The organism is Treponema berlinense (assembly GCF_052273165.1).
Classification (GTDB): domain Bacteria; phylum Spirochaetota; class Spirochaetia; order Treponematales; family Treponemataceae; genus Treponema_D; species Treponema_D berlinense_A.
Genome location: NZ_DAVZIU010000003.1, coordinates 43,632 through 101,302, shown reverse-complemented (window position 1 = coordinate 101,302; position 57,671 = coordinate 43,632). Strand labels below are relative to the sequence as shown.

At 37.9% G+C, this 57,671-nt stretch carries 48 protein-coding genes and 2 tRNA genes (1 of these 50 only partly in view); 21 read left to right on the top strand and 29 right to left on the bottom strand.

The window, feature by feature from the left end; genetic code table 11:
• From ACT6XC_RS02535 to ACT6XC_RS02525, 3 genes are all read left to right on the top strand, one after another.
• On the top strand, positions 1-293 hold the end of the coding sequence (locus ACT6XC_RS02535; protein ID WP_443740681.1) for a putative bifunctional diguanylate cyclase/phosphodiesterase. It extends 1,120 nt beyond the left edge of the window; the window shows 293 of its 1,413 coding nt (coding positions 1,121-1,413); its start codon lies off the left edge, out of view; its stop codon occupies positions 291-293.
• A gap of 111 nt (positions 294-404) precedes the next feature.
• On the top strand, positions 405-1,700 hold the full coding sequence (locus ACT6XC_RS02530) for a glucose-1-phosphate adenylyltransferase (RefSeq protein WP_443740680.1): 1,296 nt from the start codon (positions 405-407) through the stop codon (positions 1,698-1,700).
• Positions 1,701-1,727: 27 nt separating this feature from the next.
• On the top strand, positions 1,728-2,144 hold the full coding sequence (locus tag ACT6XC_RS02525; protein WP_443737536.1) for a DnaJ domain-containing protein: 417 nt from the start codon (positions 1,728-1,730) through the stop codon (positions 2,142-2,144).
• Between the two features lie 71 nt (positions 2,145-2,215).
• Here ACT6XC_RS02525 and ACT6XC_RS02520 read toward each other — a convergent pair whose 3' ends face one another.
• The 9 genes from ACT6XC_RS02520 to ACT6XC_RS02480 all read right to left on the bottom strand — a co-directional run bounded on the left by ACT6XC_RS02520 (position 2,216) and on the right by ACT6XC_RS02480 (position 12,724).
• A complete protein-coding gene (locus ACT6XC_RS02520) occupies positions 2,216-3,580 on the bottom strand; it encodes a sigma-54-dependent transcriptional regulator (protein WP_443740679.1) in 1,365 nt (454 codons plus the stop codon).
• Positions 3,577-4,815: a two-component system sensor histidine kinase NtrB gene (locus ACT6XC_RS02515; RefSeq protein ID WP_443740678.1), complete on the bottom strand. Its 1,239-nt coding sequence runs from the start codon at positions 4,813-4,815 to the stop codon at positions 3,577-3,579. The genes ACT6XC_RS02520 and ACT6XC_RS02515 overlap by 4 nt, the downstream gene beginning before the upstream one ends.
• Positions 4,816-4,974: 159 nt before the next feature.
• Positions 4,975-6,210: a DNA polymerase III gene (locus ACT6XC_RS02510; protein ID WP_443737533.1), complete on the bottom strand. Its 1,236-nt coding sequence runs from the start codon at positions 6,208-6,210 to the stop codon at positions 4,975-4,977.
• Positions 6,210-6,689, bottom strand: a complete 480-nt coding sequence (locus ACT6XC_RS02505; protein ID WP_443737532.1) for a CvpA family protein — start codon at positions 6,687-6,689, stop codon at positions 6,210-6,212. Before ACT6XC_RS02505 ends, ACT6XC_RS02510 begins: the two co-directional genes overlap by 1 nt.
• 98 nt (positions 6,690-6,787) lie before the next feature.
• Complete coding sequence (locus ACT6XC_RS02500; RefSeq protein ID WP_443740677.1) at positions 6,788-7,942, bottom strand: UDP-N-acetylglucosamine--N-acetylmuramyl-(pentapeptide) pyrophosphoryl-undecaprenol N-acetylglucosamine transferase; 1,155 nt, start codon at positions 7,940-7,942, stop codon at positions 6,788-6,790.
• A gap of 88 nt (positions 7,943-8,030) precedes the next feature.
• Positions 8,031-9,008 (bottom strand): hypothetical protein, encoded by a 978-nt coding sequence (locus ACT6XC_RS02495; protein ID WP_443740676.1) that lies wholly within the window; start codon positions 9,006-9,008, stop codon positions 8,031-8,033.
• 165 nt (positions 9,009-9,173) lie between these two features.
• A tRNA-Phe gene (locus ACT6XC_RS02490) sits at positions 9,174-9,246 on the bottom strand.
• A gap of 137 nt (positions 9,247-9,383) precedes the next feature.
• Positions 9,384-11,024, bottom strand: a complete 1,641-nt coding sequence (locus ACT6XC_RS02485; RefSeq protein WP_273329187.1) for an ABC-F family ATP-binding cassette domain-containing protein — start codon at positions 11,022-11,024, stop codon at positions 9,384-9,386.
• Positions 11,025-11,074: 50 nt separating this feature from the next.
• Positions 11,075-12,724, bottom strand: a complete 1,650-nt coding sequence (locus tag ACT6XC_RS02480; RefSeq protein ID WP_443740675.1) for a DEAD/DEAH box helicase — start codon at positions 12,722-12,724, stop codon at positions 11,075-11,077.
• A gap of 232 nt (positions 12,725-12,956) precedes the next feature.
• Here ACT6XC_RS02480 and ACT6XC_RS02475 point away from each other — a divergent pair, with 232 nt between their 5' ends.
• The gene (locus ACT6XC_RS02475) at positions 12,957-14,087 is read left to right on the top strand and encodes a class I SAM-dependent methyltransferase (RefSeq protein ID WP_443740674.1); all 1,131 of its coding nucleotides are present in this window, start codon (positions 12,957-12,959) and stop codon (positions 14,085-14,087) included.
• A gap of 198 nt (positions 14,088-14,285) precedes the next feature.
• Here the strand turns inward: ACT6XC_RS02475 and rpmE are convergent, their stop codons facing one another.
• From rpmE to rpsT, 6 genes are all read right to left on the bottom strand, one after another.
• Entirely contained in the window at positions 14,286-14,501 is a 216-nt protein-coding gene (gene rpmE, locus ACT6XC_RS02470) for a 50S ribosomal protein L31 (protein WP_078930325.1), read from the bottom strand.
• Between the two features lie 173 nt (positions 14,502-14,674).
• Positions 14,675-16,438, bottom strand: a complete 1,764-nt coding sequence (gene rho / locus ACT6XC_RS02465) for a transcription termination factor Rho (protein ID WP_443737526.1) — start codon at positions 16,436-16,438, stop codon at positions 14,675-14,677.
• 219 nt (positions 16,439-16,657) lie between these two features.
• The gene (locus ACT6XC_RS02460) at positions 16,658-17,110 is read right to left on the bottom strand and encodes a bactofilin family protein (RefSeq protein WP_443737525.1); all 453 of its coding nucleotides are present in this window, start codon (positions 17,108-17,110) and stop codon (positions 16,658-16,660) included.
• Between the two features lie 5 nt (positions 17,111-17,115).
• Positions 17,116-18,564 (bottom strand): apolipoprotein N-acyltransferase, encoded by a 1,449-nt coding sequence (gene lnt / locus ACT6XC_RS02455; RefSeq protein ID WP_443740673.1) that lies wholly within the window; start codon positions 18,562-18,564, stop codon positions 17,116-17,118.
• Between the two features lie 15 nt (positions 18,565-18,579).
• On the bottom strand, positions 18,580-18,903 hold the full coding sequence (locus tag ACT6XC_RS02450) for an HU family DNA-binding protein (RefSeq protein ID WP_443737523.1): 324 nt from the start codon (positions 18,901-18,903) through the stop codon (positions 18,580-18,582).
• A 93-nt stretch (positions 18,904-18,996) separates the two neighbouring features.
• Positions 18,997-19,281 (bottom strand): 30S ribosomal protein S20, encoded by a 285-nt coding sequence (rpsT, locus tag ACT6XC_RS02445; RefSeq protein WP_443737522.1) that lies wholly within the window; start codon positions 19,279-19,281, stop codon positions 18,997-18,999.
• A gap of 206 nt (positions 19,282-19,487) precedes the next feature.
• Between rpsT and ACT6XC_RS02440 the strand changes: the two genes are divergently transcribed.
• On the top strand, positions 19,488-19,664 hold the full coding sequence (locus ACT6XC_RS02440; protein ID WP_143592590.1) for a hypothetical protein: 177 nt from the start codon (positions 19,488-19,490) through the stop codon (positions 19,662-19,664).
• A gap of 92 nt (positions 19,665-19,756) precedes the next feature.
• Here the strand turns inward: ACT6XC_RS02440 and ACT6XC_RS02435 are convergent, their stop codons facing one another.
• The 10 genes from ACT6XC_RS02435 to ACT6XC_RS02390 all read right to left on the bottom strand — a co-directional run bounded on the left by ACT6XC_RS02435 (position 19,757) and on the right by ACT6XC_RS02390 (position 33,235).
• Positions 19,757-22,210 carry a helicase C-terminal domain-containing protein gene (locus ACT6XC_RS02435; protein ID WP_443740672.1) on the bottom strand — a complete coding sequence of 818 codons (2,454 nt, stop codon included), beginning with the start codon at positions 22,208-22,210 and terminating at the stop codon, positions 19,757-19,759.
• Between the two features lie 68 nt (positions 22,211-22,278).
• Positions 22,279-22,350, bottom strand: a tRNA-Glu gene (locus tag ACT6XC_RS02430).
• 126 nt (positions 22,351-22,476) lie between these two features.
• Complete coding sequence (locus tag ACT6XC_RS02425) at positions 22,477-23,736, bottom strand: (p)ppGpp synthetase (protein WP_443740671.1); 1,260 nt, start codon at positions 23,734-23,736, stop codon at positions 22,477-22,479.
• A 130-nt stretch (positions 23,737-23,866) separates the two neighbouring features.
• Entirely contained in the window at positions 23,867-24,982 is a 1,116-nt protein-coding gene (locus ACT6XC_RS02420; protein ID WP_443737519.1) for a flagellar filament outer layer protein FlaA, read from the bottom strand.
• 69 nt (positions 24,983-25,051) lie between these two features.
• Complete coding sequence (locus ACT6XC_RS02415) at positions 25,052-25,546, bottom strand: GerMN domain-containing protein (RefSeq protein WP_443737518.1); 495 nt, start codon at positions 25,544-25,546, stop codon at positions 25,052-25,054.
• Positions 25,543-26,505 (bottom strand): N-acetylmuramoyl-L-alanine amidase, encoded by a 963-nt coding sequence (locus ACT6XC_RS02410; protein WP_443737517.1) that lies wholly within the window; start codon positions 26,503-26,505, stop codon positions 25,543-25,545. Before ACT6XC_RS02410 ends, ACT6XC_RS02415 begins: the two co-directional genes overlap by 4 nt.
• 78 nt (positions 26,506-26,583) lie before the next feature.
• Positions 26,584-28,203, bottom strand: a complete 1,620-nt coding sequence (locus tag ACT6XC_RS02405) for an ATP-grasp domain-containing protein (RefSeq protein WP_443740670.1) — start codon at positions 28,201-28,203, stop codon at positions 26,584-26,586.
• 40 nt (positions 28,204-28,243) lie between these two features.
• A complete protein-coding gene (locus ACT6XC_RS02400) occupies positions 28,244-30,724 on the bottom strand; it encodes a cytidylyltransferase domain-containing protein (protein ID WP_443740669.1) in 2,481 nt (826 codons plus the stop codon).
• Positions 30,721-31,680: a hypothetical protein gene (locus ACT6XC_RS02395; RefSeq protein ID WP_443740668.1), complete on the bottom strand. Its 960-nt coding sequence runs from the start codon at positions 31,678-31,680 to the stop codon at positions 30,721-30,723. The genes ACT6XC_RS02400 and ACT6XC_RS02395 overlap by 4 nt, the downstream gene beginning before the upstream one ends.
• On the bottom strand, positions 31,655-33,235 hold the full coding sequence (locus ACT6XC_RS02390; protein ID WP_443740667.1) for a spiro-SPASM protein: 1,581 nt from the start codon (positions 33,233-33,235) through the stop codon (positions 31,655-31,657). Before ACT6XC_RS02390 ends, ACT6XC_RS02395 begins: the two co-directional genes overlap by 26 nt.
• A gap of 63 nt (positions 33,236-33,298) precedes the next feature.
• On the opposite strand from ACT6XC_RS02390, the gene xseA reads away from it, so the two are divergent.
• From xseA to mutL, 3 genes are read left to right on the top strand one after another with little or no spacing between them, the layout of a single operon-like run.
• Positions 33,299-34,501 (top strand): exodeoxyribonuclease VII large subunit, encoded by a 1,203-nt coding sequence (xseA, locus tag ACT6XC_RS02385; protein WP_443740666.1) that lies wholly within the window; start codon positions 33,299-33,301, stop codon positions 34,499-34,501.
• Positions 34,502-34,519: 18 nt separating this feature from the next.
• Positions 34,520-34,813: an exodeoxyribonuclease VII small subunit gene (xseB, locus tag ACT6XC_RS02380; protein ID WP_443737511.1), complete on the top strand. Its 294-nt coding sequence runs from the start codon at positions 34,520-34,522 to the stop codon at positions 34,811-34,813.
• A 1-nt stretch (position 34,814) separates the two neighbouring features.
• Positions 34,815-36,764 (top strand): DNA mismatch repair endonuclease MutL, encoded by a 1,950-nt coding sequence (gene mutL / locus ACT6XC_RS02375; protein WP_443740665.1) that lies wholly within the window; start codon positions 34,815-34,817, stop codon positions 36,762-36,764.
• Positions 36,765-36,801: 37 nt separating this feature from the next.
• On the opposite strand, the gene ACT6XC_RS02370 is transcribed toward mutL, so the two are convergent.
• On the bottom strand, positions 36,802-38,877 hold the full coding sequence (locus tag ACT6XC_RS02370) for a FlgD immunoglobulin-like domain containing protein (protein WP_443740664.1): 2,076 nt from the start codon (positions 38,875-38,877) through the stop codon (positions 36,802-36,804).
• 278 nt (positions 38,878-39,155) lie between these two features.
• Here ACT6XC_RS02370 and ACT6XC_RS02365 point away from each other — a divergent pair, with 278 nt between their 5' ends.
• The 6 genes from ACT6XC_RS02365 (at position 39,156) to ACT6XC_RS02340 (ending at position 44,934) form a co-directional block, all read left to right on the top strand.
• Positions 39,156-40,526, top strand: coding sequence for a tetratricopeptide repeat protein (locus ACT6XC_RS02365; protein WP_443740663.1), 1,371 nt, complete (start codon positions 39,156-39,158; stop codon positions 40,524-40,526).
• Positions 40,527-40,530: 4 nt separating this feature from the next.
• Positions 40,531-41,301, top strand: coding sequence for a metallophosphoesterase (locus ACT6XC_RS02360; RefSeq protein ID WP_443737507.1), 771 nt, complete (start codon positions 40,531-40,533; stop codon positions 41,299-41,301).
• Positions 41,294-42,226 carry a transcriptional regulator gene (locus tag ACT6XC_RS02355; protein ID WP_443737506.1) on the top strand — a complete coding sequence of 311 codons (933 nt, stop codon included), beginning with the start codon at positions 41,294-41,296 and terminating at the stop codon, positions 42,224-42,226. Before ACT6XC_RS02360 ends, ACT6XC_RS02355 begins: the two co-directional genes overlap by 8 nt.
• A 117-nt stretch (positions 42,227-42,343) precedes the next feature.
• Positions 42,344-43,990 (top strand): GAF domain-containing SpoIIE family protein phosphatase, encoded by a 1,647-nt coding sequence (locus ACT6XC_RS02350; protein WP_443740662.1) that lies wholly within the window; start codon positions 42,344-42,346, stop codon positions 43,988-43,990.
• A 21-nt stretch (positions 43,991-44,011) separates the two neighbouring features.
• The gene (locus ACT6XC_RS02345) at positions 44,012-44,350 is read left to right on the top strand and encodes an anti-sigma factor antagonist (protein WP_078930302.1); all 339 of its coding nucleotides are present in this window, start codon (positions 44,012-44,014) and stop codon (positions 44,348-44,350) included.
• A gap of 32 nt (positions 44,351-44,382) precedes the next feature.
• Positions 44,383-44,934, top strand: a complete 552-nt coding sequence (locus tag ACT6XC_RS02340; protein ID WP_078930301.1) for an ATP-binding protein — start codon at positions 44,383-44,385, stop codon at positions 44,932-44,934.
• Positions 44,935-45,004: 70 nt separating this feature from the next.
• Here ACT6XC_RS02340 and ACT6XC_RS02335 read toward each other — a convergent pair whose 3' ends face one another.
• On the bottom strand, positions 45,005-46,123 hold the full coding sequence (locus tag ACT6XC_RS02335; RefSeq protein ID WP_443740661.1) for a glycosyltransferase family 4 protein: 1,119 nt from the start codon (positions 46,121-46,123) through the stop codon (positions 45,005-45,007).
• A gap of 48 nt (positions 46,124-46,171) precedes the next feature.
• Here ACT6XC_RS02335 and ACT6XC_RS02330 point away from each other — a divergent pair, with 48 nt between their 5' ends.
• The 6 genes from ACT6XC_RS02330 (at position 46,172) to serS (ending at position 54,691) form a co-directional block, all read left to right on the top strand.
• Positions 46,172-47,359 (top strand): DEAD/DEAH box helicase, encoded by a 1,188-nt coding sequence (locus ACT6XC_RS02330; RefSeq protein ID WP_443737503.1) that lies wholly within the window; start codon positions 46,172-46,174, stop codon positions 47,357-47,359.
• Positions 47,360-47,577: 218 nt separating this feature from the next.
• Complete coding sequence (locus ACT6XC_RS02325) at positions 47,578-50,640, top strand: chromosome segregation SMC family protein (RefSeq protein ID WP_443737502.1); 3,063 nt, start codon at positions 47,578-47,580, stop codon at positions 50,638-50,640.
• Between the two features lie 2 nt (positions 50,641-50,642).
• Positions 50,643-51,005: a hypothetical protein gene (locus ACT6XC_RS02320; RefSeq protein WP_443740660.1), complete on the top strand. Its 363-nt coding sequence runs from the start codon at positions 50,643-50,645 to the stop codon at positions 51,003-51,005.
• Positions 51,002-52,510 (top strand): hypothetical protein, encoded by a 1,509-nt coding sequence (locus ACT6XC_RS02315; RefSeq protein WP_443740659.1) that lies wholly within the window; start codon positions 51,002-51,004, stop codon positions 52,508-52,510. The genes ACT6XC_RS02320 and ACT6XC_RS02315 overlap by 4 nt, the downstream gene beginning before the upstream one ends.
• A 22-nt stretch (positions 52,511-52,532) precedes the next feature.
• The gene (locus tag ACT6XC_RS02310; protein ID WP_443737499.1) at positions 52,533-53,270 is read left to right on the top strand and encodes an SIMPL domain-containing protein; all 738 of its coding nucleotides are present in this window, start codon (positions 52,533-52,535) and stop codon (positions 53,268-53,270) included.
• A 92-nt stretch (positions 53,271-53,362) separates the two neighbouring features.
• Positions 53,363-54,691, top strand: a complete 1,329-nt coding sequence (gene serS / locus ACT6XC_RS02305; RefSeq protein WP_443740658.1) for a serine--tRNA ligase — start codon at positions 53,363-53,365, stop codon at positions 54,689-54,691.
• 80 nt (positions 54,692-54,771) lie between these two features.
• On the opposite strand, the gene ACT6XC_RS02300 is transcribed toward serS, so the two are convergent.
• Together ACT6XC_RS02300 and ACT6XC_RS02295 are read right to left on the bottom strand one after the other, a co-directional pair.
• Positions 54,772-55,752, bottom strand: coding sequence for a hypothetical protein (locus ACT6XC_RS02300; protein ID WP_443740657.1), 981 nt, complete (start codon positions 55,750-55,752; stop codon positions 54,772-54,774).
• Between the two features lie 150 nt (positions 55,753-55,902).
• Positions 55,903-56,583: a hypothetical protein gene (locus tag ACT6XC_RS02295; protein ID WP_443740656.1), complete on the bottom strand. Its 681-nt coding sequence runs from the start codon at positions 56,581-56,583 to the stop codon at positions 55,903-55,905.
• A gap of 242 nt (positions 56,584-56,825) precedes the next feature.
• Here ACT6XC_RS02295 and ACT6XC_RS02290 point away from each other — a divergent pair, with 242 nt between their 5' ends.
• Positions 56,826-57,557, top strand: coding sequence for a late competence development ComFB family protein (locus tag ACT6XC_RS02290; RefSeq protein ID WP_443737495.1), 732 nt, complete (start codon positions 56,826-56,828; stop codon positions 57,555-57,557).
• Positions 57,558-57,671: the final 114 nt, after the last annotated feature.

Here is a 57,671-nt window from a genome sequence, read left to right as displayed (position 1 = left end):
TAAATACTCAAAATACGGAAAAAGAGCACATAATCATAAATTCTGTCATAAACATGGCAAAAAATTTGGATATGGCGACAGTTGCAGAAGGTGTTGAAGATGCAAAACAGTCTGCTCTGTTAAAAAAGATGGGTTGCGATATTGTTCAAGGCTATTTCTATGCAAAACCTATGCCACAAAACAAGTTTAAAGAACTTTTGGACAATCCAGATAATTTTGATTCCCCAAAAAAAGATGATTCAACGAATAAAAATGAAAAAACTGATACTAAAAAAAGCGATGACCATAAATAAGCAATAATAAAATCCAGTTCAAATTTATTTGAAAACTAAAAAAACTAGATTTATAATTAGATATATTAAAAAATATGCAATGAACGTTGCAGCGAAATATGGGAGTCACTTATGAGCACAAAAAACACATCAGAAAAAACAAGGGTAATTGCAATTATTCTGGGAGGTGGAAAGGGAACCCGACTTTACCCTCTCACAAAAGAACGTTCAAAACCAGCAGTACCTTTTGGCGGAAAATACAGAATCGTTGACATTCCAATTTCCAACTGCATCAATTCAGGTTACAGAAAAATTTATTTGCTTACTCAGTTTAATAGCGCTTCTTTGCATCATCACATTACAAAGACCTACAATTTCGACAATTTTTCTGGCGGATTTGTAGAAATTCTCGCAGCAGAACAGACATTGGAAAATTCTGGCTGGTTTGAAGGAACGGCAGATGCTGTCCGCAAAAATATGATTCACTTTCAGTCGGCTAATCCTACGCATTACATAATTCTTTCAGGCGACCAGCTTTACAGAATGAATTTAAAAGCCTTTATGGACAGTCATATTCAAAGCGGAGCTGACATTACGATTGCTACAACAGCCGTAAACCGTCAGGATGCTTCTGGCTTTGGAATTATGAAAATCGACTCAAAAAACAAGATTACGGCATTTCAGGAAAAACCTGCAAAAGATTTAGACATTTCTGACTGGAAAATTCCTCAGAATGCGCGTGGCGACCTTCCTCCAGAAAAAGAATATCTCGCTTCGATGGGAATTTACATTTTCAACGCAAAAACAATGGAAGAAGCCTTGGACAACAGCTATACGGACTTCGGAAAAGAAATCATTCCAAAATCAATCAAAACAAAAAAAGTAAATTCTTATATTTTTGACGGTTATTGGGAAGATATTGGAACAATCAGAAGTTTCTACAATGCAACCCTCGAATTGACAGAATACAATCCTGCTTTCAACCTTTATGACGTTGAAGAACCAATTTACACTCATATGAGAAATCTTCCGCCATCAAAAATCAACGGCGCAGAAATTGAAAATTCTTTGACTTCAGAAGGCTGTGTAATTACAAAAGCAAAACTCAGGCATTCTGTAATCGGAGTTCGTTCTGTAATCGAAAATGGCAGTGAATTAAATGGCGTAATTACGATGGGTTCAGACTTCTACGAAACAGAAGACACAAAAAAGAAGAATGAAGAAATCGGAAAACCAAATATCGGAATCGGAAAAAACTGCAAAATTGCAAGCACAATCATCGACAAGAATGCAGCAATCGGCGACAACTGCCAGATCAACATAAGTGGCAAAAAATACGAAGATGGCGACCACGGACTTTTCTACGCTGCAGATGGCATTATCGTAATCAGAAAAGGCACTGTAATTCCTGCCGGAACAATTATCTAAAAAATAAAACAAAAGGAAATACGAAAAATGCCGGATTCAATGTATGACAAACTGGGAGAACTGCTCAGCGAAGCGCTTGAATCTGGCAATTTTTTTTACGAAAAACCATCTTCCGCTCAGAATACACAACAAAAATCTTATGAAAAAGAAAAAAAAATCGATTCAGTACAGGAAGAGAAAAAAAATCCTCATGAAAAAAATCCGCTTAAAAATAAAATTTTACTAAAAAACGCAGAAACAGAAATTCAAAAAGCCGCGACAATAATCGGCATAACAGACGAAATGTCTTTAGAAGACGCAAAAAAGCAGTTTAGAAAAAAGCTTATGCGATTTCATCCTGATAAAAACGCCGATAACGAAATTATGAGGAAAATTACAAAAGAAAAAACAGAACAGATTCTCTCAAACTGGAAAATTCTCGAAGAATGGTTTTCCAAATTTTAATCAAAAAAAACTTAAATGCCTAAAAAAACAGCATTAAAAGCAAGATTTTCATTTTAATCTGCTAAAAATTATTATTCTTCTGGTTCGGAACTTGTTGCAAAACCATATTCGTTCAGTTTTCGGTGAAGCGTTTTTCTTCCGATTCTTAAAATATCCGCGGTCTTTGTTTTGTTTCCGTTGTTCGATTCAAGATTTTCAAGGATAATCATTTTTTCGGCATCTTCAAGGCTAATTCCATAAGGCACAAGGATTCCCGAATTGTTTTTTTTGTCTTCAAGTTGAATCGTCAAATCTTCCGCCTGAATTTCATCTCCGCTCGCCATAACGACGGCACTTTCCACGCAATGTTGAAGTTCACGCACGTTTCCTGGCCAATCATAATTGAAAAGAATATTTTTTGCAGAATTAGAAAAGCCTTTTATATTCTTATTGTTTTCCGTGTTGTATTTTGAAAGAAAATTGTTTAGCAAAAGCGGAATATCGTCTTTTCGATCACGCAATGGAGGCACCATAATTTCAATTCCCTTAAGACGAAAATAAAGGTCTTCGCGGAAATGCTTTTGTTTTACCTCGTCTTCGAGGGTTTTGTTTGTGGCAGAAATTACGCGGACATCGACCTCAATCGTTTTTTCTCCGCCAACGCGCTCAAACTTTTTTTCCTGCAAAACTCTTAAAAGTTTAACCTGAACTCCAGGATTTATTTCGCCGATTTCGTCCAAAAAAATTGTTCCGCCGTCAGCAAGTTCAAATTTGCCTTTATGCAGAGCCTCGGCGCCAGTAAAAGCGCCTTTTTCATGACCAAAAAGTTCACTTTCGAGCAAAGATTCGCTTAAAGCTGCGCAGTGCACTTTTATAAAAGGCTTGTCCCGTCTTGAAGATTTTTGCTGAATCGCATCCGCAACAACTTCTTTTCCAACGCCACTTTCGCCTGTTATCAATATGCTTATCTTTGAATCTGCAACCTTGTTTATAAGATTGTTTACTTTTTGAAGGGAAGGACTTTTTCCAATTATATTGTCTGACGATTTTGACTTAACTTCGGACAAAAGTTCCTGATGTTGCAAGCTAAGCTCCCTACCCTTGAGCGCCCGCTTTACAACAAGCTCCAAATGTTCAAGGTTGAGAGGCTTTGTCAAAAAATCATAAGCACCGTTTTGCATTGCAGATACGGCAGCATCAATTGAGCCGTGACCTGTCAAAACAATCACAGGAATTCCTGGCATTTCGCGTGTTACTTTTTTTAAGACGTCCTCTCCACTTGTTCCAGGCATTCTCAAATCTGTAATTACAAGGTCAATATCGCCTTTTGAAAGAAATTCAAGTCCTTCGTCGCCGTTTGCAGCGATTTTTACATCATAGCCGTCCATTTCAAAGTCGGCAGCAAGTCCTTCACGAATATTTTTTTCATCATCAATTACCAAAAGTGTAAATTTCATCTGTATTCCTCATCGTGGGTCAAAAGTTTTTTTTGTGTCTGCGGAATTGGAATTGTAATCGTAAATTCTGAACCTTCGCCCAAAACGGAATCAACGCTAATATCTCCAGAAAATTCTTTTATGATTTTATAGGACATTGCCATTCCCAAACCTGTGCCGTTTGCTTTTGTTGTATAATAAGGCTCAAAAATGCGGGATTTTACTTCTTCGCTCATTCCAGTTCCGTTGTCAGAAATTTTCAGAATAAATTTATCATCTTTTGTTTCTGTTTTTATGAGAATTTTTCCAAAAAACACTTCTTCAAAAGCATTTGCCTTTATACTTGTGCGGAAACGCTCTTCGATTGCAGCAAGCGCGTTTTGAGCAATATTTACCAAAACTTCTCTAAAAAGCTTTTCGTCAATTAAAAGTTTTGGATCCTCTTTGCAAAGTTCAGATTCAACCTTAATTTTTTTTTCGTTAAATTCTGGTGAAATAAAACCAATAAAATCTGTTAAAAGAGAGTTTAACTTTACGAGCGAAAAATTTGCAGAAACAGGACGAACAGCCATTAAAAAATCAACGACAATCTTGTTCAAACGGTCAATTTCCTGGTTTACGACTTCGAGATAGTTTTCTGTAAACTTCGGATCTGGCAACATTCCATCACCTTCCCGTTTTTTTCTGATTGCCTTTTGCAAAAGTTGAATATGAATGCTTATTGCTCCAAGCGGATTTTTTATTTCGTGGGCAACACTTGCGGCAATGTTTGTAAGACCAGCCATGGTTTCCATTCGATGAAGCAAAACTTCCTGGCTTCGCTTTTGAGTTACATCTTCAATCATTATTATATTGCCAGAAATTTCGTTATTTTGAACAAGTGGCATTACAGAAATTTCGATAAATCTTACAGAACCGCCTGGAGTCGAAACAGTGTATTCTTCGCTTATATTTGTGCGGTTATCTTCGTCGCAGCCTTTTAAAAATTTATAAATTTCTTCATCATCAATAAAATCGTAAAATTTTTGATTTCGGTTTTCTTCTGGAGAAGATTTTAAAGGCAGACAGCGCTCGGCAGCTTTATTTATCTGAGTAACTTTCCAGTTTTTTTCTACGCTTACAAGTCCGGTAGAAAGAGATTGAAAAATTGACTGAAAAACTTCGTTTTGATTTTTTATTTCGCTAAAAAAAAGTTCAATCTGCCCTGGAGACAATTTTGAAAGTTTTTCATATACGCGATTCGAAAATTCCTGCATAAATCCTCCCATAAAAACTTCGCGTTAGCGACGAGCCACGGATGGCGAGAATCCAGTTTATAAAAGCAATGCTTGAACAAACTGAAATGATAAAAAATACAAGGATGTAATTTTTATCATGCATCCATAACACAATCCGTAATTTTTATCCAAACGTTTTTAAAACAGATTCGCCTTTCTAATTCCTGCCAAATCCCTGTAAAGTTTTTCCAATGCAGCAACAGGTTTTTGATTGTAAACAGAAACGTTGTTAAAACACTGTCTTATAGCCTGAATGTTTTTTATTTCGACCTCTAAGTTTCGTCCAGAATTTTTATCTTTGTCAACTGGAGATTTTTGAGCTTCAAGAATTCCCTGTAAAAAAATCTTGAACATTGTACGCGGTTCAAAATCTTCACATTTTTTTATGATTTCGCTGATTTGAATAAGTTTATTTTCTCTAATTCCGCTATAAAAAAATTCCGCCGTTGATTTTATACTTTTCGGAGAAACAGGCAAAAAAGTCTGCAAATATTCTTGAATTTGACCATTTCCCTTGTCAGAATTGTCATGAAAAACTCTTTCAATCACTTCGCGCTGCTGATTTTGAGTGCGTTCGACAAAACTGTAAGTACGAACCCTCGAAAGAATAGTCGGCATTACGGCTCCACGGCTTGCAGTCGTAAGAATGAATACAGCATCTTCTGGCGGTTCTTCAAGAATTTTTAAAAGCGCATTCCGGCAACTTTCGTTCATTTTGTCCGCATTTTCAATGATAAGAACTTTTTTTCCGTCATTAGACTTCATCCTTGTCCAGAAAGAAGCCTTTCTTATGTGATCAATTGGAAGAGAATCGTACATAAAATTTGATTCTAGTTTTTGCGCAGACTGAAGAATTTTTTTTGTAATTTCATCTAGTTCTTCATTTGCAGGAACAGGAAATTCAGGATTGAGACGTTCAAGCTGTTCGTTTATTTCTTCTACAAGTGGCGAAAGCTTTGAAAGCTTGTCATCGCCTTCCCAAAATACAGGACTAAAACGCAGAACAAGTTTCCGAACAGAACGAATATAAAGATAACGGGCAGCAGGCAAATGCGAATAATTATTTGCTCCGGCATCCAAAAGAGTTCTTGTAGCAGCAAGAATTTCCAGTGAACAGTCACGAGGACCCGCCAAAATGACATTTGTTCCGGCAAGTTCCTTTTGTTTCCGGCAGGAAGGACAGTTGCAAAGCCAATGTCCTTTTTTTTCTGGCAAAGGTTCTGTACAGGAAAGAACACGTGCAAGTTCAAGCGCACAGGTCAATTTTCCAGAAGATTGAGGCCCAGAAAGCAAAATTGAAGACGGAAGCGTCTTGTTTTTTATGTCGAGCGTCAAAAGAGAGCCTGCGTCCTGATACAAAAGATTTTCAAACATTAGACAAAAACCGCTCCCAAAGTTACAATTGGTTTTGCAAGAATTGGTGAAAAATATGTCCAAAAAAATGTACTGTCAATAAAATCAGTAGAAAACCACGGCTGGGCTTTTAACACGATTACAATCGCACTGACAATTACAAGACCTTCCGCCATTCCAATCGCAAATCCCAGAATTTTATCAAGACTTTTTAAGATTTCACCTTTAAAAAGTCCTGCAATAATTGTCTGTAAAATTTTTACGAACAAAAAAACAACTATAAATAGTAGTATAAATGAAGTAACAAGACAAACGGTCTTTATTTTTATTATTTTTTCAAGAAAAGGACTTAAACTGCCACAAAAAAACACTGCAACGAGAATTCCAGAAACAAGAGCAAGTTTTCCGAACAATTCCTTCAAAAAACCTTTTGCACAAGCAGTTATTGCAAAAAATAAAATTATTATAAAAAAAACTACATCAATAAAGCCAAAATGCATTATTTTTCTCCAATAAAAAGTCTGCGTTAGCGACAAGCCATGGATGGCGAGAATTACAGTTTGAGAAAGCAACGCTTGAGCAAACTGTAATATAAAAATTAGAGGGAAGTATTTTTTATCATGCCTCCATGTTTTTCTATATTTTTAAAAATCAATTCAGCAATTTTTAAGGAAGCTCTTTTTCCAGATGCGAGTTCTGCCATTTTTTGAGACATCAAATTCCTTTCATTTTTGTCCAAAAGTTTTTCAAGACAATTCCGTAAATTTTCAAAAACCGCTTCGTTTCCTGTCAAAACAAAAGCAGCACTGCGCTCCTTAAAGAAATTTGCATTATCAACCTGATCGCCTCGAGTTCCATTTCCACACAACGGAATAAGAACGGAAGGCTTTTTTTCAACAGCGCTTTCCCAAACAGTATTTGCCCCAGCCCTAGAAAGAATAACGTCCGCACAAGCAATAACGTCTGGCATCTGCTCATAAATAAACGGATAAGGAAAATAACTGTCCGTTTGAGCAGGAACAAAACCAGCATCTTTTGAACCACATTGATGAACTACGTTAAAATGCTCTGTCAGCCAGGCCATGTTTTCTACAACAAGTTCATTCAACTGATGAGCGCCAAGACTTCCACCAAGTACAAGAAGAACAGGCTTTTTTAAATCCGCATTCTTTCCTTCAAAAAGAAATTTCCGCCCTTTTTGTGCATCTGCTTCATAAAACACAGGACGAACAGGATTTCCGGTCACCACGGCAAGGCTCTGCTTGTTTTTTGGAAGAAATTTTACAGTCTCTGGATAAGAAACTAAAATTTTTGAAGCAAAACGCGAATTTATTTTTGTTGCAAGTCCTGGTGTAAAATCACATTCATGCGTAAAAACAGGAATCCGCAAAACTCGCGCAGCAAAACAAGGAGGAACGGAAACAAATCCGCCTTTAGAAAAAACAACAGCTGGACGAATAAATAAAAGTCTAAAAAAAGAAACCGCGATTCCTGCAATAATTTTAAAAACATCAAAAAAGTTTTTTATTGAAAAATAGCGCCGGAGTTTGCCAGAAGGAATTGCGCAAAACCTGTCGGCACTTCCGCTTTTTTCAACAAGGATTCTGTCCATTCCAGAAGAATTTCCAAACCAGTAAATTTTTATTTTAAGATTATTTTTTTCTGCAATTTTTTTTAATTCATCAGCAACGGCAAGTCCTGGATAAATGTGTCCGCCTGTTCCGCCACCAGCAAAAACAATTTTTATGCTCATTGTGTTATTATGACACAGTTTTTTTCTTTAGACAAGAAAAAAGCTGGCTGAAAAATCAACCAGCTCAATTTTAAATTCACTTATAAAACTATAGGGAAAGCCTTAAACTTGCAGCTCCAGACCACAAGCCATCATCTGTAATATGGCGCAAGTCGGCAGTAATGCTGAGAGTAAAATCAAGAACAAAGAAATTAATGCCTACACCTGCAAAAATCTGAGGCTGGATTGCATTAAAGTCAAACGAATCTGTCTTATAAGAACCGTTGTCTTTAACCTTTGCGCCAACTGTTCCTGCAACATCTTCAATCTGCTCTGCATAAGCTCCGTTGTAAGCCCAGTCCCAAGTATTATCTGCTTTAGAAACAAGTCCTCTCAAACCAACAAATGGAGTTACAAAAAGGAATTTTTTAGAAACCTGAGCCTGAAGATACATTGTGTGAACTTTGTAATCAACATTTGCCTTCGCATAATCCGAAGATACTCCAAAAGTTCCCTGATTGTAGAAATAACCTGCACCGACACTGATTTTTGGCATTATAAGACCGCCTTTAAAGAGAGCATAGCGCACGTCCATTCCGACTGTAAGCAAATCAACATCTAGGTCTGCACCGAACTGAGAAGTACTCATTTTTCCAGTTTTCATAACGGCAATATCAAAATCGAAAGGAAGTAAAACTCCGCCAATACGAAGGTCAGCCGTAAAAACTGGGAAATAATAACTACTCTTAATGTCAATGTCATCAAGCTGCAAAGCTTCGATAGCCTGCTTTAATCCGCTTGTATCAATGTGAGTAAAACCGATATTTACTCCTCCACCAAGATGAGGCGGAAGCGAAATCAACTGACCGATATAAGCGTCAGACCAAACATTCTGCTGAGTTGCAGCCTGAGGAACCGCAGCGGCAAGCTGTTTTGAAAAATCATCAAAACCATTGCTAATTTCATCTGCCTGCGCATTAAAATTTTTAACCCAATCTTCTGTTATATCCTCAATTTTTAAGGCAAAAACTGATGTTGAAAGGAGAGCAAAAAGTGCAACCGATCCCAAAAATTTTATTTTTTTCATTGAACTATCCTCCTGATAAAAAACAAACAACTTAATTTCAAAAACAAAAACTGAACGAAACAATCGTCCGACTTATAGAATTGTAACGCAAAAATAATATCTTACAAATAATTTTATTTTAAAAATTTAAAATAAAAAAGGCTTCTGATTTTACCAGAAGCCTTTTGCCACAGGTTGGAATCGAACCAACGACATACGGATTTTCAGTCCGGCGCTCTACCAACTGAGCTACTGCGGCGTTGATGTATATTACTATAACTAAATTGATATTTTTGGTCAATAGCAAATTTGCAATTTTTTTAAAATTTTTTACTTTTTTTTGTTGCGCAAAACTTTTTAATTTTTTACGCAACAAAAGCATTTGAATTCTAAAAATTAGAATTTAATTTTTCTATCCGAATCTTTGTAATATTCTGCACGCATTGCACGAATCTGATCATCTGCCATGTAATCATCAAACGGCATCATACGGTCAATTACGCCTTTTGGTGTAATTTCGACTATGCGGTTTGCAATCGTAGAAATAAATTCGTGGTCATGACTTGTAAAGAGAATTACTCCAGGGAAATCAACAAGCGCACGGTTTAAACTTTCAATCGCCTCAAGATCAAGATGATTTGTCGGGTCGTCCATAATAAGGATATTTGAACCAGCAAGCATCAATTTTGAAAGCATGCATCGGACTTTTTCGCCTCCAGAAAGAACCTTCACTTTTTTAAGCGATTCATCGCCAGAAAAAAGCATTCTTCCCAAGAAACCGCGGACATAAGCATCATCCTGCTCTTTTGAGAACTGTTTTAACCATTCGGTAATATTGTAGTCGTTATTAAAGAACTGATTGTTGTCACGTGCCAAATAAGAACAGCTTGTCGTCTGACCCCAAAAATATTCTCCACTTTCAGCCTTTTTTTCGCCAGAAATTATGTCGAACAGAGAAGAAACAGTATTGTGCTCAACTCCGACAAATGCAATTTTGTCAGTGCGGTTTACAATAAGGCTAAAGTCGTTCAAAAGCTGAACTCCATCTTCGTCTTTTGAATTGAGTTTGCGACATTCAAGAACATTGTTTCCGATTTCGCGGTCAGGTTTGAACTGTACAAACGGAAATTTGCGACTTGTAACAGGAAGGTCATCAAGTTCAAGTTTTTCGAGAATTTTCTTGCGACTGGTTGCTTGACGAGATTTTGCGGCATTGGAAGCGAATCTCTGGATAAATTCTTTCAAATCTTTTGCTTTTTCTTCATTTTTACGCTTCTGATCCTTTGCCTGCTTCTGAAGAATCTGGCTCATCTGGTACCAGAAGTCATAGTTTCCGGCAAACTGAGTGATTTTTCCATAGTCAATATCGCAAATAACTGTACAAACAGTGTTCAAAAAGTGACGGTCGTGACTTACAACGATTACAACGTTTTCAAAATCAAGCAAAAAGTCTTCAAGCCAGCTAATTGACTCAAGGTCAAGACCGTTTGTCGGTTCGTCAAGGACAAGAATATCTGGATTTCCAAAAAGAGCCTGAGCCAAGAGAACACGAACTTTCTGAGATTCATCAAGTTCGCTCATCATTTTGTCATGATATTTTTCTTCAAGACCAAGGCCAGAAAGCATCTGCTCAATCTGATTTTCTGATTCGTAACCGCCGAGTTCTCCAAACTGAGCCTCGAGTTCAGCCGATTTTATTCCATCTTCTTCGGTAAAATCTTCTTTTGCGTAAATTTCGTCGCGAGCTTTAGAAACTTCATAAAGTTTTGGATACCCCATCATTACGGTTTCTTTTACACTGTAACTGTCAAATGCAAAGTGATCCTGTTTAAGAACGGCCATGCGTTCTCCAGGAGTTATGATAATTTCGCCGGAATCACGGTCCTGTTCACCAGAAAGAACTTTCAAGAAAGTTGATTTTCCTGCGCCGTTTGCACCGATAATTCCATAGCAGTTTCCTGCCGTAAATTTTAAATTTACGTCTTTAAAAAGCGGTTTTTCACTAAAATGAAGACTTACGTCCGAAACTGTAATCATTTATTTGCTCCCTTTTAAAAGTTGTTTTTGTTATTTTTTTACCTATTCTGTTATTTTGAAAAGAACTTCTTAAGTATATCAAAAATTCCAGATTTTTTATTATTTTTTGCCCTTGCTTTAGAATCAGGCTTTTTATTTTGTCCGTTAAAATTCTGCTTTTGAGGCGATTTTTTTCCGCCAGTTTTTGAAAAATTATTTTTCGCGTTTTTAACAGATTTTCCGTTTTTAGAAGGACTGGCCTTCTTTGCAGAATTCTTAGATGCCGACGATTTTTTTGAATTTCCGCAATTTTTCGAAAAAGAACTTTCTGTGTTTGAAAGGTTTGAATATTTTTCCTTGTAATATTTCATTCTTTCGTCAGAAGACATTCCGCTCAATTTTGCAAGTTCTTCGTCAGTTGTACGGCGTTTTGCAGAAGAGTTTGAATTCGCTTTTTTTTCGTATCTTCCTGCAGATTTTCCATTTTGCTTTCTTTCTGAACGTTTTGAGAATGATTTTTGTTTTTGCTCGCGATCTTCCCGTTTTTTTTCAGAATCAAGCTTTATATAAACATTGTGGCTCTTGTCTTCAACAAATTCTTCCTGAACAGCAAGTCTTGAAGGAATCTGCTTTTCAATATAACGCTCAATCGGCATTAAAGAATAAACGTCCTGTTCAGAACAGAAACTATAGGCTTTTCCGCTTTTTCCGGCACGAGCGGTACGTCCAATTCTGTGAACATAATTTTCCGCTTCGTTCGGCAAATCAAAGTTTACAACCATTGCAAGGTCGTTTACGTCAATTCCGCGCGCTGCTACATCGGTTGCAATAAGACATTTTATTTTTCCATCTTTAAAATTATCCATAATCTTAAGACGGCGACTCTGCGGCAAATCTCCGATTATAAATTCATTTTTAACACCATTCAATTTCAGGCGCTTTGAAAGAATTTCGCACATTTTTTTTGTATTGCAGAAAATAATCAGGCTTTCAGGATTTTCTTTCTGCAAAATTCCGAGCAAAAGAGGGAGTTTGTCATCGCTCGCAACGTGAATAAGTTCCTGATCAATTTCATCAACCGTAATATTTTCTGCCTCGATTACGATTTCTTTTGCATCTTTCGTATATTCCCAGGCAAGGTTTTTTACATAAGAATTCAAAGTTGCTGAAAAAAGCATTGTCTGACGAATCTCAGAGCCAGGCAAAAATTTTACGATCTTGCGCAAATCTGGATAAAACCCCATGTCAAACATTCTGTCGGCTTCGTCAATTGCAAGATAAGCAACACTGCTCAAATCCATTTTTTTTGATTCGTGCAAATCAATTATACGACCTGGAGTTCCGACAATAATATCAACACCCTTTTTAAGCTCGTCAATCTGATTTTCGTAACCAACTCCACCATAAAAAGAAGCAATTTCAAGACCAGAAAATTTTCCGAGTTTTTTAGCTTCTTCTTCAACCTGAACAGCAAGCTCCCTCGTAGGAACCATTACGAGCGCTTTTTTGCCTTTGTTTTTTTCGCCACTCAAAAGCTGTTGCATAATTGTCACAAGAAAAGCAGCAGTTTTTCCAGTTCCAGTCTGAGACTGAACATAAAGATCGCTTCCATCGAGAGCAACTTCGAGCACCCGTTTTTGAACCGGAGTACATTCTAAATAACCGGCTTCATCAATTCCTTTAAAAAGGCTTTCATTTAAATTTAATTCTGAATAATTCATAATGCCAACACTAAAAAATTTGAAAAAAGTAATTTACCGGAATCCGCAAAAAGAATCTCATCAAAGCCAGAATTCTAAAGATACCGTCAATTTTTTATCCATTGTATTTAACAACTTAAAAACGCAGTTTTAAGAAAATCTCTGAAAATTATACAGTTTATTGTACTTTGTTTCAACTTTACCGCAATTATACTATGTATTTTTTCAAGCTTTTAGGATATATTTTTTATTTATGCAAAATAACGATAATTCACAGGAAAAAATTCAATATCAGGCAGAGCTTTTTGCCAACCGTCTTTCAAAAAAATACAAACTTTTAAAAAAATGGGCGCGAAAAAACAGAATAAGTTGCTACCGCCTTTACGACAAGGATATTCCGGAAGTTCCGCTTGCAGCTGACGTCTACGAATTTCTGCCAGACGAAATTTCCGACAAAACAGAATGCGCTCTCTTTCTTCGCGAAAACGAGTTAAATATTTCATCAAACAACCAAAACGCAATATCCGAAACAAAGATGCGAACCTACATCCATCTCTATCTTTACGAGCGCCCGTACGAAAAAGACGAATCCGAAGAAGAAAAATGGCTTGAGTCAATGGCAGAATCAGCCGCAAAAGTTTTACAGATTCCGCAGAGCCACATCATAAAAAAACTCCGGAAAAAGCAAAAAGGCGACAGCCAGTACGAAAAATTGGAAACTAAAAACAAAATCGAAGGCACGACACAAGAATGTGGTCAGCTTTTTAAGCTCAACCTGAGCGAATACCTAGACACGGGTCTTTTTTTAGACCACCGTCCTTTACGAAACCTTGTCCGACAAACAGTTCAGGGCAAATCCGTACTAAACCTTTTCTGCTACACGGGAAGTTTTTCAGTTTATGCGGCAGAAGGAAGGGCTAGCCGTGTCGAAAGCGTTGATTTAAGCAACACATACATTTTATGGGCAAAAGAGAATATGGCATTAAACGGCTTTAGTGACAATGCAAAATATTTTTATACACGACAGGATGTGACAGGCTTTTTAAATCAAAAAAATGCGGAAGTTCCAAATGAACAGGGAACAAACCGCTACGACACAATAATCCTCGACCCACCGACTTTTTCAAATTCAAAGGCTACACAAAATGTGCTGGACATAAACCGCGACTGGCTCACTCTCTGCGAAAAATGCCTCAGAATTCTAAAACCAAAAGGCACTCTTTATTTTTCAACAAACAGTCGTCGCCTCTCGTTCAGCGAAGACGAACTGTGCCAAAAAGTTCCTGAACTCAATTTCCAGATTCAAGACATAACAAATCAAACCATCCCAGAAGATTTCAACGGCAAAAAACCTCACCGCTGCTGGAAAATCTCATTATCCTAAATAAAAATCAGGGCGTTCCGGCTTACGCCGTCGGGTGTTTCGCGGTTCCGCCTTTGGCTTCATTAAAATTGAAGTTTTGTTTTGCAAAACTTCAATTTTAACGACTTCGTCGCCACTACACCCCCTAACGCAAAATCCATTTAAACAAAAAAAATCCACCCCAAAACGAAGTGGATTCTTTCAATTAGACAAATTTTCTTACTTTGACTCTTTGTTTGTAAGACCAAAGCGTTTGTTGAATCTTTCGATACGTCCTGCAGTATCTACAAGTTTCTGCTTTCCTGTGTAGAACGGGTGGCAGGCAGAACAAATTTCAACGTGAATGTTCTGTACTGTTGAACGTGTTTCGATTACATTGCCACACTGACATGTAATTTTTGTCATTTTGTATTCAGGATGAATACCAGCTCTCATTTTTATCTCCTTTACTGCTTGCCCGGCATTAAAGCAACCCCAGTCATCACTAGCTTACGCAAAATAAAAAAAAGCGTTTCTATCATTCCATCACTGTTAGGAAGCAAGTTAATACCACAAGTGTATTTTTAATTTTACATTTTTTACAAAACTTTAGTCAATACCAAGTCAGCCTAATTTATAGCCGCGGAACCTGTATTCATTGCAGCAAGAAAAGCTTTATTGTCCTTGCTTTTTTTCATTTGCTGCAAAATAAGCTCAGTAATTTCAATGTCTTCCATTGGCGCAATAACCTTGCGCAAAACCCAAATTTTCTGAAGTTCATCTTCTGTAAGCAAAAGCTCTTCCTTACGGGTTCCAGATTTTTTAATATTGATTGCAGGGAACAGTCTTCTTTCTGCAAGCTTGCGGTCAAGGTTAATTTCAGAGTTTCCAGTTCCTTTGAATTCTTCAAAGATAACTTCATCCATGCGGCTTCCTGTTTCAATAAGAGCCGTAGAAACGATTGTCAAAGAACCTCCCTCCTCTATATTGCGCGCAGCGCCAAAAAACCGCTTAGGCTTATGCAAAGCATTAGAATCAACACCACCAGACAAAACTTTGCCAGAAGTTGGAACAGTAATATTGTATGCGCGGGCAAGACGAGTGATTGAATCCAAAAGAATTACTACATCGCGTTTATGCTCTACAAGACGCTTAGCCTTTTCAAGAACCATTTCTGCAACCTGAACGTGGCGTGTTGCCTGTTCATCAAATGTTGAAGAAATAACTTCTCCTTTGATTGCGCGTTCCATGTCAGTAACTTCTTCTGGACGCTCATCAATAAGAAGCACAATTAAATAAACTTCTGGATTATTCTGGATTATTGCATTTGCAATTTTTTGCATAAGAATTGTTTTTCCAGCTTTTGGAGGAGCAACAATCAAAAGACGCTGCCCCTTTCCAATTGGAGCAAACAAATCAACAACTCTACCAGAATATTCATCACTTACTGTTTCCAAACGCAATTTTTCGTTTGGATAAAGCGGAGTCAGATTTTCGAAGGGAACACGTGTTTGTGCTACGCGAGGCTCATCGAAGTTTACGGTTTCGATTCTCAAAAGTGCAAAAAAGCGTTCACCTTCTTTTGGAGAACGGGTCTGTCCGTAAACTGTATCACCAGTTTTAAGGTTAAAAAGACGGATCTGGCTCGGACTAATGTAAATATCATCTGGTCCAGGAAGGTAACTATTCTGCGGAGAACGCAAAAATCCGTAGCCATCAGGAAGAATTTCAAGAGCACCAGAAGCAAAAATAAGTCCGCCATGTTCTGTATGCGCTTTAAGAATATTAAAAATAACTTCCTGCTTTTTCATTGAAGGAATATCTTCTTCGGCACAGCCGTATTGAATTGCCATAGAACGCAATTCTGGCATACTCATTTTTGTAAGGTCATTGATTAAAAGACGTGGTTTTGATTCATATTCTTCAGGATTTTCGATTATCTGGGCTGCTGCTGTCGCTTCGTCTCTGGCAGCGTTTCTTGCAGCAATTCTTTCTCTGTAGGAAGTTCTTCTGTTATTACCGTTGTTATGCTGACGATTGTTATAAGTACGTTCTGTTCTTTCGGTTCGTTCACCGTCTGTTTTTGAAACCACAACCCTTCTTCGCGGTTTTACAACAATGCGAGTCCGGCGCTCTTCCGTTTCTGAAGGATTTTCTTCTGTTTCCGTCGCAACTGAAGTTTCTTCGGAAGCAGGATTCTCAGGTTCATCTTCTGACGAATCATTTTCTTCAGATTCATTTACTTCTGGTTCTACAACAGATTCTTCCTGGACTGGTGCTGGACTTTCAAAAGATTCTGGCTGAATGTCCAATTCCAACTGGTTTTGAACATCCTCATTCTCATTTTTCAAGTCTTCGGATTTGTCCAAAAAACGGCGCTTAATCAATGCCATTTTAATTCTCCATAAAAAAAATAATAAAAACTGTAAAATTTTATAAATTATCTACAGACTTTTAAATTCAAAATATTCATCTGTAAAATTATTAAAAACGGTTAAAAACTAAAACTTTTCAAGGATTTTTCGGTAAAAGAATTGATTATTCATTATATTATTCTGGCAATAAAAAAGTCAATAAGATTTGTTTTTAATCAAAAACTCAAAACCGCTAGTTTAATGAGGCAAATCTGATTTAATAAGCAAAGCCTGTTTAAATTCATCAGAAGCAACAGAAAAAATATCAACATCTGGCGGATTCTGCAACATCGTAACACTGCCTTCAAAATCCACATCGTCAGCAATTCTTATTCTACCAGTTACAACATCACCAGAAACGCTGCTTCCAGAACACATTTCGACACGTTCTTTTGCTTCTATATTGCCTTTTATTTTTCCAGAAATTACAAGAGAATTTACTTTGATTGACTCCACATTGCAAAGCGCAGTTTTATCAATCTCCAAATCTCCAGTCGCATTTATCTTTCCACTGAATTTTCCCGTAATAACAAGATTGTCAGTAAACTCGAGTTCTCCGTCAAATTCTGTTTCTTGACCAAAAACAGTCAGATTTTTTTTCTGATTTTCTTCTTTTTCAGTTCGTTTGTTCAGTTCAATATTCTGCGACATATCAGTTATTTTACCTTATTTATTTCAACTTCGCAATACAGAAAATTTTCAGAAAAAGGCTTTATCATTTCCCTTACTCTTCCAAAACCGTCTATATAGCAGGTTTGACCGCTATTCGCAGAACGAATCATCGGAATTCCATTTTCCATTGAACAAAAACTTGCGGCCGCAAGATGCTGCATCTGGCAAGACTTGCTATAACTCCAAGAATCATTTGAAAGGCTGATAAAAAGATCCGCTCCCATTTTTGCCATTTTTTCGCCAACTTCAGAAAAAGTATCTTCAAAGCAGATTGGAGTTCCGATTAAAATTTCCTTAAATTTTAACAGCTTCATTTTTTCACCTTCAAGCCAATAACGACCGCTTATTACGCTCTGTTGGTAATATTCCGGAAAAAATCCTTTTAACGGAAAATCTTCAGAAAAAGGCACAAGATGATTTTTTTTGTAGACCTGCCAATTTGGAAGCACTGTCTGTCTTGAATTAACAATTGGCTTTATTGGAGAAAACAAAAGAGCGCTGTTATAGTTTTTAAAACTCGTTCCAAGAATAAAGTCGCATTTTTTTGAATTGATGTAATCAAAAAGGTCGACAGCTATCTCGGAACGCTCATTTTCGCGTCCAAAACGCAATTTTTTATCAAAAGCAGAAACCACATCAACAACGACGCTGGTTTCCGGCCAGACGACAATCTGAGTGTCAGGATACTGCATAAGAGCCTTATCTGTAAGCCACTTTAAGCTTTCAATTTCTTTTTTATACTGTTCAATTCCATCTTTTCTTGGATCTGCATTATTTTGAATTAAAACCGTCTTTAAAGTTGAAGAAGGCTCTGTTTTCTCAACAAAAAAGCCTATAAAAATATGCTGAATAAAAAGAACTGTAAAAAACAGCATTCCGCCAGTCTGCACAAAATTAAAACGTCTGTATTTTAAAACATAAGAAATATTCGCAACAACAATACAGTTAAAGAAAATAATTAAAAAATCCAGTCCCCAAATTTTAGTGTAACGGACAGCCCTCGTTAAAACAGAAATTTTCCACTGCGTATAAGCAGAAACTCCGTATCCAAAGGCAAAATACCCTTTTGTAAAAAAAAATTCCGCAAAAAAAAGAATCAGAATATTAAATATGAAAGCATATTTCCGCGTTTTTGAAAAAATTTGCAAAAGAGCAAAAATTACAGCCCAATAAACTCCAAAAAGGGCATAGACACCTAAAGCCGAAAGCACATCGTAACGGATAAGCCAAAAACAAAAAAGAAAATAACTGACAAAACCATAGGCAAAACCTGCAAAAGCAGATTTTTTCAGACTGAGTTTTGGAACTATAAACAAAAAAGGAACATAATAAAACCAGGCCAATAAAAAAAGCCCGTTTTTAAAAATAAAATTAGGATGTGAAAGGAATTTTAAGAAAGCTGATAAAAGAACAGAAGCGACTACCTGAACCAAGGCTCATCTTCCTTTTTACTCAGCAGCCGAAGTTTCAGAAACAGGAAGATCCCAAAGGGATTTTTTCAGTTCCTGCCCAGCCCTAAAAGCAGCCACAAAATGAGGCGCAACGGTAAGCTGCTCTCCTGTTTTTGGATTGCGGGCTTTTGAACGACCTTTTCTCAAACGAGGTTCAAAAGTTCCAAAACCACGAAGTTCAATTGTATTGCCATCTTTTAAGGCATTTTTTAACTCATCCAAAAGCTGTTCTACAACATCCTGGACGATTTTTTTTTCGCATTGCGTTTTTTGGTAAACAGATTCAACTAAATCATATTTTGTTACTTTTTTAGCAGACATTTATTTACCTCACAACACTTTCAGAAAAAAATTCCTGATGACGCTAAGAGTAAACTTTACGACATCAGGTTTTTAGGCATAGAGAAAGCCAAATTATTTCGCAGCAACTTCAGCAAATGAAACGTTAAAAAGTTTCGCCATGCGTGACTTTTTGCGAGAAACAGCATTGCGTGTAAGAACACCCTTACTGCGTGCAGAGTCAAGCTTAGATACTAAAGTTGTAAGTCTTTCCTTAGCAAGCTTTTCGTCTTTAGCCTGAACAGCTTCTACAAACTGTCTTGCGTAAGTGCGAACTTCACTTTTAATTGCTTTGTTGTGCAAGCGACGAACTTCGCTCTGTGCATATCTTTTTTCTGCAGATGATTTTTTTCCAGCCAAAGGAGGCACCCCCAAATAAAAACTTTATAAATATTAACAAACGAACGATTTATAGTCAATATGGATTTTTCGGTAATTCATATCATTATATCAAATTAGAGTTTTATCTTAAAGTTTTTTCACTATATGCTTTTTTGAATCTTGACACAGACTATCTAATTTATTATAGTATTCGAACATATTCGAATATTTTTTGGAGGATAGTCATGGCTGGTGCTAGTAAGAACTCTCGTACAACAGTTGCAACACAGAAATTTGAATGCCCTGAATGTGGTGGCGAAATCGTAATGAAGACTTTGTACGAAAACGGAAGACTCCGCAACGTAGCTGAGTGTTCAAAATGCAAACTCACAAAACGTCGTCCTAAAGATTTTAGAAAATAAATTCCTTATAACGACCATATAAATCCCGCACGCCAAAGTACACGGTTGTGCGGGATTTTTTTTGTTCTAAAACACATTGCAAGTCGAACAAACTAATCAATAAGGGCCGCAACAGCCTGCGCTATATTTTCTACAGTGTCATACATTTTTTTTGTCTCAGGAACACTCGAAGTAAAGATTCTTCCATACTGTTTTTCTACAATTCTTTTATCCAAAACAACGATTGCGCCTTTGTCAGAATTTCTTCGCATCAACCGTCCAAAACCCTGCCTAAATTTTATAACGGCATCTGGAACAGACAGTTCCATAAAAGAACTTCCGCCCCTCTGCTGTATCATTTCTGACCTTGCTGCAAAAACAGGATTGTTAGGGACACCGAACGGCAATTTTGCAATAATTACCTGAGATAAACTGTCGCCAGGAACATCAACCCCTTCCCAAAACGAATCCGTTGCAAAAAGAACACTTGTTTTATCTTCTCTAAAAATTTTCAAAAGCCGGAACCTGTCATCATCTCCCTGCCTTAAAATTTTTATTCCCGAAAGTCTGAGCGCATTACGGGCTATGTCGCAGGCATGCTTTAAGGACTCGTAAGAAGTAAATAAAACCAAAGTCTTTCCGCCAGCCGCACGAATCAAACGGACAATCGAATCTTCGATATAACGCTGATATTCAAAGGCATTTTCCGGAAAAGGAGCATCTCTCACAACTGCAAACAGCACATTAGTTTTATAAGGAAAAGGCGATGGAAACTTTCCTTCTAAAATACGTTCTTCTTCGGCAAAAAAAACACCTGCGTGCTTTTTCCAGTAATTAAAAGATTTTCCTATGCTCAGCGTGGCAGAAGTACAGATAACACTATCCATCGGCTCAAAAACGCCTTTATTCATCGTCTGAGAAATATCAAGCGGAGTTTGAATAAATTGAACGTAATAGGGATTTTCAACATTTTTTGCAACTGCCGAACTGAGTTTTGACTTTTGAATCCAATAGACAAAATCTGGATGTTCGCTCCATGACAAAAAACTACCGAGAACAATAGCGGAATCTTCAAGTCTTCTCAAAACACTTTTTGTTTCGTATAAAACAGGACTATCTTTCGCTTCTTCTGGAATACAGTCAAAAAGCTTGCGGACATTTCCTGTAAAATCCGCAATATGCTTTTGCAAAACAGACATTGAATGAAGGACATTCACAAACTGAGTCTGAGTATTTTTAAAAAGTCTCAAAGTGTATTCGTGCTCCAAAAGCGCAAGCCCAGCATCCTCAAGCCCATTCAAGGCGACTTTTATCTGATTTACACCTTCAATCAGTGAGTCTGCATTCTCTTCAGAAAAAGAAAGAGAAAGAAGAGTGAATAAAAAGCCAGCGACAGTACCTCTCCTCGATCTGTACAAAAGATTAAGTTGTTTTTGGATTTTAAAACGGTTTATCTGATTGCTAAAAAAAGAAGTTGCCGCATCTTCGATTCCATGAGCCTCGTCAAAAACAATGCGCTTATAAGGCGGCAAAACAGCCGTATCCTCAAAACCAGCTCCTTCAAGCCGGGATTCAATATCCGCAAATAAAATATGATGATTTACGACAAGAATATTCGCATCGGTAGCCTCTTTGCGAACCTTCATTACAAAACATTTTTCCCGAAATGGACATTTAATACCAATACAGGCGTCCGCCTCCGAGCTTACCTTCTGCCAGATATTTTCCGAAGGCATAAAAGAAAGGTCGCTTCGGCTTCCAGTCGGTGTATTTTTTGACCATTCAAAAATTTTATCAAAGATCTCCTGCTCTTCATTGAATAAATCACGTTCTTTTCCAGTCTCATCAAGCCGGCGCAAACACAAGTAATTCTGTCTGCCTTTTACAAGAACTGCCTTGATTTTTTTTCCGACAATTTTTTCTGCCACAGGAATATCTTTTTCAATCAATTGCTGCTGAAGATTTATAGTTCCAGTTGAAACAACTACTCTTTCTTTGTTTTCAACAGCCCAGAGCATCGAGGGAATAAGATAAGAAAAAGATTTTCCAACTCCAGTCCCTGCTTCAAAAATGCCAATTTTATTGTCGTTTAGTGCACTTACAATTTTTTTTACAAGTTCAAGCTGGACAGGACGCTCCTCATAATCCACTGATTTTTGAGCAAGAGGACCGTTTTTTGAAAGATAAAAGGCAACTTTTTCAGAATCCAGTTTTTTTACCACACGTGGAAGAACTGGCTCCATTACAACATAAACTTCAGAAACTTCGTTGTTTATTATATAAAACCCCTGGGCATTTTCAGAGCAATCCGAAGCAACCATAAGATCCGCGTCAGAAGGATGGAGATTTCCAGAAGGATGATTATGAATAAGAACAGAACAGTTTCTTTTTTGCGAAAAATTTATCGGAACAGAATTCAAAGAGCCCCTGGCACCGACACTGACAGAAACCACAACTCCACTTTCGTTTATCAAGCCTGAAAAAAAAACTTCATTCCCGGAAGCGTTTTTTATCTGGGTGCGCATTTCCGTTCTTGCATTATCCGAAAACCGTCTGTTAATTTCCATCACACCACCCCTAAAAAAAACAAAAGCGCAAAAAAAAACCTTGCAACTTTTTGTTACAAGGTTTTTTACATCTCCTAGCAGAATTGAACTGCTGTTGTCGGGATGAAAACCCGATGTCCTAACCACTAGACGAAGGAGACTTATTCGTATCATCTGCAACGCAGCTGACTATTAGATAATAGCAAATCATAAAAATTACGTCAATATCTCAAACGTATTTTTTTAAAAATTTTTATAACTTTTTGTTTATTTTTTTTCAACAAATTTTACATACCAATACCGAGCTTTTTAAGAAGTTTTTCTTTTAAAAGTTTTTCGTCTGCAAGTTCCAGTCCCATAGCTTCTGCTGCAGATAGGTCTTCCAAAGCTTTTTCGTCTTCTCCAATTTTTGAATAGGCAACAGCCCGCCTGTAACGTGCATGAGATTGAAATTCATTTATATCTAGAGATTTAGAAAAGGCTTCTATTGCTTTTTCGTATTTTAAAAGAACTGTATAGACAATTCCAATGTAGTAATAAGAGCGGAAACCATTTTCGTCATATTTTACACTTGACTCAAAATCTCTTAGCGCATTTTTATAATCATTAGAAGCAAAATAAGCCATTCCACGATGCTTAAAAACTACAGAAAGGACAATGTCAGCCGGAACAGGCTTTGAATCAAGAATTTGCGTGTAAATTACAATTGCCTTCTGCATCTCGCCGTTGTTATGAGCATGTATAGCGTCAAGCAACATATCATCAATCGTTCCCCTGACAAACTGACTGGCTTTTCCAATTTCTTTAGTGTCGCTTTTTAACTTAGATTTTTCTTCTTCAGAGAATTCTCCAGTAGTTTCGTCAACTTTTTCATAAAAAGATTCCCGGCGTTCAGATGTTTCAAGCTGAAGTTTTTTTTGATAATCGCGAATTTCCTGAAAAATCGTATCTGCAAGACTTAAACTTGCATTTATCGAAGCAAGTTTTCTTCTTAAAGGCATATCAAACGGAGAAAATTCTGTCTTATAAATAAGCTCGTGCTCAACTTCCGCCCAGGCATCCTGCAAAATCGTTCTTATTTGAATTTCACACACAAGCCCGTCAGGAACTTTTTCAGAATTAGAATCTGGCATACAATCAGCTGGAATTGAAATCAAAACATGAATCGACTCATATCCAAATTCCCTAAAGTTGTCACCACTACCTTTATATTCAACTTCTTTAACCGTAAAATTTTTGCGAACCTGTTGCTCAACTTCATGTAAATCTTCTATAAAAGCACAAATAATCCTTATGCCAATCATATCGGTCAGCTCGACAAGTTTTCCCCGGGAAGAAAATTCGTCAGCCTTAAGACGTAAAATTTTCCTGTAATATGAATTAAAAGATTTTATTCTTGATTTATAAGTTGGCATTGAAGCAAGTTTTATCGTTTTTTTGAGTTTTGCTTCAATTTTTTGCATTATTTCTAAAAGAACTGGATTGTAAGACTCGTAGATTTTTTTTATTTCGTCTTTATGCGGAATTGAAAAAGTAATTTTACTCATTAATAGAATTTAACATTGAAAATAAAAAAAAGCAAATTAAGATTTTTTGAGCAAAAAAAGACGGAAAAAAGCAAAAAAAAACCGCCCGAAAAACTCGGACGGTTTCCAGAAGTTTCCCTATTTAGAAAACTTATTTAGCATCTGCTGCCTGACCACCATTAGACTGTGCATTAGAAGTAGAATTTTCATCAAGTGAAGATGAGAATGAAGCTTCTGTTGCCATCTTAGACTTTTCGAGGTAGCGGTTAACCTGCTTGTTACCAAAACGGCTCATTTCAAAATTCTGGCGAGCAGATTCTTTCTTTGTTACGATACCCCAGAGATCTTCGTCAGCAATGTCGCGTTCAGAAGTAAGCTCTGCTTTGTCGTAGATAATTTTTACATCTTTGAAGTAACCGATGAAATCATCGCCTACGTGAGAAGCATCGCGTGTAACCTGGAATCCAGCAAACTTAACAAATGGAAGTCCGCGTGGATAGATTGGATAAATGCGAATTTCGCGAGTACGTACTTCAGAAATATAGTCTGGGTTGTTCCAGGTAAGAGTTTTCCAACCGTCAAATCCAAGATATCCCATGAAGTAGCGGCGAGTTACACCGTCTGTATCTCCAAGGAGAACGTAAAGACCGTGTGGGAAATTCATACCCAATGTTGTAACGGCAATTGACTTGATTGTTCCAACATTTTTTACAACACCGTAAGCTGGAGAATCATCGCTATCAGCTTCGAACAACGTACGTCCAGAAGCTTTTTCTTCGTCTGTCTGTGGCTGACGGTTGCCATTTGCATCTGCTGTTGAAAGTGGTTCATAAGCAGGAATATCGAATGGAGGAACAATTTTTGCATTTGCATTATATGCTCCAGATGGGAATACGATGCGTACACCCATTACATTTTTTCCAGCAAATGGTACTTTTGCACTTTCACGAACAGGTGCAGGTACAACCTGAGAGTTAGCGAGAGCACCTACGGTCTGAGCCGAACTGTTGAGAACGATTTCCCAATCTCCAAGGTACAAAGAAGTCTTCATAAGATCTCTCTGATCCTGGTCAAAAGTTGCACCAGCTGCAACGCCATAATCCATAATTGTGCGGCTGTTTTCAGGGATTTCAACATCGCTATCCTGAGCTTTGATAGTAATATCAGCGTCAAGAGTTGTGAAATCGATAAGTGTTGATTCCTTTGCAAATACAGATGCACCCAAAAGCATCATTCCTGCAACGGATAAAACGAAAGTTTTCTTCATTCGAAGCTCCTTATATTCGATTGATGTAGCCTTGTTATTCAATAATTATTCTATAACCAATTGCTTTTGTCAATTGTTTTTCGTTTGGATTTTATCGTCCAAAAAGACGGATTTTCCGTCAATAAAGAGTTCTATTTTCTTTACTGATGGAAAATTAGCCTTTACATTCATTTGTAAAAGTTCATAACTATTTTGCAAATTTACCTCTGGCGAAAAATCCATGATTGCCTGTTCTGAGAGGTTTAAGAACAGTGTTCCTTCACGCAAAAAACAAAAAATCACGCGTGTGCCTAGCGGAAAAAACGGCCGCGCACGTTGCGACACAGGCCCAGCAAGAAGCTCTTCAACATAAAGAGTAAGCTTTGAACTGCCTTCTACGTCTGGAACATTTCTGTTTTCGTAAACAAGTTTTTGACTTCCAGCAATATTATACCGAAACGAATACCGAAAGCCCCGGAAATTAAACAAATAAAAACAAAGAGAAACAATAAAAACAACAAGAAGAACAAAAAAGAGCTGAACTTTCCGGTTATTTTTTAAAAGTGAAGAAATTTTTTTCATCATTTTGAACCTGTAAATCCTCTTGAACGCTCAAAATGCGTTACAAAAGCGGATAATCCATTATATATTCCAAGAGAAAGCTTCTGCAAGTAAGATTCATCCTTTAAGAGAAGTCCTTCTTTCTGGTTCGTAAGAAAGCCGAGTTCAACAAGAACTGCCGGCATATTTGAATTTCGGACAACAAACCACTCTTCAGCCTTGATTCCGCGTGCAGAAGAAAGATTTCCGACCTGAGCCTGCATTCCGTCCATTATGAATTTTGCAATCAAAATACTTTCCGTCGTGTATTCTTCTTCCATCATCGAATTCATAACAGTATATAAATCATTGTCTTCGATACTGCCTTTTTCGAGAACAGTGCGCCTGTAACCTGGAGAAAGATACCAGACTTCAAAACCTGAGGCTTTTTTGTCGAGCGAAGCATTTACGTGAACAGAAACATAAAGAATCGCTTCCTTCTCCTTAAGTTTTATTGCGTTTGCAATTTCGGTACGCTGCGAAAGCGAAAGAAAAACGTCTTTTGAACGCGTAAGCTGAATGTTTTTGTCAGGATATGCAGCTTTTAAGCGCGAATAAAGCATTTTTCCGACAGAAAGATTTATATCTTTTTCTGTTACAGTGATTTTTTTTCCGTTGACAGTGTGAGTATACTGCGCTCCTGGATCTTTTCCGCCGTGTCCGGGATCAATCAGAATCGCACCGATTTTAAATCCATTTTGAGAATTTTCTGTCTTAAAAAGACTCTCCGCTTCATTCAAAAAATTCTGGCTTACAAAAACTGCGCCGTCCTTTACTTCTGGGCTGTCTACAAGCACAAGTTTTTTGTAATCTTCGAGAATAAAGCCGTCTCCTTTTCTAAAAGAAACCTGATGTCCATTTTTTTCGAGAATTCCGCTTTCAGAAAGGCTGTCCCAGTAAACTGTAATTCCTGATTTTGAGCTTTCTTCAAGAAGATTAAGCATTTTTTTTTGAGCAGAAAGAGGAATTAAAAATATAAAGAACAAAATTGAAAAAAAATTATGCTTTTTATTCACTTTTTTTTACCGTCTATTGTTTTTTGCCGTATACAACATTCCCTGAATTGACCCCCGCAAAGCCGACTTCCAGAATTTTTTTCCGTCAAGCTCTTCGTGATCTGGGAAAATTGAATCAAATTTTTCGACAATCTGCGCAAATGTGCTGTGATTCCAGTCGCAAATCTGATTTTGAACGTTTTTTATTTCTGCTGGAACAAAATCCGCTATTTTTGCATTTGCAGGAATATTGCAGATTTTTGACCAGTCAAGCTCAACATCAAAGGCCGATGGTGGAAAACCTTTTTCGTCCGCCAGTTCAACTTTTTCAAGAAAATCTTCGGTTTTTTTATTGTTTGTTTCAAGAATCAGAGTGATTTTGTTCAAAGCGTCATAAACTGCTTTTTCGGCAGTTTTTCTGCTAGAAGCCTTAGTGATTATATTTCCGCATTTTTCTACATTGTTACGAGGAAAATCCACCTCATCACCTTTTTTTGCCCGTGGAAGAACTTCCTCTACCCCGCAAACTTCCGAAGCTTCTTTTAATCCACGGATTTCTGCTATTTTTCCAGGAATACTAAGCCATGCTCTCTCTGCGCTCACATTTTTTGACTCAAGCTCATAAAGCTCAAAAGGCTGAACACTGTTTTTTACAGACGGATGCGGATCCCATTCGATTTTTTTTCGATTTCCTAAAATATAATCTGGTTCCATTCCAACAGATATTTTTAACGCTTCTTTTGTAAGAAAACAGCCAGAAGAAAGAGGAAAAGTCCATCCACTCATGTAGCCCCCAGAAAGACGCGCTGCAATTTCTCCAATCATTGGACCGTTTTTTGTATATTTTATGTCTGCTTTTGCAACCCCCTGAGTTAAACCGAGGGCTTTTGCGCCAAGAGCAAAGGTTGCAATAAGTTCATTCTTAATTTTTGAATCTGCCACAGAAGGCATTGTATGTCCAGTTTCGATAAAATACGGCGGATAATAGATGTGTCTGTCGGCAAAACCTGTAACCGTAAAAGTCCCATTGTAAATGAGCGCGTCAATGCTGAATTCTGCACCTTCCATATAATCTTCAAAAATCGCTTTTTTTGTGCGACTGTTATTTATTGCGCAGGAAACCGCAGGTTTTAATTCTTCTTCTGAGCGAACAAGTCTGCAACCACGGCCTCCCATATTGTCGACAGGTTTTATAACTTTCGGAAAAGAGATTTTGTTATTTTTTGCAAGAATTAAAAGTTCTTCCAGACGTTTCTCATCAACTTCTTCAAATTCTGGACTCGGAACCCCATTTTTCTTAAAACATTCTCGCATTCTGATTTTATTTGATGCGTTCAGACAAGACTCATACCTGTGCCCCGAAAGTCCAAAATGCTCTGCAACGTAAGCTGTATTTGCCGAAAAATCAGTGCCAGCCGTAAAAACACCAGCAATAATCATTCCTTTTTCTTTGATTTTTTCGGCAAGATGAACCAACCCGTCCTTGTCTTTTAAATCGACAGGCTCAAAAATATCTGCCATTTTTGAACAGACTGCGTCAGGATTTCCGTCGGCAACAACTGTCTTAAAACCAAGTTCCTTTGCAGCACAGATTGCAGGTTTTTGCATAAGTCCTGCGCCAAGTATGATTACTGCTTTTTCGTTCATTTTTAAAATTTTCCTTTTTGAATTCGTTTTTTTTTAGATTTTACTGCTGAATATCGCGTTCTTTCCGGCAATAAACTTCAAAAGTATCACCAAGTCCAAAAAAGTGGCTTGCAGCCGTGTAAAAAGCCCATTTGAGGCTGTTTGGTTTTGAACCGGCAAGATTAGGAAATCGTTCTGGGTGATGACCTGTGCTCAAGATTTTTTCGATTTTAAATCCGTATTTTTTCAAAATCGAAGAAACCCGGTTCGGTTCCCAAAGCGAATAGTGATCTGCTGGACTGTTTTGGAAAAACGAATGAGTGTTAAACCTTCCAGAAACTCCTCCAGCAGAAGGTGTGCTAAATGCAAAAACTCCGCCTTTTTTCAATATTTTTGAAACAGACTTTAGAACGCTGTCCAGATTTTGAAAATGCTCGATTACATACCACATCGTAACGGCGTCAAATTCATTTATCCCAAACTCAGCCGCAGGATCAAAAGCTGGAAAAGCAGCGCAGGTTGCAGGATAATGGAGTTTTTCCTGAACATAACTTACGGCTTCGGCAGAAATGTCTGTTCCAAAAACTTGCCAGCCAGCATCGTTTGCAGCATCCATAAACGGACCAAAAGCACATCCTACGTCAAGGACCGCAGGAGTAATAAGTTTATGAGAATTCCGGAAAATATAGTCAATTACTCCAGTTCGCCTTACGCACTGACTTTTGATTGATTCAAAATCTTCAAGATAAGTTTTTCCGTATTGTTTTTTGTAACTTTCAAAAAAATACTTTTCGTTGTAAGAAGTGTTTTCTGGATCTGCCGTATAAGACATATAAAGCATTCCGCAAGTGTTACAGCGGCGGAAAGTGCGTTTGTTTGTCCGGCAGATAATCAGATCTTCAAAAGTCGGATGATCAGTCGTACAAATCGGACAGAAAAGCCTTCTTCCCTTTGAAAGCATTCTGACAAATTTTCCCAAATCGTTTTTTTCTGGAGAAAGCCGGGCAAAATGACCTGCAGGATAAAGCTCATTTACATCAGAAAGTGAAAATTCTGCGCCAACTTCGTTTATATTCTGTACCGAAAGACACTTAAATCCGTATTTTCGGGCAAGATTTACGTGAAGCGGAGTTGTTCCAAGAAGAACAACTGCACACCCTGCGGCGACCGCTTCAAAAGCAGTAAAGCCGTAATGAGTTACGACAACATCGTAATTAAAAAGTTGCTCGCGTAAATTGTGCACAGGTTTTATAAAAGTGATTTTGCCTAAAATTTCAGGTTCAACACGTTTTTCAGAAACTTCGGGATTTTGAACAATGGCCGTAACTTTATAACCGAGTTTTGCATAAGAAATAGAAGCAGGAACAACTAAATCTGCAGGATCTTCACCGCCGACAGTAACGAGAATTGATTTTATATCTTCGGTATTCTTAAGTTTTTCCGTGCGTTTATTTTTAGGAAGAGTTATGTATGACGAATCTGCAATATTTGCAGGACGCTGAAGTCCATAAGAAGGAATTATGTCTAGAAGATAATCGCACAAATCCGTATTCAAAGAACCTTCGTCAATTGCAGCAAAAGGAGCAAGCGTTGAAAGTTTTAACGCAAATTCCCGATCTAAGACAAAGGCGTCGGTTACAATCAGGCTGTATTCATCTTTTTCTGGAAGCAAATTGACTATCTGGCTTTCTGAAAAACCATCTTTTTTTGCAGCTTCGATTACTTCGTCTTTTTCTTCAAGGTCAGCATCATCCGGAATATAAACATTTGCACCGATTGAAGTGGCAATTGCAAGACAGCGGCGCAAATGACCTGTTCCCTTTCCCTTTTTTACACAAGGAACGCACAAAACAGGGAATTTTATAGAATCATCTTCAAAAGCACGGATAATTTCTTCGCTTGTATAAGGCCCGTTTCCGCCGAGGTTTCTTACAACCGTACAAGCGCGTCGATAATCCGCAGGAGTATCGATTGTCGTTCTTAAAGAAGGTCTGTTCCACTGAGAAGGTGAACTGAGCATTACACTCGTAAAATTTTCAGGATGATTATAGAGAGCTGGACCGACGTGTTCGTGATCATACGGCTCTTCTGTCAAAGATGCGGCTTTTAAAAGCGATTCTGCATTAAAAATTTCAACTCCGCTTCCATGAGGAAGTTCTGTATAAGTTATGTAGTCGCATTTTCCAGTCTGAGAACGGCGGTTGTACTGTTCAAGGAGGGAAATTGCACAGTCATAAAAAAGAAACGGATTGTCCGCAGTAGCGCGAATTACTGTATCAGCCTTAGTTTTTTTTATTAAAAGACAAAAACGCTCAAGAACATCTTCAAGGGGACCTTCAAAAACATTAAAGCCATTACGTTTTGCAACAGGAGCAAGCTGTCCGCAACTTTCACTGTCTGTCGCAAGATAGTATTCATCCGCTGGAACTTTTTTCATAGCAGCAAGAGTCCAGTCAAGAACAGTTGAATTTCCGAGTGGCAACAAAGCCTTTCCCGGAAGACGGGTGGAAGAAAGCCTGCATTGAACAACAAGAATCGTCATTTTATTTTCCCCCAGTTTTCTACAAGATATTTTGCATCGATTTTAAAACGGTATTTGTTTTTAGAAACCCACTTCCGGGCATCGCAAAACTGTCTGCATGATTCAATTAAACCGCATCCTGACCTTAAAAGATATACAAAAAATGAAGATTTTGGAATAACTCCGTGGTCTTCGTCAAATCGCGGAAGCAGATTTTTTAAGAAAAATCGTCCGTAAGACAGGTTCGCAGTCAAATTTTCAACAGGAAAATCATCTTCATAAGAAAAACTGTACAAAGTTGAAATTAAAACTTTTTCGCCCCAAAGCCATGCTCGCATAAAAAAGTCCAGAGTCTGCCAATGCAGGGAATTAATTGTATAATCAAAACCACCGAGCTCAATAAATTTTTTTCGATTGTAGATACCGATGTTATCAAGCGGATAAAGAGTTTTTAAGCCGTCAGAAATTGAAGACGAGGCAAAGACATCAAAAATTGAACCTCTTACAGTCGGTGAAAAAATCAACGGAAAATTCGTAATCGAACCGCAGGTGAGCCGTGGACTTGTGCATAAAACCTTTAATTCTTCGATTCGTTCAAGGACGCGCGGAGAAATCAATTCGCCTTCGATTTTTAAATTGTCGCGAAAAACCAAAACATTGTCGCACGAAAATTCCGACATTCCGATATTTATAAGCTCGCCTTCGTTTACTTTTTCCAAAGGAATTACAAATTTTACTGACGGAAATTTTCGCGAAAGTTCATTTATATTGTAATTTTCGTGATTTTTTTCGACCGAAACAATCTGCTCAAAACCCATTTTTATCAGTTTTTCCAGAATGGCAGAACGAAACTGGCTTCCTTTTCCATTTAAAAGCAAAAGTCCGACTGAAAGTTTTATTTCCGAAGGAGAATCTTTTCCTCCAAGCACAGCACGGTTTATCTGTCGTTCGTTAAAAATTAAAGGTATAGTATTCATCGCAGACCTGGCATTTTTCGCAATAATTTTTATTCATGTGGTTCAAAACTTCTTTTTGAACTGAATCCCAAATTTTTTCAAAAGGCTCTTCGATTGCATTTCCGGCAATTTCCGAAATTCTTGACCTGCACAAAGGAACGCTTCCGTCTGAAAGAATATTCATATCGCGCCTCAAATGCCAGCAAACATTCCGTTCAAGCGGAGAAAGGTCGGCAGGTTTTTCATCGCTCAAAAGTCCTGCATAGCTGTCGTATTTTAAAATCACAAATTGTCCGCCAGAAGGAGAAGTTTTTTCTTTCCAAAAACGATAAAAACTTTCAAGCTGCTCTTCGTTTGCATTCATTCTTGTAAACTGCGGATAAACGTGCGACGGGAAAATTTGAGAAAGCATTGCAACGGTTTTTAAGGCTTTTTGAAAATTTGAGCCTGAAATTCCATTCATTTTTTCGTACATTTTTTCATCAACGCTGTCAAACTGAACCGCAAAGTCGACTCGGCAGGAATTTTTGGAAGCTTCTGCAATTTTTTTCGCCTGTTCTTCAGAAAAACAAAGTCCGTCAGTTTCGATAAAAAGCTTTAATTCAGGATATTTTAAAACCTCAAGCGCAAAATCAACAAAATCAGGATTTAAAGTAGGTTCTCCAAAAAGCGAAAGTCCGACTGTTGCCTGAGCTGAAAAATCTGCGATTTTTTTTACGAGAATTTTAAATTCATCTAATTGCATAAAAGGCATTTTTTTGTCAGAAAAAAGTTTTTCGTAAGGACAGTAAAGGCTTTTCGTATTATAAGAATTTGAAATCTGAATACTGTAATAAGCAGGCAAGGTCTGCTGGATTTCTGACATTTTTTCTGCCAAATCAGAAATTTCGTAAACATTGAAATCCGGCGTCAAAAAATCTTTTTTTTGCTTTTTCGCTTCTTCAAAAAGACGGACACAAGAAACAAAACCTGATTTTGAAGAACATTCAAAGTTATAACGCAACATCCGGTAATCTTTATCTGAAATAATAGTTTCTATTTCAAAAGAATTTATATCCGAACTCATAATAGAAAAAAGCGCATCGCGGGAAGCAGGTTTTTGTCCAATTGATTTTTGCAAATTTTCTGCAAGACTTGCAATTATCGAAGCCGCTCCCCTGTCTATAAGTTCCGGGGCAAAACCACTTGCAAAACCATCTGCAAAAGTATATTCAGCCTTGTACTGAACATGGGAAGATGTGAGCTCGTCTGTAAGCTCTTTATTTAAAAACGGAGAATCCGCCCAGGCAAAAATTGCAAAATCGGCGGAATTTTGCGCACACTGAGAGGCAATTTCCTTTGCGACAAGTGCATTCGTCCAGTTTTCGTGCTGAACAAGCAGAATATCTTTTTTTTGAGGAAGGCATTTGCTCATTAACAGAAAATTCTCTTTATTTGTAAAAATTACGGTTTTTATTGAATCTTCAACAGAAAAAGCCCATTCAAGAGTTTTTTCAAAGGCACAGAGAGAATCGAATTTTTTTTCATATCTAAAGCCTGGTTTTTCTCCGGCAAAAAGAATTACAAGTTTTTTCATTTTATATTTATCGGTTTTTCGATTGAACAAGATAAACTGATTGTATAAAATTGGAAAAAAATTATGACAACGCAACTTTTTCCATCAGATACAGTTTTTTCAGTAACCAGTTTAACTTCGGTTATCAAGGAATTGCTAGAATCTTCTTTTGTAAACATAAGCCTTGAAGGAGAAATTTCTGGTTACAGACCAAATTCAAGCGGACATCTGTATTTTACATTAAAAGACGAAAATTCTCAAATAAGCGCAGTTATGTTCCGTGGAAAAGCCTCTGCCTTGAAATTTGTGCCAAAAGACGGAATAAAAGTCCGCTGTACAGGTTCAATTTCTGTTTACGCTCCGAGAGGAAATTACCAGATTATTATTTCTAAAATGGAAATTGCAGGAGAAGGAAATATACTGCAAATTCTTGAAGAACGAAAAATGCGTCTGGCGGCAGAAGGTCTTTTTAATTCCGACAGAAAAAAAAGAATTCCGTTTTTTTCCAAAAAAATCGGCGTTGTGACAAGTCCGACAGGAGCTGCCCTTAGAGATATTTTACAGATTACAAAACGCAGAAATCCAGCTGTAGAAGTGATTATTTTTCCGGCGGTTGTTCAAGGAAACGACGCAGCGCCTTCGATTGTACGGCAAATTCAAGCTGCGAACGATTTTAAAATGGTAGACACACTAATTGTCGGTCGTGGTGGCGGCTCAATAGAAGATCTTCTTCCTTTTAGCGAAGAATCTGTGGTTCGTGCAGTTGCCGAAAGCGAAATTCCTGTAATAAGCGCTGTCGGACACGAAATTGACTGGGCACTTTGCGATTATGCCGCCGACTGTCGCGCTCCAACACCTTCGGCTGCGGCAGAAATTGCAGTTCCCCAGCTGATTGACATAAAAAACGATTTAAATGGCTATCAAAACGAAATGCTGAGCCTGATAAATGCAAAAGTCGAAAAAATGAAGCTTTTGATAAAGTCGTTCAACCCGGATTCGATGGAAATGCGGTTCAGGACGATTGAACAGCCTTACCTTATGCGGCTTGAAAATGCAAAAAACGCGCTGCAAACAAATTTTGACGAAAAAATCAAAAAATTCCGGCAGTTTTTACGTGAATCAGTTCAAATTCTGGAAGGAGCGAGCCCAAAAACGATTCTTGCCAGAGGATATTCAATGGTAAAAACCGCAGACGGAAAAATTGTGCGCAGTCAAAACGACGTAAAAAACGGAGAAAAAATCGAAGTCTACCCGGCAGAAGGAAAAATTCTTGCAACTGTAGACTAAAAATATGGAGAAAGAAAAATGACTTTTGAAGAAAACCTTGCAAAACTTGAATCACTCACAAACGACATAAAACGCACGGATATTTCGCTAGAAGATGCGCTTAAAGATTTTGAGGAAGGAATAAAACTTGCAAAATCCCTCGAAACCGCCCTCGACAAAATCGAAGGAAAAATCCAGATTTTGACTAACCAGCCTGTAAAAGCAGAGAAAAATCCAGCAGGAACAGAAATTCCGCCACAAATGGATCTATTTTCGGCCGCTGATGCAGAAAACGGTACGGCAGGAGCGCCAGTACAGGGATTAAGGCAGTAAAATGCCACAGGACAAAAAAATGCACAGAGCTGTAAGACAGTTGAGCGCCGACGTTGCAAGAAAAATCGCCGCAGGAGAAGTAATCGACCGTCCAAATGCCATAGTCCGCGAACTCATGGACAATGCCGTGGATAGCGGGGCAGATTCAATTTCCGTAGAAATTTCTGGTGGCGGGATTGAAAAAATAAGGATTTCTGACAATGGTTCGGGCATGACAAAAGAAGATTTATCAGCCTGTGCCCGTCCGCACGCAACAAGCAAAATCGTAGACACTGCCGACTTAAACAACATAACGACTCTCGGTTTTAGAGGAGAGGCTTTGGCTTCGATTGCCGCAGTAAGCAGGCTTTCAATTTCTTCTGGAAACTGGAGAATGAAAGCAAGCATTTTAGAAGACCACCTTCTCGAACAAATTCCTCTTGTACAAAACGGAGCAGGAACAATAGTCATGAGCGAGGGTCTTTTTGAAAATTATCCTGCTCGCAGAAGATTTTTAAAACGACCTGCATCCGAAAACATGCTGTGCCGCGAAACTTTTGTCGAAAAAGCACTTCCGCGCCCAGACATTGCTTTCCGCCTTACGACAGACAATTCACTAAGGCTTGACTTACCAAAAGACGTTACTTTGACAGAAAGATTTGTTTCTGCCCTTGAATTAAACGAATCAACCGACTTTTTTGCAGAATTAAAGGCTTGTGGCGGAACCGAATGGAAATTCAAACTCGTAATCGGAGAACCAACGGTTTACAGAAGTGACCGCAGACAAATTTTTATCTATATAAACGGGAGACGCGTTCAGGAATTTTCGCTTTTGCAGGCGATTGAATACGGATGCCAGGGATTTTTTCCAAACGGAACACATCCAGTGGCGGCGCTTTTTGCGGAAGTTGATCCTTCGACAGTGGACTTTAACATTCATCCAGCAAAAAAAGAGGTTAGATTTAGAGACAGTTCCTCACTTCACCACGGAATAAGTTCAACCGTAAAAGAATATTTCCGCTCATACGGAATCAAAAACTCCCAGATTTTTGAAGACAAGGACAACGAAGAACAAAACAATGTTCCTGGATTCGATTTTGAAGAAAATTCTTCTTCATTAAAAGTTTCGGAAAACCAGTCAAAAACGAATGACAATTCCGAAGCACAATTTTTCTCATCGCTTGCAGCCCTCGCTCTTTCAGAAAATTCAAAAATTCAAGAAAAAAACGAAAAATCTGCAATTTCAACCAGTTCTCAAAAACCAGGTGACGACCTTCGTTCAAGATTTTTTAATTACGACAGCACTCAAAACGTGCAAAAAACGCTTTACGAAAAGCAATCTTACAAAAATAACCATATTTCCGAAAACTCTGGCTCAAAGCTTTACGAAAAAACAGAATTTCCGCAGTTTACAAATCCAGATTCTGACGGTTTTTGCTACATAGGAACCGTTCTCAACTGCTTTCTCATAGCTCAAGTTCAGGACACAATTTATTTTATCGACCAGCATGCGGCTCACGAACGGATAATTTTTAACAAGCTTCTTTCAGGAAAAACAGAAACACAGGCACTTTTAATTCCTTACAAAATAACGACAGAAGACGAGTCCGAAGAAAAATACCTTGAAACTGCACTTCCATTCCTAAAAAATGCAGGTTTTACAGGAAAAAACGCAGGCGAAGGAATTTTTGAATTTTCGGAAGTTCCAGCAAGATGGAAAGGCACACAAAATGATCTTCAGAGCGCACTTCTCGACAAACTCGTAAAACCAGAAGACATAATCTATTCTGTCGCTGCAATGACAGCTTGCAAGGCCGCAGTCAAAGACGGATATGTTTTGGACAGGGCCGCAGCCGAAGAACTTGCAAAACAGGCTCTAAAACTTCCAGATCCGCACTGCCCTCACGGACGCCCAGTTTGGACAACGCTCACAAAAGAACAACTTTTTGCTAGAGTAAGAAGAACGAGATAGTTTTATACGACAATAAAACCATCGCCCGTTCAATTTTTTATTTTCTTAACTTAAACTCAACGCGGCGGTTGTATTCTTTATTGGTAGATTTTCCTTCTCCACATCTAGCTTCCATTCTGTTTTCGGGAACGCCAAGACCTTTAAGCCTGTTTTCGACAGATTTTGCACGGTTAAGGGCGAGAACCTGCTCTTCTGTCGTCCATTCTTCCCCATCAGGATTTACATAGCCGGTAATAGTTACCCTGTAGTCTTCGTATTTTTCATCAACCAAAATATCGTAAACTTTTTTGAGAGTCTGTGAATTCTGTTCAGTATTTACAAGTTCCGAACTGTTGATTTTAAAAGACAGTGTCGGAATTGCAATATTTACAGTGCCGTCAGGGTTTTCGCTTATTTCAACGCTTTTAGCAACAACAGGATCTTTTTTGCTCTTTGTAATTTCAACTTTTCCGCTGTCTTGGGCAGAAACTCCAAGGGCGTCCGTCACAGATATTTTGTAACTCAAACTGTTTCCGTCTTTTACAGTTTCGCCCGAACTAGTTTTTCCGTCCCATTCGATTCTCTCAGGCGGAGTTCCAGTTCCACTCTTCGAGTAAATTGTGCGGTTATTCATCTTAACTTCAAATTTCCAGTCTTTTACAAGCGCTTCACTTTCAGACGAAACTTTAAAGCTGAGCTTATCATCAATTCCATCGCCATCTGGAGAAAAACTGTCGCTTTCAGGAATAAGGGTAATCTGAGGAACATTGCTAAAACAACTGAACGAATTTCCTTCCGCGTCTACGCTTCCATTATTTCTGTAATTAACAGAAATTTTTGCAGAAAACCTTCCGTCGGCTAACCGGCCAGAATCCGTTTTTCCGTCCCATTCAATTCTGTCAGGAAGTTTTTTGCCTTTTATAGTTTTTACGGTATTTCCGTATTCATCTGTAATTTCAAGGACATAAGTTTCGATTTTATTTTTGTCGGTCGCGCTAATATTAAAAATCTGCTTCTGCTGTCTTGAATTAGGACTGTTAGGAGAAAAACTTGCATTTAAAGCCTTTAGAGTTACAACACCGGCAGGAAGACTGTAAAGTGCGTCAGCAAGATTTTCCTGACCAAATAATTCCTTTTTTTCGTCTTGAACAGCAACGGCTTCTTCCATTTTTTCAACATCCGCCTTTTCCGGAACAAGAACTGGAGCCGTCGCAACGCTCTTTTCAACCGCTTCCACAACGGGCTCTTCCGCGCCAAACGCAATTTCAACAGGTTCATCTTCCGGCACAACTTTCAACGGTTCTTCCGCTTCTGTTTCGTTTTCGACAAGCTCATTTTCTTTTTGCGGAAGTGGAGGCGCCTTTACAATTTCAAAACGAACAAGTTCTTCGTCTTTTTCATCATCTTCGACTTTTTCTTTTGGCAGTTCGTAATTCACCTTTTCTTTCTGCTCAACAATAACCTCATCATTTTTTACATTTGCAAAATCAAGGTCGATAAGCTCAGGTTTTTCCTTTGCACGCCTTACAATTTCTTCATCGAGAAGAGAAATCAGCCTTTCAATCTCCGGTCTTTGGCTAGATTTCGGCTCAAGTTCAAGATATTTTTCGTAATTTTGTTTTGCATCCTGCAAATGATCCTGCTTCAACTGCGCATTCGCCCTATTTAAATATGCAGGCCCAAAATTTTCATCTTCGCGAATTGCAATCGCATAACAAGCGTCCGCCCTTGCATAGTTTGTCAGCGCATATGCAGAATTTCCAGCATTATAGGCAAGAATTTTATGATCAGTATTTTCCTTTGTCAGACCGCGGGTACAGCATGCAAGAGAACGGGTAAAATCTCCAGTTTGATAATACGCAACTCCCAAATGAATCCACACCTTCGGATTTATATTTTCAAGTTCAACACATTTTTCAAAATACGGAATCGCTTCCGCAGGCTTGTTCAATCCAAAAAGTTTTTCGCCAGTTTCATAGTCCTCATTAAAAACCGTAACAATTTCTTCTTTTTTAGCAGTTTCCTTCGTATTTTTGGAAGCCGCATTTTTTTTTGCAGCAAGATTTTTCTTCGCCTGGGAAAAAAGAAAAAGAGGACAAAAACAAATCAAAATCAAACAAAAAATTTTTTTCATATCCACAATATCGGCTTAAATTTTCTATAAATTAAGAGGTTAAGACGGACGCCAATAAACTTTAAAAGCCCATTTTTTTCTCAGCACTGCAAAAAACTCAAAAACCGGCTGCTTTGGGTTCCGCTTTCGCTTCATTGCCTTCGGCAACTTGCGCCCTCCGCATCCGGCGTAAGTATTTTTGTACTGCGGTTTTTCAAGTTTGACATATCCACGCCAAAAGTTTATTCTGTTCTTTTAGAAAAAACAAAAGTATACATTTTTTATGGAGCCTAAGAAACATGGACAATCCGATTCAGCTTGTAATAATTGCAATACTTCTTGTAGGTGTAACCTTCCTTGCAGTTGCCGTAATAAAATCCCTCGTGCAACCAAAAAAACTCGATTCAATTAAAAAACTCATAAAAAACGGAAAGTATTCCGCTGCCGAAAAAATCGCAAAAGCAATGCTTGCAAAAGATCCGCGCGATTATTTAACACATTACTATCTTGGAAAAGCGTATCTTGCGGACAAAAAAAACGAGCTCGCCTTAATGGAATACAAATTCGTTGCACAAAATGCAATTTTCGATTCAAAAATTCCAGAAAAAGATTTCCGCAAACAGCTTTCACAGCTTTATTTAAAATTCAACCAGCCAGAAGAAGCCTTAAAAGAATTTTTACTTCTTACAAAAATTGATCCTTCAAACGCAGAAAACTATTACAACTGCGGAAAAATCTACGAACAGAAAAACCGCGCGGACATGGCTCTTGGTTTTTACCAGAAAACAATTCAGTTTAACCGCCGGCACGTAAAAGCTCACGCGGCAATGGGACTTTTGCTTTTCCGCTCAAAACAGTTTGCAGAAGCAAAAAAAGAAATCGACCTTGCTATCAGCCTTAGCCCAGAAACTTATTCTTCATATTATTATCTTGGAAAAATCTTAAAAGAAAACAAGGATTATCCAGGAGCCGTAAACGCATTTGAAAAAGCGCTCCGCGACCCTGAATATCGCCAGCGCGCTCTTTTGGAGCGCGGTTCGTGCTATATGATGGCAAATTCCTTAGACAACGCGCTCTCCGAATTCGACCGCGCAGTAAAGGCTTCTAAAGACGAAAGTTCTCAAGAAACACTATATTCAAGATACTTTCTTGCTTCCTGCTATGAGCGCAACCGTGACATCGACAAGGCAATTGAGCAGTGGCAGATTATCTATAAGCACAACCATTCATTCCGCGACGTTTCTGCAAAACTTTCAGAATACAAAGATTTGCAGTCAAATGACTCAATGAAGGAATATTTAACCTGCTCTCAGGAAGAATTTATCGAAATCTGCAAAAAAGCGGCAATGGCAGGTTTTTCAATGGCTGTTCAAAAAGTCGAATCCAAAAAGTGGGGCTGTGTAATGACCTGCACAGAACAAAAGGCAGACGACTGGATGAACGTCCGCAAGCAGCTTTATCTTCTTATTTTTAGCCGCGACACCGACGCAATCGAAGATTCCGTAATCAGAAAATTTCTCGATCAGTCAAAGGCAGTAAACTGTTCAAAAGCAATAATCTGCACTTCTTCAGGCTTTACAAGCTCAGCAACAGGATACGCAGAAAACCGCCCGATTGAACTAATCGGCAAAGAAAAACTCGAAAATATTCTTTCAAAAGCCGGCATTTAGTTTCATGAAAATACTCTGCGTTTCTGATCAGATTGACCCTCTCGTTTACAGTTCTCTTGCAAAAGAACGTTTTGCTTCTGTCGATGCAATTTTGTGCGCAGGAGATTTGCCATCTGATTACATTGATTTTATCGTTTCAACCCTCAACAAACCAGCTTTTTTTATCTTCGGAAACCACAACCTTACAGAATTCAGATATTATCACAAACAAAAAAAAGCCCACAAAGGAGCACATCCGACACTTCGCCAGGAAATAAGCATTCTCGACATGAAAGGCAGTTTTGGAGCAACGTATGCAGGTTTTAAGAACTTGCGCGACAAGCATCTTCTTATCGAAGATTCAAAAACGCACAAAATCCGGCCACTACTCATTTCTGGAGTTTCTGGCTCAATGCGCTACAACAACGGCTTGAACCAGTACACAGAGCGACAGATGAAAATCGCGCTTTTAAAAATGGTTCCAGGTCTTTTATGGAACAAAATCCGTTACGGCAAATATCTGGACATTTTTTTAACACACGCTTCTCCGCGCCATATTCACGACAAGGAAGATCCTTGCCACCGCGGTTTTGAATGTTTTAACTGGTTCATAAAAAAATTCGCTCCCTCGTATTTAATCCACGGACACATTCACCTTTACGACGCAAACGACCAGCGGATTACCGCCGTAAAAAATAGCAAAAAAACAGAAACACTTGTAATAAATGCGTATAGCCACATAGTTTTAAATCTTTTTGCTTCCCTAGAAAATACAATAGGAGAGTCAAATGTCTGAAAACCTTCTTTCTTCAGAAACAAGCGAAGATTTTGCAAAAGCAAGAAATAAAGCCCTCTTTAACGAAATCCAGCATTTTTTAAATCCAGAAGAAACCACGCTGATTTCATTTTCCGACATAAAAAAAATGCTCAAACCTGGAAACGAAACTTATCTTGGAATGAAAACAGTTCCTGTAAAGCTCATAGTAGGAAGCGAATCTAGGTATCAAGATTTTGATAACCGTTTTTTTCCAAAAAAAATGCACTTAAAAACCCGTTGGGAACACATAGACATGGCGCACATAAAAGACATAAACCTTCCGCCAATCACGCTTTATGAACTCGGCGGACTTTATTTTGTGCGCGACGGCAACCACAGAGTGTCAGTAGCAAAGGCAAAGGGCGTTGAGTTTATCGATGCGGAAGTTGTAAGCCTTCAGAGCGAAATTCACCTTAACCCGAAAGATTCTCTTCAAAAACTTACAAAACAGGTAATAAGCTACGAAAAAAGAGTTTTTTATTCTGAAACAGGATTTGGCGATGTTACGGATTACTGGGTTTTGGATTTTTCAGTTCCAGGACAATACGACGTAATTTACAACCACATTTTGACTCATAAATATTACATCAACATGAACAAAACAGAAGAAATCGGCATGGATCAGGCCATGCTTTCGTGGTTTAGAACAGTCTATCTTCCTGTCATCCGAGTAATCGACAGACATCACGTCTTAAAATATTTTAAGGGCCGCACAAAAAGCGACATGTACGTTTATATAATAAAATACTGGGACGAAATCAAAACAAAATTCGGCAACGATTTCACAATTGACGATGCGGCAACCGCCTATACTTCAAAATTCGGAAAAAGTTTTTGGCGCAGGCTTTTAAACAGAATAAAAAAAATTCTATTAAAAAAGAAAATCGAAAAAGAGCAGCTCTAAAAAAATTGTCCATAAAAACTGCATTTTTAACGGTTTCAGCAAAATCTTTATCTTGACGTGAAAAAATAGCAGCATTACAATTCTTTATAAAAACATAACAAAAATGGAGAGCCTAAATTGTTCAACTCAGATGCAATTGCCTACCTTCCCCTTTTAGGAACAGCCATCCTGGCAACAATTCTTTTTATTTTTTTGGCAGTAATAAAAACACGCAAAACAGCAAAAGTAAGCTATCTTTCTTTTTTATCGGTGCTTATACTGATTTTTGACTGCATTTATACGATTTTTAATCCAGGAATTTCAATTTTTGTATTTTTATTGATTCTTGCAGTAGCAGTTTTAATTCCTTATCTCGTAATGCTCGCATTCGGCAAACCAAAAGAAGAAGTTTCAGAAGAGCCTGTTGACGAAGAAATCAAAAAACCGGAAATCATAGTCGAAGACATAAAACCTGACGAAGTAAACCTTATCGAAAAAGGACGTTCTTTTGTAATCCTCGCTTCTGATTCTTTCGGAAGCAAAGAAGGAATGCAGAATCTTTTGGACTCGATAAACAAAACCTGTATGGAAATTACAAACGCTGACGGCGGTGCAGTCCTTATGGTTGACGATTTTGAAGATTCAATTAACGTAAAATCCTTTTTGGGCGTTTTTCCGCCACCATACAAACTTCCAGCAGAACTTCCTCACAAAGAACTTCGTGTTTCAACCAGTTTTAAATTTGCCTCCTTCGCTCTCCGCGACAATATCTTTGGAGAAATCGCATCTTCTGGCAAACCGGAAATCATCAACTCTCCAAAAGACGATCCACGCATTACAGAAAACGGTCCTGAAGATTTCTTAAAACTCGGAAGTTTTATCTTTATTCCAATTCGTTTGAGAGGACGAGGTATTGTAATTGGACTTATCGCCCTTTCAAAAAATCCAGGCAAAGAATTTACTCAGAAAGAATTTGACTGGGCACTTACACTTGCAGGATTTGCAGAATCAGCCCTAAAAACAACAATTAGTTTTCAGGTTTATAACGAAAAAAACGAAATCTCAAAAGAAAGCAAAATTGCAGAAAATTTGCAGAATGTTCTTCTCCCAAAAAAACTTCCGCCTTTGCCAGGACTCTCATTTGGTTCGTTTACAATGCACACGGAAGGCGTATGCTCAGATGCTTTTGATGTTCTTCCTGTGCGTCAAGACCGCACATCTCTTATTCTTATGGATGTAGCCGGAAAAGGAACAAATTCTTTCCTGGTTATGTCAATGCTCCGCTCAATGATTCGCCTACTTGTAAACACGCCCCAGCCTGCTGGAACAATTTTGAGTCTTGCAAATCGGGAAATTTGCGGTGAAATAAATTTTGAACACTTTGCTTCAATTGCTCTTATAAACTACAATGCCACAAAAAAAACAGTTCAGTTTTCTTCGGCAGGAACAACTCCAGTTTTTCTTTATAATGCACAAAAACAGACTATCGAACGAAAATCTCTCGCTTCTGAACCACTGGGCGTTGAAAAAACAACATCTTACAAAGATATTCAGTTTACAGTTTCGCCGGGTGATATTATAATTACATATACTGACGGTTTGGTAGAAGCTTTGGATGCTTCCGGCAAACAGTATTCGCTCAACCGTCTTTTAAATATTGTAAAAACAAACAGCAAGTCATCAGGTAAGCAGATAGCAGACCTGGTAAAGACAGACATGAAAAAGTTTGTCGGTTCGGAATTATTACACGACGATCAAACGTTGCTGGCAGTTAAAATTCAGTAGAATAAAAAAGGAGTTTTTCTTATGGAACTGAAGATTCGGAAAAATGGTGAAGTTTATATCATCGACGTAAATGGAGAAATGGATCTTTACAATTCTTATAAATTAAAAGAATTAGTCATGAAAATGCTTGAAAAGAATGTAAAAAGTTTCATCATAAACCTTGAACAGGTTGACTACATCGACTCGTCTGGAATTGGTGCGTTGATTTACATCTGTTCAACAATCAAAAAAATGAACCTCAAACTTGCCATCTCTAACATTCATGGTTCAGTAAAAAAAGTTATTGAACTCACAAAGCTCATGGGCTACTTTCCTATTGCAAATAGCATCGAAGAAGCACTTCTTATGGTAAACGAATAAACCAAAAAATAAGATTAAAACGGAGTAAAAAAATGGAAGATCAGTACAAACTATTGCGTTCAGATGACAACGACCCGTTGTTTGATACAACAAATATGCTATATAAAGAATTTCCTTCAGATTTTCGTCAGATTCGCTACTTTACGCTTTTAATCGTTCAGTCGGCTCCGCTCGAAATCAAGGAAATCAACCTTCTTGAGCAGCAGATTTCTGAAGTTATCAAAAATGCGGTAAAGCACGGTAATAACTGCGACATAAACAAAAAAGTACGCGTATGGTACTCATTCAGCCCGACACATGCGCATCTTATCGTAAAAGACGAAGGCGAAGGCTTTAAAGATCTCGAAAAATGGAATGAATTCAACAAAAAACGTATTGAATGTCTTCAGACACACAACTTTGAAGAACTTGCAAAATACGTTTCTTTCCGTACAAAAAAATCAGATGACCAGGACGGTGGTAACGCACTCTTTGCAGCACTCGAATACTGGGACGGCGGATACGTTTACAACGGAAAGCGCAATGGAGTAGCGATGCTCAAACGCTTCCAGAAAAAACACCACGGTGTTGCGGTTGAAGAATAATCGTTAAAACAAAAAAGACTGTCCAAACGGGCAGTCTTTTTTTTAGCAATTGCAATCTTTGCTTTTTAAGTTATTTTTTACAGACACTTTTTAGAACGTCAATTGTTTTTTCGGCGGTTTTGTCCCAGCTAAAACGTTTTGTCCATTCGAGTCCGCCTTCTTTTAGTTTTTTGCGCAAATTTGATTCCACCGCAATTTTTTCGATTGCATCTGCCATCTGACTGATATTGTCGCTGTCAAAATAAACCGCATTGTCTCCGGCAATTTCCGGCAAAGAACCGCCAGTCGAACAGGCTACAGGAACTCCAGAAGCCAAAGCCTCAAGCACAGGCAACCCTACTCCCTCATTTATCGAAGGAAAAATACAACCTTCGCTCGCAGAATACAAAAGCGGAAAACTTTCGTGCGGAAAAAATCCTGTAATAAAAATATCTTGATGAAATTTTGATTCCAAAATTGCTTTTTTTACGGATTCAATAGTTTTTCCTTCACTTCCGGTCAAAACTAAACGATGTTCCAAATGAGTTTTTTCTTTAAAAAGCGAAAAAGCCTTTATGAGCTCAACATGTTTTTTTGAAGAAGAAGAAATTTGAGAAGGATAAATAAAATAAGGTCTTTTTATTGCGAACGGTTTAATGTCCAAAAGGGACGGCGAAAGAAGTTCCCGCGGATAAAATTCCGAATGGTTGATTCCGTTGTAGATTACTGTGATTTTTTCTTCTGGAACACCAAGTTTTATTAAATCTTTCCGAATAAAATGGCTCGCCGCAATAACTTTTGAAACATTTTTTAAACCGAGGAGAATTCTTTTTGTGTGATTTTTTAGAATTTCATCTTCGTAAAGCTCTGAAAGAACGTCATAAACTACAGCAACGCTTGGAACTGTGCAAAAAAGAGGAATATAGCGCGCGCCAGCAGCATACAAAACCGCATCGTATTTGTGATACCTTGCAAAAATATTTGAACAGCCGTAGTGCCACAGAGTTTCGCAAAAATGACTGTCGGGAAGTTTTACAGAAGAATAGGAAAGCCCGTTTTCTGCACCGTAAGTGTAGCGGTCGATTTCCGAGCCAAAAATCTCAAAAGCACAGTCAGCAGAGTTTTTTAACTGGGATGATAAAGAAGAAAGATAAGAACCAATTCCAGATTTTCCATGTCCACAGCCAAAACTGTCAATTCCGATTTTCATATTCCTTTGATTATAGCAAACATTTTTTTTACGTGCTATAGTTTTTGTATGTCAGAAAAAACAACATTTAATTCATTGAAAATTTCAGAAAATTTAATAAAAAAACTCGAAGAAAATCAAATCACAGAACCAACAGCTGTTCAGACCCAGGCGATTCCGGTTATTGCAGAAGGAAAATCTCTGCTTTTTCAGAGCGAAACAGGAACTGGAAAAACATACGCTTACGTTTTGCCGCTTTTAACAAAAATCGAATCCGAGGAAAATCCGCAAAAAAATATAAAACTTATGGTTGTAGCTCCAACTTTTGAACTTGCAAGCCAGATTAAAACCCAGATTAAAAACATAAGCGAAATAAAAACAGCGCTTTTAATCGGTGGCGCGCCGATAAAAAGACAGGTTGAAAATTTAAAAGAAAAACCTGCCGTTATAATAGGAACTCCGGCAAGACTTCTGGAACTTTTTAACCTGAAAAAATTAAAGCTCGAAAATCTCGATGCAGTTGTACTTGACGAAGTAGACCGGCTTATTGCGCCTGAACTGCGCGATTTTACGATGGCTCTTTTAAATTCGCCAAAAAAACACGTTCAGTTGATTGCAGCAAGTGCGACAATCACAAAATCAACACAAAAACTGCTTGCAGGAACAAAAATAAAGAGCGACGGAAGCTTAGAACATGAAGTTGAAACTCTTTTTTTGCCGCCGGAAGACGTTTTAAGAAAACGAATTACTCATCTTGCGATTTTTTCAGAACGACGCGACAAAATCGACACGCTCAGAAAAGTTATTTTAGCTGAAAAACCGTCAAAATGCCTTGTTTTTACAGGAAAACTCGACCAGGTAGAAAACATTGTCTCAAAACTGAATTTTAAGGGAATCGAATGTTTTGGTCTGCATGCAAAAACCGACAAAGTTGCAAGAAAATCTATGATAGACAGGTTTAGAAGCGGAAAAATAAAAATTCTCGTAACAAGCGACCTGGCAAGCCGAGGACTTGATATTCCAGAAATAAGCCACATAATACAGATGGATATGCCTTCAAACGAAGATTTTTTTGTACACAGGGCAGGACGCACAGCACGTGCAGGAAAAACAGGAATAAACATTGTAATCGGCGACGAATACGAAATGAATCAATTTGCCCGGCTTGAAAAAAAACTCGGTCTAAAAGTTTATCCAAAAATGCTTTTTAAAGGAAAACTCGTCTCTCCTGCCGAAATGGAAGAGCAAGGCGAATAAAGGGCGCGGACAGCGATTTTTTACTGAACAAAAAACTTAGCCCCGGCTGTAATGGCGGCAAAGCCGTTCCAAAGCGTAGCGAAGGAATAAAACCATGAAAGACGGGTCGCGGCACACAAAATGTGCTCCAGAATTTAAAAACGCCTTAATTGAAACACGCTGTCTTTATTGCTATAATAAAAAGATACCAAAATTTGATTTTTCGCGGAGTTTAAAAAGTGTTTCTTAAATGTCTGGATATTTTCGGTTTTAAATCTTTTGCCGACAGAACTCATATTGAATTTGCAGATGGAATTACCGCCCTGCTCGGACCAAACGGCTGTGGAAAAAGCAATGTTGTCGATGCAGTAAAATGGGTTCTTGCAGAAAACAAGGCAAAAAATCTCCGTGCAGATACAATGGAATCTGTTATTTTTAACGGAACAGAAACACGCCCGCCTCTCAATATCGCGGAAGTTACGCTCACAATTGCAAACGAAAACGGACTTTTGCCTCTTGAAGATTCTGAAATTGCATTAAAACGCCGTCTGTACCGCTCTGGTGAAAGCGAGTATTATATTAACAACAGACAGGTTGGTCCGACAGAAATTCGCCGCCTTTTTATGGACACTGGCGTTGGAAAAGCAGCCTATTCCGTTATGGAACAGGGAAAAATTGACCAGATTCTTTCGTCTAAACCAGAAGACAGACGCTATCTTTTTGAAGAAGCGGCCGGAATCAGCCGTTCAAAGGCGGAATGTGCCGAAGCAGAACGCGAACTTGAACGCACAAGACAAAATCTTGCCCAGATTGAAGTTGCCCTGATTGAAAACAAACGCAGTTACGAAACCTTAAAAGTTCAGAGCGAAAAAACAATCAAGTACCGCCAATTTAAGGATGATATTTTTAACTGCGAACTCGACATTCAGCTTTTGCGCCTTAAAGAATTTACACAGGACAAGGCGCGTCAGGAAACGACAAAAAAAGAACTCGAAGAAAAGCGCTCTGTCGTTCAAAAGGAAATTGAAGAAATTCAGGCGGCTCTCTTTGAAAACAACGACAAAATCAAAGATTTGCAGACAAAAATGAATTCCCTGCAGGTTGAACTTGCTACAGTCCAGACAGAAAAGACAAACAAACTTCAACGCGCACAGGAATACAATCTTCAAGCAAACCAGATAAAAGAAAAAATCGGGATTCTTGAAGTAAAGCAGAATTCGATTCAGGAAAAAATTGACACTTTTAACGAAGAAATTGACGAGCGTGAAGCCGATTTACATTCAAAAAACAGACAACTCGACAGTGTAAAGCAAAATATAGAATCCTTTACGCAAAATATAACTTCTTCAAGTGCAAAAATTACAGAAAACGACACTCTTGCAGCAAAAAGTGCAGACGAAATTGAAGATTTAAACAGACAAATTGCAGATTATCAAAAGCAATTGGGCGAAATAACCGAAGACATTGTAAAAGAGCTCGATGCAAAATTAAAAGATTCGGGATATTCAAGCAATGCGGCAAAATCTGCAAAAGAAGAAGTTGAAAATTCTCTCGCAAAACTCAAAATCTTTGCTGAAGGACGAAAAAATATTTTTTCTGACTACGCATCGATTACAGGCCATTCAGAAAGCGAAAACGAAAAGCTCATTCAGGACGCAATCAAGGCTTTTGAGGAAATTTCTTCAATCAGCGTAAATATTGAAGAAGCCGTTTCGAAATACGAAAAGGCGATGCCGGATTTTATAGAAGATTTTACATCTCCTGAAGGAATTATCACAAAAAAACGTGGAATCGATTCAAAAATCCAGGACATAAACTCGCAAATTGAAAAAATCAACGAAAGAATTGCCTCTTACAAAAGCGAAAACGTCGAACTTGTAAAAAAAATAAACGAATACCGTGAAACCTTAAACCAGTTGCGCGTAACCGAAGCTTCGATGGCTCAGGCAATTTTTGGAGTTAAGCAGAATGTTGAAATTTTGCGCCGCTCTCTCGTAAGCGAACAAAATAACCTTCGCCAAAATCAGGAAGAATTTGAACAGGAACAGAGAAGACGCGACGAACTTAACGAACAGATTATCGACGTTCAGAGCGAACTTGCGGCAATTGAACACCGCGGTCAAAAATGCGCCGATGAAATGAGCGAAATCAACAGCGAAATCGTACGCTGCAATTCTTCTGTAAGCGGAACTCAGAACAAACTCGACAAAAAACAGGAAGAACAGAGAAAAATTCAATCCCAGTACGAAAAACTGGCAATGGATTTAGTAACAAGCGACAACGACATAAGAAACATAAAGCAGAACTTTATCGACACTCACAGTCGCGACCTTATGGAATTTGAAGAACGGATGTACAAAATAACGACGTCTTCGGCAGTTTTGCGCGAAAAACTTGCAAAATCCCGCGAAGAGTTAAAAGCGCTCGGAAGTGTAAACCTGATGGCGCCAGAAGAATTTGGAGAACAAAAAGAACGCTACGAAAAATTGCAGTCAAGTTACGATGACACAAACAAATCGCTAGAAAACTTAATCCGTGTTTCTGAGGAAATCAAGACAAAGTCGACGGAAATGTTCCTCGACACTTACAACAAAATCAAAAAAAATTTTCACAATATGTTCCGCCGTCTTTTTGGTGGTGGACGTGGAGAACTGCGCCTTGTAGATCCGCAAAACGTGCTTACTTCGGGAATCGACATTTATGCCGAACCGCCTGGAAAAAAACTCCAAAACATTGCGCTTCTTTCCGGCGGTGAAAAAACTATGACAGCAGTCGCTCTCCTCTTTGCAACTTATCAGGTAAGACCAAGTCCGTTCTGTCTTCTTGACGAAATTGACGCCGCTCTCGACGACAAAAACGTTTCAAGCTTTGTAACCGCATTGCGTTCATTCGCAAAACTTTCGCAGTACATTGTAATTACGCACAACAAAAAAACCGTAATGGGAGCAAGCACAATGCTCGGTGTAACCATGCAGGAATCTGGTGTTTCTAAAGTTATGACAATGCGGCTCGACAAAGAAATTTCTGCCGAACCAGACGAATCGGAAAAAGAATTTATTGAAGAAGATGTTCCTTTGGAAGAAAATGTTTACATTCCTCCGAGGCCAGCAAAACGAATTCACAATCCGGACGGAACTATAACCGATCCTGAAATTGAAAAATTCCGTGCAGAAGCAAAAGAAGCCGCAAAAAAGTCAAAGGCAGCAAAAATCGCCGACGATGAAAAGAAATCGGCGGAAAAAACTGTTTCTGATGACAAAAAATCGGAGAATCAAGAAAAAGCCGAAGAAAAACAGAAGTAAAAATGGTTGATTTTGATGAATTAAAAGAAAAAACAAGTGATTTTATTCGCGAAAAACCTCTTTTAGCAAGAATCAGTGCAATTTTTTTAATTTTTTTTGTAATTGCGCTGACAGTAGTTTTTATTCAATCAGGAAAACCAAAGGCAAAAACCTTTGAAAAACCAGAAAATGTCTTGATTTCAGAGCCAATGACGCCCGAATACCTGGAAATCGAAAAAGATTATTATTTGTCACGAAAAACAGAAAACTCGTGGAGCGACGAAGAAATAGACAAATATTTTTCAAAACCAGATTCAAAACTCATTGAAGAACTTGAAAATTCAAACGACAAAATCATCGACGAAATTACAGGAGCAGCGCCTTGATGCAAACTAAAGCCAGAACTTTTTTGTTTTTATTTACATCAATTTTTTCTCTTTATATTTTAAATTCTTGTGCATCTTCGCCAAAAAACGACGAAACTTTAACGCAAGCAGAACAGTTTTCGGACAAAAAAACTGAAGAAATCCCAGAAAACGCATCGGAAAACAAAGAGATTTCTCAAAATCCTCTTGCAAATGAAGAAAACTTAGAAAAAAGCTTAGAATTAGAAATAGAAGAAAATTTGCAAGATTCAGAAAATACGCAAAACAAACCAGAAAATGACGAAAATCAGTTTTCTGAAAAAATCGCTGAAGACGAACTTTTGGCAGACAGCGAAAACGAAACAGAAGAAACTCAGGAAGACTTTGTTGAACCGGAAGTAAAAGATTCACCGTTTGAGGAAGAAACAAAGACAGCCACAGACGAACAAAATATTGAAACAAGCGAAAAACCGCAAGACATTCCAGAAACAAACGAAGGCGAACCAGAACTCCTGCCAAAAACAGAAGAATATGAAAAAACTTCCGATCCTCAGACAGACGAAAATTTGGAGCTGAACGAAAATTCTATGGAAAATCAGGAAAACTTGTCTCAAAACGGACAAGAACCTGAGAGTAAAGACGAACTTTCTGAAGAAATTGAGGAAGAAGAGCCGAAAGAAAATACAGAACAGACCGAAAACAATTCTCAAAAGACTCCGAGCCGTTCAATGACCACAAAAAACAACCAGTACGTTGACATTATTTACCCGGGACGCGGCTGGATTTACATGGGAGAAGACGAAGGCAAAGACCAGATTTTGAGATATTTTGGACGAAAACTCGGAACAGAAAACACGACTTTTACGCTACGCACAACAAAAAGCGGAGAAACAGTCCTTCATTTTTACAAAAATGACGTTTTAAAAGGCGAATACATTGACGATTATCTGGAGATAAAAGTTCTCGAAGAATCGGCAAAGCCAAATGAGCGGGCAAAAGCTCCTTCTTATGAAGAATCAGTTCCGCAAAAACCTGTTCGCCTAGAAAAAAAAGCAGAAACTCAGGAAGAAACTCAGGAAGAAACTCAAAAAACTAACGAAATACAAAATATTGAAGAAAAAACTTCTGGCAATGAGCAAAAACTTTCTTCACAAGACAAAACAAACTTAAAGCAAAACGACGTTTCAAACAACGTTTTAAAAGAAGTTTCAAACCCAGAACAGAAAAAATCCTTAAAAATCGATACAAAAAACCTTTTGGAACAGGCAAAAAAAGATTTTGAAGCAAAATCCTACGCTCAAGCGCTTTCAGAAGTTCAGCAGTATCTCGACACTCAAAATACACGCATTGACGAAGCTCTTTTTCTTCAAGGACAGATTTTGGAAGCTGACAGCGAAGTAAAAAACATAAAAAGCGCAATAGATTCGTATAATTCGCTTATAAAAAATTATCCTGCAAGCACATTCTGGCAGGAAGCAAACAGACGAAAAATTTATCTGAATCGCTATTATGTAAATATTTATTAAGAAATTGGAGGATTAGATAAAAATGAAAAAACTCTTAAATGCAAAATTGGTTTTGGCAGTACTTGGCGCAGTTTTTTTTACATCTTGCACAATAAAAACTACGGAAAACAACCGCAGGACAGTAAGCGTAAGCGGAACAGGGTCTGTCGAAGTTGAAGCAGACAACGCGACAATTATTCTTTCTGTAATTACAAGAGGAAAAGATGTCGGAAATACGGCAAAAGAGAACGCAGAAAAAATGACAAAAGTTCATGAATCTGTCTTAACCTTGGGAATTTTGCCGGAAGACGTTTCTACAGAACATTACACAATCAACCAGGAATCAAATTATTTGAACGGCAAAGTAATTTACGGAGATTATGTTGCCACAAACCGAATCAAAATTTTTGTAAAAGATTTAACCATGGCAGGAAATGTAATTGACGCAGCAATAAAAGCCGGTGCAAACCAGCTTTCTTCTTTTCAATATGGAATAAGCAACAAAGAAGCGTTTGTAAAGCAGGCACGCACGCTTGCAGTTCAAAATGCACGAGATACGGCAAATCTCCTCGTAACAACAAGCGGAGCTTTTCTTGGAAAAGTAATTTCGATAAGCGAGCAATCAAATAATTTTGGATTTTACAGAGTCAACGCAAAACAACGTGCCAATTTAGCCGAAGCAGCAGTAGAAGACAGCGCATCATCCTTTGTTTCAACGCCAATTTCTGGCGGAAAAACAACAATCAGTTTTACAGTCGATGCTATTTTTGAAATAAAGTAAAAATTCAAAAAAAAGTTGCAATTGCCTTAAAACCGTTAAAAGAATAAAATAAACGAATAAAAATTTTAAGAGAGATTGGGAGATAGATACAAATGCTCGATTTGAAATTTGTAAAAGAACATCTTGCAGAAGTAAAAGAAAACATAAAAAACCGCAATATGGTTGCCGATGCAGATCTCGTTGTAAAACTTTACGATGAACGAACTGCACTTACGACAAAACTTCAGTCATTACAGCAGAAAAGAAACGAAAATGCCGCAAACATGAAGCAGAAACTTGATTCAGAAACACGCCAGAAATTCATTGAAGAAGGCAAAAAAATTAAGGAAGATGTTTCTCAGTCAGAAAAAGAACTTGCAGAAGTTGAAGCAAAACTCGAAGACGCTGCAAGACAGCTTCCGAATATGTGCCATCCAGACACTCCAATCGGAAAACTCGACACAGAAAATCTCGAAGTAAAGAAAGTTGGAGTTCCACGCAAATTTACATTCAAACCAAAAAGCCATGTAGAGCTTGGCGAAGAACTCGATTTGATTGATTTTGAACGCGGAACAAAAGTTTCTGGTCCAAAATTCTATTATCTCAAAAACGAAGCAGTATTTCTTGAAGAAGCGCTCATCATGTACGCTCTCAACATTCTCCGCAAGCACGGCTTTACAACATTTATTACTCCAGATGTTGCAAAAGAAGAAGTTTTGAAAGGAATCGGTTTTAATCCGCGCGGAAACGAATCAAATGTTTATGCAATCGAAGACGAAGGAACTTGTCTTGTTGCAACAGCAGAAATCACCCTCGGTGGTTACCATTCCGGAGAAATCTTAGACAAATCTGCGCTTCCACTCTTCTATTGCGGACTTTCTCACTGCTTTAGACGCGAAGCTGGTGCTGCAGGACAGTTCTCAAAAGGACTTTACAGAGTTCACCAGTTTGATAAAGTTGAAATGTTCGTTTACTGTCTGCCAGAAGATTCAAACAAACTCCACGAAAAACTCCGCTTAATCGAAGAAGAAATTTTTGAAGGCTTAGGAATTCCATTCCACGTAGTTGACACCTGCACAGGCGACCTCGGCGCTCCTGCTTACAGAAAATGGGATCTCGAAGCGTGGATGCCAAGCCGCGCAACAGAAGAAAAACCAGAAGGCGACTACGGTGAAGTTACATCAACTTCAAACTGCACAGACTTCCAGTCACGCCGCTTGAACGTAAAATACCACGATGATGACGGCAAAAATAAATATGTCCACATGCTAAACGGAACCGCAATTGCGGTAGGACGGGCAATGCTCGCAATTATGGAAAACTATCAAAACGAAGACGGTTCAATTACAGTTCCGCCTGCACTAGTTCCATTCTGCGGCTTTGACAAAATCGGACCAAAAACAGAAAAAAAAGATCCAATTTACCACTCTGCAAAAAAATAAAGCAGCTTTAACAAGATAAAAAACGGTGATTTGTATTAGTCACCGTTTTTTTATCTGACGTTTCGACTCGCTCCCCCTCCCTAATTCTTTTTATCTTCCAGATAGCGTACATCTTCTTCTTTTATATTTTTGTAACGGCAGACGGCGCAACATTTTTGATTCAAATCATCTTCAAAAATATTTTCAACCGTAAAAACTGCGTAAACAGTTCGTTCTTTTATCGGACCTTTAGAAATAGGAAAGCCAAGAACAACAGAATATTCTTCATCCTTATTTACGATGATATTTTCTTTTTTGGCGGCAAGTACAAGCCTTTCGTGGTCTATGTAAATTATCTGCGGAGGATTTTTCCGGCCTTCGATTGACTGATTTTGGCTAAAATTTTTATCCGAAAGAAAACGCACTACCGAAATCAAAAAAAGACCGTTTCCGATGGATTTTCCGTCAGAACGCAAAAGCATAACAAATTTTTCAAGGTATTTTTTTGCTTCCTGCTGGTTTGACTCTTCAACATCGCTCCACTTTGGATTTACAAAAAGCGGATATTCCGGTGAAAACCCGCAATTTACGCTCGAAGAAATATTTTTTTCTGAAGAAGAATTCAAATTAAAGCACAAAACTGCCGAAAAATTTTCAGTTTTTTTTGTTTCTTTTTCCTGAATTTTGCTGATAACCGAAGGAATTACAAGCGCAAGTCCAGATTTTACGGTTTTGACAGTCGTTATAAAATAGAGTCCGAGCCTATTAAAATAAAATTGAACCCGGACTTTTTTTTCATCAAAGACCTTTATACTTTCCGGCGGATTTTTTAAGAGAATTATTCCCTGATCAAGGACTGTTATCTGCTCTCCAGGAAGAGCAACAGGAAAAACGCCCGAAGCCACAGTTCGTATTCTGTGTTCCTTTTCGGCTTTTTCCTGACCAAGTTCAATTTCTTCTGTCAAAGTTACAGGAACATTTGCGTCCATTAAATATTGAAGGACAAGCTGACGTTCAATTCCTGTTAATTGCAAAGAATTTTTTTGTGCGCCTGATTGATTTTTTGATTCCTGATTTTGCAACTAACTCTCCTATAAAAAGTCAAGATTAAAACTTCAGTTTTAGGATTGACTTTTTAAGTTGTTTCGCAACGAAGTGAGAAACAAAAGATAATAAAAAAGTTTGCAACGCAAACTTTTAAAGATAAAAACAGACGCCACTTTCGGCTGTTTTTATTTTACATCCTTTTTGAATTTTTTCTGCATTTTTAAAATCTGCAACTGGTTGATTTTCCAGTTTCCATTAGGATTTTTGAAAAAATAAAGAACTACATCAACAAAACCCTTTTTTTGCACAAAGCGGACAGGAACTTCACAGAGAGAATTCATTTCAAAAGGTTCGCCCAGAATATATTCATCAAAAAGAATAATTTCCTGAATAGTTTGTTTTTCGGCGTCAGAAGAATTTTCTCCTGTTTTTTCTTGATTTTGAAGTTCTTCGGATTTTTTTTCATCAATTTCTGGATAAGGAAAATCAAAAGTTTTTTCCCAGTAATTTTTTAATTCAAAAGAAAAAAGCGCGAGTTCATAAATATCGGACGAATCAAAAAGATTTGAAGCAAATTTGTTTTTACACAACGAAGAAGCAAATTCTTCGGTCATTTTTTTTATTTCTGAATTAAAATTAGAAGTATTTAAAGAACCAAATCCTTCGACATAAGGAAAAACCGGTTCCAATTTTTTTGAATAAGTTGAATTTAAGAAAACCTGAGGAGTAAGTTTTATTTTTTTCTCAATACTGTTTACAACAGAAATATCCTGAGAAAGCCTGTCTTTTTCAAGCTCAAAAGTCCAGTCAGTTTCGGTGATTTTTTTTTCGGCAACCGACTTTAACGAAGATGAATTCTGATTCATATCGCCAATATCGCTGTTTTTACAGGAAACAAAAATGAGACAGAAAACAGCAAAATAAAAAACAAACTTTTTTAGCATCGATAACTTATTTTATCATAACAAAATATAAAATTAAAGACTGAAAAAAATCAACTTTTCGCAGAAAACTGATTTTTTTAGAAAATTTGCACTCAATCTTTTTTTGTTTTATAATTTAATGAATGTTGTTTTAGAAGATTTTACTAAAAACGGAGTAATTTGTGATGAATATTCATAACTTAATGGAAGAAGTTGTAGGTCATCGGATTAATAAACTTTACAATCAGATAAAAGAGGTTAATGCCTGCTGGCTTACCTGCGACTGCGAAAATTGCCGGGCAGATGCCATAAGTTATGTTTTAAACCGTGTTGCTCCAAAATACGTCGTAAGTGGCCGTGGAGTTATTCATGCGCGCGATATTCTGCAAGATGCCCAGATAAAAGCCGATATTGACGCTCTCGGAATCGAAGGAATCAGAATAATAAGTTCGACAAAAAGACCGTTCCACTCTTCTGCAAGAACAGAATGCATTGTAGAAGCTAGCGAAAAACCAGTTTTTAACTTTCCAATAATCCAAGGCTCAGTTCTCGAAGGAAACACCTTTGAGCCGCTCGCAAACGCAACCGTAACACTTAAAATGGACGGAAAAGAAGTTGATATGGCGGACATTACCTGGGCAAATCCACTAAATACATACAGCAGTACAAAAGGCTCTTATAGTTTTTGGCCAAAAGCAATCGAAGCAAAAAACGCGGACGAAACTAAAAAATTTAATTTTTCAATTGAAGTAAAACGTCCAGGCTATGATCAAGTAAATTACGCTTTTGATACAATTCTTATCTCAGAAAATAAAATTCGAAGAGAACTTGACACCACCGTTTCTTTAAAAATCATGGATCTGGTAATGTTCAGAGAAGAAATAAAAAACACAATGAACAGAATAATAAAAGACTAAAAAAAATTAAAAATTTTTAACTTTTTAAATAAAAAGGTATTGAACTTTTTTCTTACATTTGTTATATTAACTAAGTCGTTTGACGAAACGGGCATTTAGCTCAGTTGGTAGAGC

Coding starts and splice junctions, on each gene's coding strand:
- ACT6XC_RS02400 (WP_443740669.1), bottom strand. CDS start 30,724: ATGACGATTCTTGTTGTTCAATGCAGGCTTTCTTCCACCCGTCTTCCG.
- ACT6XC_RS02320 (WP_443740660.1), top strand. CDS start 50,643: ATGGTTGATTTTGATGAATTAAAAGAAAAAACAAGTGATTTTATTCGC.
- ACT6XC_RS02475 (WP_443740674.1), top strand. CDS start 12,957: ATGCAAAATAACGATAATTCACAGGAAAAAATTCAATATCAGGCAGAG.
- ACT6XC_RS02520 (WP_443740679.1), bottom strand. CDS start 3,580: ATGAAATTTACACTTTTGGTAATTGATGATGAAAAAAATATTCGTGAA.
- ACT6XC_RS02435 (WP_443740672.1), bottom strand. CDS start 22,210: ATGGAAATTAACAGACGGTTTTCGGATAATGCAAGAACGGAAATGCGC.
- ACT6XC_RS02510 (WP_443737533.1), bottom strand. CDS start 6,210: ATGTTTGAAAATCTTTTGTATCAGGACGCAGGCTCTCTTTTGACGCTC.
- rpmE (WP_078930325.1), bottom strand. CDS start 14,501: ATGAGAGCTGGTATTCATCCTGAATACAAAATGACAAAAATTACATGT.
- ACT6XC_RS02495 (WP_443740676.1), bottom strand. CDS start 9,008: ATGAAAAAAATAAAATTTTTGGGATCGGTTGCACTTTTTGCTCTCCTT.
- ACT6XC_RS02410 (WP_443737517.1), bottom strand. CDS start 26,505: ATGCTTAATCTTCTTGAAGAAAGCTCAAAATCAGGAATTACAGTTTAC.
- ACT6XC_RS02450 (WP_443737523.1), bottom strand. CDS start 18,903: ATGTCTGCTAAAAAAGTAACAAAATATGATTTAGTTGAATCTGTTTAC.
- ACT6XC_RS02420 (WP_443737519.1), bottom strand. CDS start 24,982: ATGAAGAAAACTTTCGTTTTATCCGTTGCAGGAATGATGCTTTTGGGT.
- ACT6XC_RS02515 (WP_443740678.1), bottom strand. CDS start 4,815: ATGCAGGAATTTTCGAATCGCGTATATGAAAAACTTTCAAAATTGTCT.
- ACT6XC_RS02365 (WP_443740663.1), top strand. CDS start 39,156: ATGGACAATCCGATTCAGCTTGTAATAATTGCAATACTTCTTGTAGGT.
- ACT6XC_RS02500 (WP_443740677.1), bottom strand. CDS start 7,942: ATGAGCATAAAAATTGTTTTTGCTGGTGGCGGAACAGGCGGACACATT.
- ACT6XC_RS02395 (WP_443740668.1), bottom strand. CDS start 31,680: ATGAATACTATACCTTTAATTTTTAACGAACGACAGATAAACCGTGCT.
- ACT6XC_RS02360 (WP_443737507.1), top strand. CDS start 40,531: ATGAAAATACTCTGCGTTTCTGATCAGATTGACCCTCTCGTTTACAGT.
- ACT6XC_RS02310 (WP_443737499.1), top strand. CDS start 52,533: ATGAAAAAACTCTTAAATGCAAAATTGGTTTTGGCAGTACTTGGCGCA.
- ACT6XC_RS02460 (WP_443737525.1), bottom strand. CDS start 17,110: ATGTCGCAGAATATTGAACTGAACAAACGAACTGAAAAAGAAGAAAAT.
- ACT6XC_RS02405 (WP_443740670.1), bottom strand. CDS start 28,203: ATGAACGAAAAAGCAGTAATCATACTTGGCGCAGGACTTATGCAAAAA.
- xseB (WP_443737511.1), top strand. CDS start 34,520: ATGACTTTTGAAGAAAACCTTGCAAAACTTGAATCACTCACAAACGAC.
- ACT6XC_RS02330 (WP_443737503.1), top strand. CDS start 46,172: ATGTCAGAAAAAACAACATTTAATTCATTGAAAATTTCAGAAAATTTA.
- ACT6XC_RS02505 (WP_443737532.1), bottom strand. CDS start 6,689: ATGCATTTTGGCTTTATTGATGTAGTTTTTTTTATAATAATTTTATTT.
- xseA (WP_443740666.1), top strand. CDS start 33,299: ATGACAACGCAACTTTTTCCATCAGATACAGTTTTTTCAGTAACCAGT.
- ACT6XC_RS02335 (WP_443740661.1), bottom strand. CDS start 46,123: ATGAAAATCGGAATTGACAGTTTTGGCTGTGGACATGGAAAATCTGGA.
- ACT6XC_RS02425 (WP_443740671.1), bottom strand. CDS start 23,736: ATGAGTAAAATTACTTTTTCAATTCCGCATAAAGACGAAATAAAAAAA.
- ACT6XC_RS02530 (WP_443740680.1), top strand. CDS start 405: ATGAGCACAAAAAACACATCAGAAAAAACAAGGGTAATTGCAATTATT.
- ACT6XC_RS02345 (WP_078930302.1), top strand. CDS start 44,012: ATGGAACTGAAGATTCGGAAAAATGGTGAAGTTTATATCATCGACGTA.
- rho (WP_443737526.1), bottom strand. CDS start 16,438: ATGGCATTGATTAAGCGCCGTTTTTTGGACAAATCCGAAGACTTGAAA.
- ACT6XC_RS02485 (WP_273329187.1), bottom strand. CDS start 11,024: ATGATTACAGTTTCGGACGTAAGTCTTCATTTTAGTGAAAAACCGCTT.
- ACT6XC_RS02370 (WP_443740664.1), bottom strand. CDS start 38,877: ATGAAAAAAATTTTTTGTTTGATTTTGATTTGTTTTTGTCCTCTTTTT.
- ACT6XC_RS02290 (WP_443737495.1), top strand. CDS start 56,826: ATGAATATTCATAACTTAATGGAAGAAGTTGTAGGTCATCGGATTAAT.
- serS (WP_443740658.1), top strand. CDS start 53,363: ATGCTCGATTTGAAATTTGTAAAAGAACATCTTGCAGAAGTAAAAGAA.
- ACT6XC_RS02295 (WP_443740656.1), bottom strand. CDS start 56,583: ATGAATCAGAATTCATCTTCGTTAAAGTCGGTTGCCGAAAAAAAAATC.
- mutL (WP_443740665.1), top strand. CDS start 34,815: ATGCCACAGGACAAAAAAATGCACAGAGCTGTAAGACAGTTGAGCGCC.
- ACT6XC_RS02525 (WP_443737536.1), top strand. CDS start 1,728: ATGCCGGATTCAATGTATGACAAACTGGGAGAACTGCTCAGCGAAGCG.
- ACT6XC_RS02340 (WP_078930301.1), top strand. CDS start 44,383: ATGGAAGATCAGTACAAACTATTGCGTTCAGATGACAACGACCCGTTG.
- ACT6XC_RS02390 (WP_443740667.1), bottom strand. CDS start 33,235: ATGAAAAAACTTGTAATTCTTTTTGCCGGAGAAAAACCAGGCTTTAGA.
- ACT6XC_RS02480 (WP_443740675.1), bottom strand. CDS start 12,724: ATGAATTATTCAGAATTAAATTTAAATGAAAGCCTTTTTAAAGGAATT.
- ACT6XC_RS02440 (WP_143592590.1), top strand. CDS start 19,488: ATGGCTGGTGCTAGTAAGAACTCTCGTACAACAGTTGCAACACAGAAA.
- ACT6XC_RS02415 (WP_443737518.1), bottom strand. CDS start 25,546: ATGATGAAAAAAATTTCTTCACTTTTAAAAAATAACCGGAAAGTTCAG.
- ACT6XC_RS02355 (WP_443737506.1), top strand. CDS start 41,294: ATGTCTGAAAACCTTCTTTCTTCAGAAACAAGCGAAGATTTTGCAAAA.